The sequence below is a fragment of the Planctomycetaceae bacterium genome (assembly GCA_021371795.1).
Taxonomy (GTDB): domain Bacteria; phylum Planctomycetota; class Phycisphaerae; order Sedimentisphaerales; family UBA12454; genus UBA12454.
The window spans coordinates 57,672-115,342 of the sequence record JAJFVK010000019.1 but is presented as its reverse complement, the minus strand read 5'-3'; the positions used below and the strand labels follow the sequence as shown (position 1 = coordinate 115,342).

Below are 57,671 nucleotides of genomic sequence, written 5' to 3'. Positions count from 1 at the left end.
CGCCGCAATGCTTTGGCCGTATCGACAAGAATGGAAAACAAACTTTTTTCATCTATGGTTATCACGTTTTCCGGCGGGACAAGATTCATTACGTCAAGGATGAAACGGTTTTGTTTAAAAACGAGAAAATATACGTTTGTCTTTCCCGCGATTTGTATGGCTTTTCGAATTGCGCCATCGGCAAGAACCGTCGCCCCCTGTTCGGCAAGTTTGATGAAAAGAACGCTTTCAATTTTAGAAGCGGGCTTGGGCCGACTAAAAAGGCTGAAAGCTTTATAAAAGACCGTCAAAACAAAACACAATGGCTTTCCAGCCCAGCGGTCGATTGAACGCATTGTTGAAATCTTCACTCGGGAACTCCCAAAAAACGCCCTTTGTTTAGAATATATCCCTGTTTACCCATAAAGTCAATCAACTGACAGGAATATTTTGCGCGTTTTTGACCAGCCTCTTGACACATTATACATAAATGAGTAACACTTTAGCCGTCTGTTTTAATTGTTTCTTGTGTTCGGAAACTCCACTTGTCATTCCCGCGCAGGCGGTTGGAGCATTAGCAGAAACCCTTGTGGTGGAATCTATACCATATTTACATATTTAATAATCGTTTCGCATTGCCGTAGAGAATTTTATCCATTCTCTCCGGCTCGAGATTCAATTTTCGCAGCAGATTAAGTGTGCCGTCCTGTTTTCGCCACGGACTGTCCGTGCCGAATAAAATATAATCGGCCGGATGCGATTCTAAAAGTCTCTTTGCCTCTGCCGGCTGCAAATAATCCAGTGCGAACGATATTTCCATATAAATATTTTTGCCGATGAGTTCGTTTGCAACCGCTTCCCACTGCTGCCAGGCTCCGAAGTGCGTAGTGATTAATTTCAGCTCCGGAAATTTATTTACGACATTGAGAATTTTTGTCGGCCCTGCCCTGTCGATAAACTCGAACGCCACATCGAAACCGGTGTGCATAACGAGAAACAAATCGTATTTGCATAGCTGCTCATACAGCCCGAACATTGAATCAGCGTCAAGATCAAAATCCTGATAGTAAGGATGCATCTTGATTCCCTTGAGGCCGGCCTGTGCGATTTGTTTTATATGTTCATCGCGCTGCGGGTCAGTCGGATGAACCGAGCCAAGCGGAATAATCCTGTCAGACTGGATTTGCAATGACCAGTCGAGAATAGTTTGAAATTGTTTGGGCTTGGTTGCGATAGAGCATATAACGCTTTTTTCGATACCTGCGTTATCCATGGATTTAAGCAGTGCACCGATTGTGCTGTCGAGAAAATATGGTATTTCCGGATGATCTCTGGTCAAAGCCTGCATCGCTTTGGGTGCGAATTCATCGCTGAACGCATGGGTATGAAAATCGATGATTTTATCAGCCATAGAAAAAAATCCTTTTTTAAAACACCCGTCTTCGTTCCTAAGTAACTTCGACAAGGCAGAGATATAACATATAGCAAAAAAGTATTTTCTGCAAGAGTGTATTGCTCGGCCGGGGCGATGGCGATTTGTGGTTAAATGTCTCTGTGAACGGCGGTCACCCCGTAAGACACCGCTTCGACCGTCTCATCAGGACGATTTCTGCCTAATTTTGCGACCAAAAAACCTAAAACCTATTGTTTTTGCTAAAAACAGGGATATAATTTCATCAGGTCTTTGATGAGGCAATGTTGGGATTAATTAATAAAATACTCGTAGGTAAAACTAAAACAAACCAACGCTTGCCACCTGCGTAAAATTTTGGAGTGTTTGATATGGAAATACCACCGCAATTAAAATCTAATATACAAGAAGGTAAAGTTGTACTAATGCTCGGTGCGGGTGCTTCGATGGAGGCCAAAAACGATAAAGGTGAAACCGCACCTTCTGGTAAAAAACTAGGAGAACTTTTAGCAAAAGAATTTCTTAACTTGGATTGTAAGGATTATCCTCTTAATCAGATTTCAGAATTAGCTATGAGTGAATCGGATCTGGTTACAGTACAAGAATATATTCGTAAAGTATTCGAGCCTTTTGAGCCAACAAAGCAACACCGTTTATTGAGCAAATTCAATTGGTATGGTCTTGCAACAACAAATTTTGATAGACTTGTAGAAAAAGCTTATAGTAGCGACCAAAATCCATTACAAATAGTCGTACCTTTTATAGATAATACTGATCGTATTGATGATAAACTACGTAACCAAAAGTCGATACCATACCTTAAACTACATGGTTGTATCACTCGAACGGCAAGTACAGATGCGCCCTTAATTCTAACCACCGATCAATATGTGCAATACAGAGATGGTAGATGTCGTGTTTTTGACATGTTCAAATGCTGGTGCTACGAACATATAATAGTCTTTGTTGGTTATAGTTTCCAAGATCCCAATTTGAGGCAAATATTGCTTGAAATAAATAAGGAAATTTCCATAGCTCGTCCAAAGTATTATATTGTTTCTCCTGACGTTCTAAAACCTATAGAAAACATGTGGGCAAAGAAAAATATTGATGTTATGCAAGGTACATTTAATGAGTTTATGACAACTATAGACAAGGAAATCAGTTCTCCTTTTAGAGCCTTGAAAGTACAAAGCACTCTTGAAGAATTTCCCATTTCTGAAAGATTCGTCAAAAAAGAAATAGTACTTAGTGAGACAGCAAAACAATTTCTGAAGACAGATATAGAATATGTAAAGGCGGTAAAAGTTGAAAATATCACAGACCCACGAAGTTTTTACAAAGGAATGGATTTAGGTTGGTATCCAATTATTCAAAACCTTGATGTGCGAAGAAAACTTGTAGATTCAGTACTAACAGACCATTTCATAGACAAACCTGGTAAACTCAGTAAGCTACAATTTATAGTAATTAGAGCTCATGCTGGTGCAGGCAAAAAAACATTACTACGTCGAATCGCGTGGGATGCCACCCATGATTATGGATGTCTCTGTTTGTATATGAAAAAGTTTGGGTGTGTAAGTTCAGCGGCCCTAAAAGAAATTATTAGTTTAACCGAGGAAAGAGTTTTTTTGTTCATTGAAGAAATTACTGACAGAGTCCGTGAACTAATTGGTTTGATTAACAATTTAGGGGAAGCAGGTAACCTTGTAACATTAATAACAACCGCACGAACAAATGAGTGGAATATTTCGTGTTCTACTTTGTCTGAATATGTAACTACTGAATATGAACTAAAATATTTATCACATAAGGATATAGATAATTTATTATCACTTTTAGAAAAACATAAAGCACTAGGAATACTTGAGAGATTGAATCCTCAGAAACGTAAAGATGCTTTAACTGAGCAAGCTGGAAGACAATTATTAGTTGCATTACATGAAGCAACTTTCGGCAAATCTTTTGTTGAGATAATTCGAGATGAATATGAAAAGATTAAGCCTTTTGATGCTCAGAAAATCTACCTTTCAATATGCGTTTTGAATAGATTAAATATTCCGGTACGTGCGGGACTAATTTCGCGAATATATGGAGTAAGTTTTAGTGATTTTGAAAAACGTTTTTTTGCACCACTGGAACAGATAGTAAATACAAAGTTGAATCCCGTAATTAGGGATTATGAGTATACAGCCAGGCACCCTCATATTGCTGAGATTATATTCGAAAATATTTTGTATCAAGCTGAGGACAAATTGCATGAATACATTAAATACTTACAACATATGAATATTTCATACCAGTCCGATAGACAAGCTTTCTTCCATCTGATTCGAGCGAATGAAATTCTTAGTTACTTTAGTGATTATTCTATGGGCAAACAGATTTATGAGATCGCTCAGAAAATTGCTCCTAACAATCAAGAACTGCTTCATCAGATGGCGATTTATGAGATGAAAAGACCTAATGGCAGTTTAGTTACAGCCAAACAATTGATAGACAAAGCATATGAAATAAATCCAAATAATTACACAGTTATTCATTCTATAGCAGAGCTTAAACTGCGTATTGCAGAACAAGCAAAAACTGAACTTGAATTCAATAAGTGTTTAGACGATGCAGAGGCTATATGCTTACAGAACTCCCGTTTTCTTGATTCTCATGGTATCGCGACTCTGATTAAATCCGAATTAATGAGGTTGGAGAGAAAATTAAAATCTGACCTTTCTCATGTATCAGACGAAGAGTTAGGAGAAATCATAAAAAACATTGAAACACATTTGGAGAACGGTTTACAAAATTTCCCCGGCGAGTCTTATTTATTGACATTAGAAGCGGATTTAGCAAAACTCACATCTGATTCTGATAGGGTTATTAAGGCGTTAGAACGGTCTTTTGAGTTGAATCCTCGAAAAGTTTACATAGCATCAAGGCTGGCAAGATGTTATCAAGAAAACAACGATAATGGCAAAGCAATAGAGATACTAAAAAAAGCACTTGATGCAGACAGCAGTAAAAAAGAACTTCATTATTCATATGGCAAAGCGTTATTAACGACACCGGATATATCTGGTGAAATTTTAGAATATCATTTTAAGCGATCTTATTCTCCGGGAGACAAAAATTATGATGCTCAGTTGTTATATGCTCGTCAGTTGTTTATAAATGGTAATTACCCAGAGAGTAAAAATATTTTCGCGGAGTTGAAATATGTCAGATTATCGTTTGAATTGAAAAATATGCCTCGATATCCTTTGGAAACGATATACCAAGGAGAAATATGTCGTATTGAATCAACGTACTGTTTTATCGCAAGAGACGGTATTTCCGATAGGATATACTGCCATGAGGATAATGTGGACGAGATAACATGGAAGAATATGGCCGTAGGAACTCGCGTGCAATTTAAGTTAGCATTTAATATGCATGGGGCTGTAGCTACTGATATTTCAATCAACTCTTAGAATGGACAACTTAGGAATATCTGTGGCCAAAATTACGTTCTTTTTCCCCTTCACAGTCTCCTTTACCAACCGTTCGATACACAAGTACTAATACCAAATTAGTATTTTAGAGAGAAAACGAAGATCAAAACAAGGGTTTTCCTTATATTGTAGGTTGGTTTAAAACGACGATATTGTATTAGGTACGAAAGTCAAGGCAACCTCTAAAAATATGAAAACTTGAGATTGCCCCTTTGTCTTGCATAGCAAAACCGCACAAAACTCCTTGCAATGGCTTTTTTTAGAGGTTGCCTTGATTTTTTTGTCTTTTCCGTAAAGGACGTTGAATATTTTTCGCTAATAACTTGATCGCTTACTTCGGAGCCTCCCCCTTGGGTTAACAATAATTCGAGGGGGTATTTTTTAAAAACCATTAAAATATCTGCTTGACAGCACTTTACCTACCCCATAAAATCCCCTCTCCGGACAGTATAACAGAGGGAGCAGACTCTATTTATACCGATCCGATACATAATTTGTCCGTAATATTGAGACATTTGTCTCAAAAACTATAAATCATTGTTTTTAAAGGAGTTTTAAATGGCAACAAAGATTGCAATTAATGGCTTTGGCCGAATCGGACGTCTGGTTTTCCGTGCTCTGGTTGAGCAAGGCCTGTTTGGCTCAAAGTTTGACGTAGTAGCTGTTGGCGATATCGTCCCCGCTGACAACCTCGCTTATCTGATGAAATACGATTCAGTTCAGGGAAAATTCAACGGCACAGTAAGCTCAAAGAAATCATCACCAGACAAAGAAGCTGATGATGTTCTGGTTGTAAACGGCAAAGACATTCTCGTTGTAAGCGCAAAGACACCTGCCGAACTGCCCTGGGCAAAACTCGGTGTGCAGATTGTTATTGAATCAACAGGCTTGTTCACAGCCGCTGAAAAAGCAAAAGGTCATATCGACGCCGGCGCAAAGAAAGTTCTCATTACAGCTCCTGCAAAAGGCGATGACATCACGGTTGTTATGGGCGTAAACGATGACAAGTATGATGCTGCAAAACACAACATCATTTCTAACGCATCATGCACAACAAACTGCCTGGCTCCTGTTGTTCACGTTCTGTTGAAAGAAGGCATCGGCCTTGTTGAAGGTCTTATGACGACAATCCACGCTTACACAGCGACACAGAAGACAGTTGATGGTCCATCCAAGAAAGATTGGAAAGGCGGCCGTACGGCGGCACAGAACGTTATCCCATCATCTACTGGCGCAGCAAAGGCCGTAGGTCTTGTTCTTCCGGAAGTAAAAGGCAAATTGACCGGCATGGCTTTCCGCGTTCCGGTTCCGACAGTTTCAGTTGTTGACCTGACATTCAAATCGGTTAAGGACACTTCAATTGCTGAAATTAAAGCTCTGATGAAGAAAGCAAGCGAAACATATCTGAAAGACATCCTCGGCTACACAGAAGACGAAGTTGTATCGAGCGATTTCATTCACGATAAGCGCTCGTCTATTTTCGATGCCGGCGCTTCGATTGAGTTGAACAAGAATTTCTTCAAACTCGTAAGCTGGTATGATAATGAGTGGGGTTATTCGAATCGTACAATCGACCTGCTCAAGAAGATTGCAAAATAAGTATGCTCAAGTCAAGCCCTGTTCATTTTGGACAGGGCTTTTTTTTAATATCATAAAAAGGATTTCTCGGTATGAACGATAAACAGCTCGAACAAACACTTGTTCTCATCAAGCCGGATGCGCTTAAAAACTCAATTACTGGATTTATATTTTCTCAATTATCCGAGTTTCACACTGGTGCAAGATTCGCTGCCGCCAAAGTTGTGAGCGTCCCAAAATTGCTCGCCGAAGAGCATTACGCCGAGCACGTCGGCAAACCGTTTTTTGATTCCCTGCTCGAATATATTATGGGCCAAATACATTATACCGAAGAGAATAAATGGAAACGCAGAGTAATCGCGATTGTTTATCAGGGCGAAGGCCAGGGCGTTCTGGACAGAATAAGAGCGCTTGCCGGCCCCACTAATCCGCACAAAGCCAGGGAAGAAAAGCCCGGCTGCATTCGTGCGCTCGGCACTGTTGTAAATCTCAAAGACATCGCAGGCAACAACATCGGAGACAGATTGGACAATCTGATTCACACATCCGCCTCACTGCCCGAAGCTGAAAGAGAAATCAAGCTTTGGTTTATGCCAAGTGATATTCCTCCGATGATGCGTGCATATCCGACAGCGACTTGCCCGACGCATTACTATTATAAGGAAGGCCGGCTGCATAATAATTATGAGCCCGGCAGTATGCTGCTTTTGGCGCCCGGCGATTTGGTCTGGACGACTGACTTGGAAATCCTAAAGAGCTATGAAAATGGCGAATGCAAAAAAGGCAGACTGAATACCGTCGCCGCGAAATATCTTATCAACAGAATATAAAGTTAAAATAAAAATTTCTCTGTGGCCTCTGTGTTCTCTGTGTTCTCTGTAGCTATAAATAGAGAATTCTGTGTCTAAAATAACAAGGAAAGGATAACTGTTATGGCAAAAAAAACAGTAGCAGACATTGATGTAAAAGGTAAAAGAGTTTTGATGAGGGTCGATTTCAACGTCCCCATCGACGCCAGTGGAAACATCACCTCTGATAATCGTATCGTAATGGCATTGCCGACAATTAAGACAATCGTCGAAAAAGGCGGCAGAGTTATTCTTATGTCCCACCTCGGCAGACCCGATGGCGAAAAGAAACTCGAGTTCACAATGAAGCCCGTCGCAAAAAGACTTGGCGAACTTCTTGGCAAAGAGGTCTTTTTCGCTGACGACTGCATCGGCCCGAACGTAAAGGCAAAAGCAATGGCGTTAAAAGATGGCGAAGTTCTGCTTCTTGAAAACGTCCGCTTCTATAAGGCAGAAGAAATCAAAGACAAAAAGGCAAAAGACGACGCCGCACTTCGCAAGACAAAAGACGATTTCGCCAGACAGATTGCCGAACTTGGCGATGTATATGTCGATGATGCGTTCGGAACAGCTCACCGCGACAACGCTTCAATGCTCACAGTTCCACAAATGATGGGCAGCAAACCAAAGGTTGTCGGTCTCCTCGTTGAAAAAGAACTTAAATTCCTTGGCGATACAATTAATAATCCGGTTCATCCATTCGTTGCGATTCTTGGCGGCGCAAAAGTTTCTGACAAACTCGCTGTTATCGAAAATCTCTTGAGCAAAGTTGATAGAATCATCATCGGCGGCGCAATGGCTTATACCTTCTTCAAAGCAAATGGCAGAAAAATCGGCAAGAGCCTTTGCGAAGACGATTTTATTGAAAAAGCAAAAGAACTGTTCGGCAAAGCAAAAGCCGCGAATTGCGAATTGATTCTTCCGATAGATGATGTGATTGCCGCAGAGGTTAAGGAAGGCGCCGAGAATAAAGTTGTTACCGGCGACATTCCAGACGGCTGGATGGGTCTTGACATTGGACCGGCTTCGAGAAAGCTGTTTATAGATAAACTCGCAGATGCCAAAACTGTTGTTTGGAACGGTCCGATGGGCGTTTTCGAAAAGAAGCCGTTTGACGAAGGCACAAAGGCAGTCGCACAGGCAGTTGCAGATGCAACACAGAAAAACGGTGCAAAGAGCATCATTGGCGGCGGCGACAGTGCAAGCGCAATCAAGAAGATGAAGCTTTCTGACAAGGTTACCCACGTCTCCACCGGCGGCGGTGCAAGCCTTGAATTTCTCGAGGGCAAAAAATTCAAAGCCATCGAAATTCTCGACGAAAAATAATATAAATTATTTGGCCCCCGGACCCGTGCCGGGGGTTTTATGATAAATCCCAAAAGGCCGCTGATTTCACCCATCGGCCTTTTTTATTGTATTACGGAGAAAAAAAATGCAGCATAAATCAATATGCCACTGGATATCAATTTTTGCTTTACTATTTTTATTTACTGCCACAGCCCATTGTAATCCACATCTGCAAACATGGACAATCGACCCTCTGACAAAAGTTTTTAAAGACACACAGCTTACTAATTCCGATGTGCCATTTACCGAAGTCGCTCGCGGCGAATACGCGACGCTGCAAATCGTCGTCCGCTCTGACAAAAAAGTAGAATCATTAACTGCTTCGCTTGAACCGTTAATGCTCAACAAAACTCACAAACTCGAAAACATCAAAATACGTTTCGTCGGCTATATCCCTTACAAACTCTCTGCCGCCGAACCATCCTCAGATCGCCTCGTTAGTCCCCCTGCTATGTGTCCGGACATTTTGCTCGACGACAAAACGATAACACTTGAACCAAATCAAAATCAGCCGATATGGCTCACAATAGAAATCCCGACAAACACCGCGCCAGGCATTTATACAGGCAGTATAAAAATCGCAGGTTTAGCTGCCGGCCAACCTCTCACATCGAGCATTACAATCCACGTAAAGGTTTACGATGTTACACTCGGCAAATCGCGTCTTTGGCTGACGAACTGGTTTTATATGAGCAGGTACCGCCAGACAGAATCCACTGACGCTAATCTTGCCAAACTGGAAAAATTTTCGCCGACATATTGGGATTTGATGCGTAAGTACGCCCGCAATATGGCGCAGCATCGCCTGAATATGGCGTTGATTTCGCCGCTTGAAATGACAGAATACTCTTTCGCACCGGATGGCAGATTTAAGTTTGATTTTACTAATTTCGACCGTGCCGTCAGAATTTTCATCAATGAAGGCGTAATTGGCAGAATCGAAGGCGGCCATCTCGGCGGCAGGATAAACAACGAATGGACGAACCAGTTCGAGACTTATATTTACAAATTAAAATTCGGCAAATTCATAAAAACCGGCGCCGAGCCGTCCAGTGCCGAGGCCGTTGATTTTTATTCACAGTTTCTGCCCGCACTTGCCGAGCATCTCAAACGGAACAACTGGCTGAACATCTACTACCAGCACATCGCCGACGAACCGATAGTCGGAAATGCGAAAAGTTACGACTCGTTTGTCAAACTGGTTCGCAAATATGCTCCGCAGTTTAAAATCATAGAAGCCTGCCACACCACGAAGCTGACCGAGCCGATTAATATATGGGTTCCGCAGCTTAATTACCTCAAGCAGAATTTCGATTTTTATAAACAACGTCAGCGTTCAGGTGATGAAGTCTGGTTTTACACGTGCATGTATCCGCAGGGCGAATTTGCCAATCGCTTCCTTGAACTGCCGTTACTGAAGACGCGGATTTTGCACTGGATAAATTTCAGATACGGCATTACCGGCTATCTCCACTGGGGCTATAATTTCTGGAACAACAATCCGTATAAAAACATTGGCTTTGAGCACACAAAAATGCCGGACGGCGACGAGTGGATAGTTTACCCCGGCATAGATGGCCCGCTTGATTCGATTCGTTTTGAGGCGTTGCGTGACGGCGTGGACGATTACGAGCTTTTGAGTATGTTAGCCGAATCGAATCCCGATGCCGCGATGAGACTTGCCGCAAAGCACGTTGCAGCATTTGATGAATACAACGTGAACATTAAGACATTCCGTCAAACTCGCCGCCAGTTATTGGAAATGCTCGCGAAAAAATAATTGTGCCGAAAAAGGCCAACAATTTAACTCATCGATCTTTTGGTATTCCGGCAAATTTACACTCGATTTTAAGTTGTTTTTATGTTAATATCTCGCCGGTTTGTTTAGGCGGACTATACGCTGTCCCCTGACCTCTGAACCCTAATTAACTATGAACATTACGGAAAAAATGGCGAAAAAACCACAATCACAATGGGATGGCTTTAGTTTAAAGCCGCGTAAGGAAATGCCGGCAGGCCTTTGGATTAAGTGTCCGGGCTGCTCGAAAATGCTTTTCAAAAAAGCAGTTACAGAAAATCAGGACATTTGTCCCGAGTGTAATTATCATTTCCGCGTTGGCGCAAAGGACCGCATTGCGTACTTGGCTGACGAAGGCACATTTGAAGAGTTTTTGGCGAATATGGTTACAGCAGACCCGCTGAATTTCACATTCCGCGGCACAACATACAAGGAACGCGCAAAGGCATCCGAGAAAGTCGCTGCCGGCAAAGAAGCAATGCTGGTCGGCAAAGCCTTTATTAAAGGCCGTCCAATTATGATGGCCGTTATGGATTTTAACTATCTTGGCGGCTCGATGGGTGCGGTTGTCGGCGAAAAGCTCTGCTCTGCCATTGAAAAAGCGATAGAAGACAAATTGCCTCTTTTAGTCGTAAGCGCGACCGGCGGCGCAAGAATGCACGAAGGCGTCGTTTCTCTCGCCCAGATGGCCAAAACCAGTGCCGCTCTGGCAAAATTAGACGACAACGGCGGCCTGTTCATTTCCCTGCTCACAGACCCCACAACTGGCGGCGTGACAGCAAGTTATGCGATGTTAGGCGATATTATCATAGCCGAACCCGGTGCTTTAATCGGTTTTGCGGGTCCAAGAACGATTTACGAAACGATAAAGGTTGAACTGCCGGAAGGTTTTCAGAGAGCCGAGTTTTTGCTCGAACATGGCTTTGTCGATATGATTGTACACCGTAAAGACCTGCGAAATGAAATCGCCCGTCTGATTGATTATTGCTGTAAGAAGTAACAACATTTAAAACGTCATAAAATCTCACTTTCCAAACGGCATTTTTCTGCGTATAATTCCCTGTCTATGAGTTATTTCCGTGAAAATATAGAAAAAATGACCGGCTACGAGCCCGGCTTTCAACCTGCCGACTCTGAAGTCGTCAAACTTAACACCAATGAAAATCCGTATCCTCCGAGTCCGAAAGTACTTGAGGCAATCCGGGATCTTTTGCCGCCGCAGTTGCGAAAGTATCCGCAGCCGATGGGCGATACGTTCAGGCAGGCAGCCGCGAAACTTTTCGGCGTTGAACCTGAAAATATTATCTGCACAAACGGCGGCGACGACTTATTAAATATGGCAATCCGCGCAATTTGCGATGAGAACCGTCCGGTGGCATACCCAACTCCGACATATTCGCTGTATCCGGAACTGGCAAGAATACAAAACTGCCCTGCTATCGAAATTCCGTTCGACAGTGAGTTTAATCTTCCGCCGAAATTAGTTTCCGCAGACGCAGCACTTACTATTGTTTGCAATCCAAACGCGCCGAGCGGAACATTTATTAAAGCGCAGGAATTGCGACAGCTCGCGCAGGAAATTAAAGGCGTGCTTCTGATAGACGAGGCGTATGTCGATTTTGCCGAAAGCAATTGCCTGGAACTTGCAAAAAATCTGGAAAACGTAATTATTCTTCGTTCATTAAGCAAGGGCTATTCGCTGGCAGGTTTGAGATTCGGTTTCGGCATCGCGAATAAGAACCTGATTAAAGGTTTGATGAAAGTAAAGGATTCGTACAACGTCGATGCTTTGGCGATTGCGGCCGCGACGGCAGCTATTGAAGACCAGAAATATCACAAGGAAACCATCGCGAAAGTCAAAAAAGAACGCAAGTTACTGACCGAAAAGCTCAAACAGCTTGGTTTTGAAGTGCCGCAAAGCCAGACGAATTTTGTTTTCGCAAAATCTGTCAAAATGCGTGCGATAGATGTTTACGAAAAATTAAAAGAGCGCAATATATACGTCCGCTACTGGGCGTATCCCGATATAAAAGACAAATTGAGAATTTCAGTCGGAACGGCTGAAGAAAACAAAAAACTAATAACAGCATTAGAGGAAATTCTTTCAAAGGAATGAGCAATGGCTGACAGAAAAGCAAAAATTTCACGCAAGACAAACGAAACGGATATCAATCTTCAAATCAACCTTGATGGCCAAGGCAAATACGATTTAAACACAGGCATAGGCTTTCTCGACCACATGCTTTCGCACTTGAGCAAGCACAGCAAAATCGACATAACGCTCAAAGCCAAAGGCGACCTTGAAGTTGACCAGCACCACACAGTTGAGGATGTCGCGATTTGTCTGGGCGAAGCGTTTATGCAGGCACTCGGCGATAAAAAAGGCATCGCACGTTACGGCAACAGTGCTGTGCCGATGGAAGACGCCCTGGCGAACATCGCATTGGATTTGTCCGGCCGACCGTTTTGCGTTTACAACGTTCAATACAGAACTGAAAAAATCGGCGATTTCGACGTCGAGTGCGTTGAAGAATTGCTGCGAAGTTTCGCAAATCACGGCAAGTTTAATTTGCATATAACTGTTCCACATGGAACAAACAGCCATCATATTGCCGAGGCGATTTTTAAGGGAATCGGCCAAGCGCTCGGCCAGGCCGTTAAAATTGTTGGCAAAGATATTCCAAGCACAAAGGGTTCTCTGTGATTAGTGATTTAAACTATGAATATCGAACAGGCATCGGCACCGACATTCACCGACTCGTCGAAGGAAGAGAACTAAAGCTCGGCGGAGTCACGGTCCCTTTTGACAGAGGGCTACTTGCGCATTCTGACGGCGATGTCGTGCTGCACGCGTTGATTGACGCTGTTGTCGGCGCAGCCGGTATGGGCGATATCGGAATGCTTTTCCCTGACAGCGACCCGCAGTTTAAAAATATCGACAGCAAGGAACTGACACTCAAAACGAGAGATTATATCGCTTCCAAAAATTGGGAAGTTGTAAATATCGATATTATCGTCAACGCTGAAGAGCCGAAACTCGGCCAATACAAAATGCAGATGAAAAGATGTATCGCGGATTTGTTCGGCATTGATTTTGTGAATGTAAACGTCAAAGCAAAAACAAACGAAGGCCTCGGCGAAGTCGGCAACGGCCTGGCAATTTCCGCGATGGCGAACGTACTTTTGAGAAGAAGAATAAAAAGAACATTATAGGGTATAGGGAACAGGGTATAGGGTACAGTTCACTGAACCATACCCCCTAAACCCTATCCCCAAAAGGTATTTGAATGGATATAAAACTTTACAATACATTATCAAAAAAAATAGAAATATTTAAACCTCTTCAGGAAGGCCGTGTCGGAATGTACAGTTGCGGGCCGACGGTTTATTCGCATCCGCATATTGGCAATTTCAGGAGCTTTCTCGTTGCTGACCTGCTCAAGCGATTCCTCGAGTTCAAAGGCTTTAAAGTTACGCACATTATGAACATTACCGACGTCGGCCATTTGGTTGACGACGCAGACGAAGGCGCAGATAAACTCGAAGAAGCCGCCAAAAAACAGAAGAAAAACCCGCTGGAAATCGCGCAGTTTTATACAGACTCATTCATGCAGGCAAGCAAACTGCTCAATATTAAATCGCCTGACAAACATCCAAAAGCAACAGAGCATATCAAAGAAATGATTGAGATGGTTCAATCGCTGATTGACAAGGGTTATGCTTATGTTGTCGGAAACAACGTTTATTACGATGTTACGAAGTTCAAAAACTACGGCCAACTCTCCGGCAACACGCTTGAAGATGTAAACGCCGGTGCAAGAATAGAAATAAATCAGGAAAAGAAAAATCCGCAGGATTTCGCATTGTGGAAACACGACCCGAAACATTTACAGCAGTGGCCGAGCCCCTGGGGCAATGGTTTCCCCGGCTGGCATATCGAGTGTTCGGCGATGAGTTCTAAATATCTCGGTGCCGAATTCGACATCCACACCGGCGGCGAAGACAACATTTTCCCGCATCACGAATGCGAAATTGCGCAGTCCGAAGCGGCGAGCGGTAAAAAATTCGTGCATTACTGGCTGCATACAAGATTCCTGATGTTCGATGGCGAAAAAATGTCGAAATCCAAAGGCAATCTCTACACGATTCAGGAGCTTGTCGAAAAAGGATTCAAAAAGAATGCGATTAGATATTCTCTTATCTCGTCGCATTACAGACAGAATTATAACTTTACGTTCGAAGGCATAAAAGCCGCCGAGCAGGCAATTGACAAGATTCAACAATGCGCAAATAGACTCGCCGAGTTGAAAAGCACCGCAAAAGCAGGCGAAGTCAGCCAACAGATAAAGGATTTGTCTGATAATTGCCTGAAAGATTTCGATGAAGCATTGTCTGATGATTTGAATATCTCCAAAGCATTGGCAGTTGTGTTTGATTTTCTTCGCGAAGCAAACAAGGCACAGGATGCAAATTCCGCCGAGGCTTCCGCCCTGCTGGACACCATAAACAAAATCGATTCGGTTCTTGGCATTCTCGAAGCGGCAGGCAAAAGTGAAATTCCAGCGAATATCATAGAGCTTGCGGAAAAACGCAAAGCCGCAAAAGCTGCAAAAGACTTCAAAGCCGCTGACACTGTCCGCGCCGAACTTACCGCTCTTGGCTGGACGGTCGCAGATATTCCCGGCGGTGGTTATAAACTCAAAAAAGCCGGAGAAAATTAATGATTATTCTCGGCATTGACCCCGGCCTGCATATTTGCGGATATGCTGTTATCGACGCAGACAGGAACAATATGAAGCTGCTCGAGGCTGGTATTTGCCGAACAAATACAAAACTGCCTATAGAAAAAAGACTCGTGCAAATCGCGCAGGATATAAATTCGCTGCTGGCGAAGTTCCGGCCGGAATATATATCGGTCGAAGAGTTGTATTCGCACTATGCCCATCCGAAAACCGCAATCTTGATGGGACACGCAAGAGGTGTTATACTTGAGGCGGCGTGCAGGAACGGCACAAGCATCAAAAGTTTCGCGGCGACGAGAATAAAAAAGTCGCTGACAGGAAATGGAAGAGCATCGAAATTGCAGATGCAGAACAGCATTAAAAGTCTGCTGGGTCTGGCGAAAGTGCCCGAACCGGCGGATGTCGCCGACGCGATCGCAGCGGCGCTTTGCTGTGCGAATACGATTTGACGCATGATTAGACTTAAAAAGGATTTTATGAAGAAAAAAGTTAATAAAAAAGCAGGTTTTTCAACAACGGCTGTTCACGCCGGCGAGATACGATACAACGAATACGGCTCAATCACAACGCCTATTGTTCAGACATCGACATTTATTTTCAAGAACGTTGACGAGATAAAACAACTCGCACAGGGCGTAAAAGACAGATTCGAATACGGACGATACGGTAATCCCACACAGGTCGCAGCCGAGCGGAAGCTGGCGGCACTGGAAAACGCCGAGGATGCCGTTCTGTTCTCGACCGGTATGAGCGCGATTACAACTACGCTCTTTGCGATACTTAAATCCGGCGACCACATCATTCTCACTGACGACGCTTATAAACGCACACTTGATTTCGCGTTAAAATGCCTGGAAAGATTCAACATCGACTGCACCGTCGTAAAAATGGGCGATTATGAAGCGATAAAAAACGCGATAACGCCAAACACAAAAATATTCTTCTCCGAATCGCCTACGAATCCATACCTGAACATTATGGATTTAGACAAACTAATGAAAATTTTCAAAGACAGAGGAATTCTTGTAATTTCCGACAGCACTTTCGCAACGCCCTACAATCAAAAGCCGCTTGAATACGGCATTGATTTGGTAATCCACAGCGCGACAAAATATCTCGGCGGACACAACGACCTGCTTAGCGGCGTTGTACTCGGAAGAAAAGAACTGACCAGTTCTATTCGTGAATATCTGAAAATCACCGGCGGCTGCATCGACCCGCACTCATCGTATTTTCTTATCCGCGGCCTGAAAACATTCGAGCTGCGTATGCAAAGACATAACGAAAACGGCCAAAGAGTCGCAGAGTTTCTCGAAAAACATCCGAAAGTTAAACGCGCTTATTATCCCGGTCTGAAAAGTCATCCGCAGTACAATATTGCCAAAAAGCAGATGAAAGGTTTCGGCGGCGTTGTTACGTTCGAAGTAAAAGACGACGTCAAATACGTACTGGACATATTGAGCAAACTGAAAATTATCTGCATCGGGCCAAGTCTGGGCGGCGTAGAATCGTTAATTACGCACCCTGCCACAGTAAGTTATTACAAAAGCACCAGAGAAGAACGTTTGGCTCTGGGAATCAAAGACGGACTTATACGGCTTGCGGTCGGCATCGAAAACGCAGAAGATATTATTGAAGATTTAAATCAGGCGCTTGCATAAAATGATAGCACAAATAGAAGGAAAACTCGTTCACTTGGACAGCGACAAGGCACTCGTACAGGTCGGTCAGATTTGCTATGAGGTTCTTGTGCCGGGATATTTGGCAAGTCTGCTCGCAGGCAGAATCGGCAAACCGATTGTTCTTTCGACAATGGAATATTACGAAGGAACGCCGGGCGGAGGAAATTTAATACCGCAAATGGTCGGGTTCATGAGCAGCGGCGAAAAGGATTTTTTCAAGCGATATACAAGCGTAAAAGGCATCGGCATTAAGAAAGGGTTGAAATCTTTGGCAATGCCGATATCGACAGTTGCCGCCGCGGTGGAAAACGGCGATCAAAAAACGCTCACCGCCCTGCCGGGAATTGGTAACAGACTCGCCCAGCATATCATTGCCGAGTTGAAAGGCAAATTGATAAGTTATGCCACTGACGTTCAGACATCATCGACGAAGGAAGAAACCGCACTTGCCGGCTTCCAGATTGAGGCGTTGGAAATTCTAATCGCATGGGGCGAAAAACGAAACGAAGCGGCTGAATTAATTAATCTCGCGTGCAAAAAGCATCCGAATATTAAATCGGCGGAAGAACTTGTACCATTGGTTTACAGAATTAAACAAGGAATAGAAGTTTAATGGCAATAGACAGAGTTTTAAATAGCGATTCTATGAACGAGCAGGAAGAGAACTTTAACGCTTCACTGCGGCCGGTAAATTTCACTGAATGTATCGGCCAGCAGAGCGTAAAGGAAAAACTCGGCATTGCCATCGAGGCTGCGAAAAAAAGAGGCGAACCGCTGGAACATATATTGTTTTACGGCCCGCCGGGACTTGGCAAGACAACACTTGCACACGTCATCGCCAACGAAATGGGAGCGAAGATAAAAACAACCTCCGGCCCGGCACTGGTAAAGCAAGGCGATGTGATGGGACTTTTGAGCAATGTAAATACCGGCGATATTTTGTTTATTGACGAGATACACAGACTAAGCACTGTCGTTGAGGAATTTATTTATCCGGCGATGGAAGATTTCCGCGTGGATTTTACCGTTGACAGCGGAATGCACGCAAAGACTATAAATTTCCCGCTGAAAAGATTTACACTTATCGGTGCAACGACACGCGCAGGCCTTTTAAGTTCACCGTTGCGCAGCAGATTCGGAATGCTGTATCACATGGATTTTTACAGCGTTGGTGAGCTTGCCGAAATAATTGCCCGCTCGGCAAAACTTTTAAATCTTGCCTGTCAGGACGGCGCGGTGGAACTCATCGCCGCACGAAGCAGAGGCACGCCTCGAATTGCGAATAGACTGCTCAAACGCGTCCGCGATTATGCGCAGGTAAAAGGCAAAGGCAAACTGACTACTGATATTGTTACCGCATCGCTGAAGATGGAACAAATCGACGAACTCGGCCTTGATGAATTAGACAGGTCGTTCCTGCGTGCGCTGGCAAATATCTATAACGGCGGCCCTGCTGGTATTGAAGCAATCGCCGCAACGCTCGGCGAGGAAAAGGACACGCTGGAAGACGTTGTCGAACCGTATCTGCTGCAAATCGGTTTTCTGCGCAGAACGAATCGCGGCAGAGAAATTACCGAACAGGCGTGCGAACATCTGCGTATTACGTTAAAAAATAGAAAACAACAGAATGACACAGAACTTTTTGAAAGTTAATTCTGTAACTATGAAAACTCTGAATCATAAAACAATAAGGGAATAAGAATGAAAAGGATTGTATCACTAATTTTACTAACATTTGTTTCGTTGACGCTTACCGGCTGTCAGCAGCAGGCCGCAAAAACATCCGGCAAACTCGCCGATGAAAAACTAATAAATGCTTACTACCTCGCGGGCAAGCTCTATATGAACGTTACGTCCACAGACGAGGAAAAAATCAGTTTCGCCGATTCGTTTAACAAGGTCGTGCTTGATTTCAGAAATGATCAGGTCGTTGTAAACGGAAAAGCAATCGGTCCGGTCGGCAAAACTAAAAAAGCCGATGGAATGACTCTTGTGCGTATGTCGCTGCTGAACGAAATTAAGACCAAACTCAACAAGCCAGTTGAAAAACCTGTTGTAGTTGCGCCGACACAGCCGAAAGTTATTACGTTGCCGGAACCTCCAAAGCCGAAGAAAGTTACCGGCAAGACTATCGTTATCGACCCCGGCCACGGCGGTCAGGACCCAGGCGCCAAGAGCGTTCAAGGCTTTTATGAAAAAACGGTAAATCTCGACGTCGCTCTTCAGATTGCCGATATGCTGCGTGAAACAGGACACCGCGTCATAATGACCCGCGACAGCGATGCGTTTCTCGAACTCGAGGAAAGAGCCGGCGTTGCCAATCGCGCCAAGGCAGACGTTTTCATCAGCATTCACTCCGACTCGGCTGCGAGAAAAAGCGCTAACGGCTTTTCCGTATATATCGCACGCAGCGCATCGGGCGCTGCCGAAGAACTGGCTGAATCGATTGACGACCGTATGACGCGAACAAGCATCAGCAGTAATGGCGTGAAAAAAGCCGACTATCGTGTGCTTGTGCAAACTCAATGCCCTGCCGTTTTGATTGAACTCGGTTATTTGTCGAACTATTGGGAAGCAAAGCAGCTTAAGAACGCAGCTATGCAGAAAAAACTCGCGCAGGCAATTGCTGATGGAATTACAAATTACCTGAACAAATAATATGTTTACACAGAACGTTATATTCGCGTTTGGTTTAACTCTTTTTGCGGGTCTTGCCACCGGTATCGGAAGTGATATGGCGCTTGTGGCAAAAAAAACAAGCACGCGATTCCTCGCCACATCAATGGGTTTTTCCGCAGGCGTGATGGTTTATGTTTCTCTTATCGAAATTTTCAACAAAGCAAAAATCGGATTGATCGCCGAACTGGGCGAAGCGAAAGGCTATTGGTTCACAGCGGCGGCTTTTTTCGCAGGCATCTTTATTATAGCGGCAATTGATAAACTAATCCCCGGCATTGACAACCCGCACGAAATAAAAGACATTGAAAGTATCGGCGATGTAAAAGCGGCAAAAAATTTCAAAGGCCTTTATCGTACCGGATTATTTATGGCTCTTGCAATCGGCATACACAATTTTCCGGAGGGACTGGCGACCTTCACCGCGGCATTAAAAAATACTCGTCTGGGTATTCCTATTGCAATCGCAATCGCGATTCACAACATCCCCGAAGGTATCGCCGTTTCTGTGCCTGTCTTTTACGCGACAGGAAGCAGAAAGAAAGCGTTTTGGCTCTCTTTCCTTTCAGGTATGGCCGAGCCTGTCGGGGCATTGATAGGATATATTATCCTTGCCAATTTTATGAGCAATATACTAAATAATATAATTTTCGCGTCTGTCGGCGGAATTATGGTTTTCATTTCAATCGACCAATTGCTGCCGGCGGCGGAAAAATACGGCAAACATCATTACGCCATTTACGGATTTGTCGCAGGTATGATTGTAATGGCGGTAAGTTTATTAATGTTTGTATAAAGGAAGAAAATGAATCTGTATCCATTGAAATTCGAACCAATTTATAAAGAACTCATCTGGGGCGGCCATAAACTGGTGAATATACTCGAAAAAGATTTTCCACAAGATAAAAAAATCGGAGAAAGCTGGGAGCTTGTTGATTTGCCGAATGATAAATCGCATATTTCCAATGGCGAATTTGCCGGCCTGACAATTTCCGAAGTTCTGCAAAAATATCCGCAGCAAATCCTCGGCAGACCATACACACCGCCGTTTGGTCTGCTGATTAAGTTTATCGATGCTGCTGATTTTTTAAGCGTTCAGGTTCATCCTGACAACGAAGCGGTAAAAAAACTCGGCTCCGGCAGTCTGAAAACAGAATGTTGGTATATTATCAATGCTGAAAAAGACGCGTGCATTTACAAAGGCCTGAAAAAAGGTACAACAAGACAGCAATTTGAAAAATCAATAAAAGATGGCTCGTGCGCCGAGCTTCTTAACAAAATTCCCGTAACCCCCGGCGAGTGTCATTTCCTGCCTGCCGGAACCGTCCACGCGATTGGTGCAGGTCTGCTTGTTGCCGAGATTCAAACGCCATCTGACACAACATACAGAGTTTTCGATTGGAACAGACTGCAAAACGGCAAACCGCGACAACTGCACATCGAGCAGGCACTCGAAAGCATTCACTTCGGACAAAATGCGGATGAGCTTTCCGTAAAATCATCGGGCAGACTTGTCGATTGCGAATATTTCAAAGTCGATAAAATCACCGCAAGAGCAAATTTATCAAACAGTGTTCCCCGTGGAATGAAAGTGCTTATGATAATCGCAGGTAAGGGCAAAATCACTTCCGCCAATACAGAGTTTGTTGACTTTTCAAAAGGCGAAACTATTTTGCTGCCCGCCGAATTTGAAGGCAAAATCACTTTCGCAGAGAATACCGAGTATTTGCAGACAACAATTTGACTTTTGACAATTCGTGCTCTTTAACATACAATATTGTTATGTTAAAGCCTGAAGAAAATCCGCCGGTAATTTGGCCCCCTGATAAAAGCATTCAAGACTTTCAGGGGACATGGTGGGTTGCACATACCAAAAGCAGAAATGAAAAGGCGCTTGCATGGCAGATGCAGAGAAAAAATATAAGTTATTTTCTGCCGATGACTGAAAAAGTTTACAAAAAAAGTCGAAGAATTTTCCGCTCGATGCTGCCTTTATTCAGCGGTTATGTATTTTTCTGCGGCGATGAACCGCAAAGACTTGAAGTCCTGAAAACAAACCGCGTCGCAGGTCTTATCGAAGTAAAAGACCAGCAGCATTTAATCAGCGATTTGCTTCCGATTGAAAAGGCTATTCAAAGCGGCGCCGAACTGGCGCCTTATGATTACATAAAGGCCGGCCAGCGTTGCAAAGTCATAGCAGGCCCGCTTATGGGAACAGAGGGTATAGTGTCGAACGACCAGAACAAAACAAAGCTTATTCTGCAGGTCGATATGCTCGGCAAAGCGACGTGTCTTGAGATTGATTCTTCTCTGCTTGAAGTTTTATCCGAAAGCACAATCTAAACTGAAAGGGAGTTTTATGAATTGGCTGAAATTTATAGCGATTTTGCTTGTCATTGACGCGATTATAATAATCACCCGGCCGGACTTCGTAAAATATTATGTCGGCCTGCTCTCACAAGGCATGAAAATATACATCGCGGCTGTTATCAAAGCGGCTTTGGGAATAATTTTTCTGTTCGGAGCAACCGACAAATCAACACTGCCCTGGCTGATAATTGTATTTGGAATCCTCGCTATCGGCGGTGCGGTCTTTATTGTCGCTATGCCGCAGAAATCCAGAATGATGGCGAACTGGTTTGCACACAGAAGTTTTTTAACCATCCGGTGTTTTGCGATTGGATATTTGCTTATCGCCGCACTGCTCGTTTACGCAGCGTAATTAAAGCGATAACTGCACCCTGACTGCCAATATCGTCGCATCGGGCGTATGTTTATTATTATTCCAAATATGTTTAGAATCCGAGAAATCTCCCGCCCTGATAAACAATCAGTGTTATAATATACGCCATCGCCGTCAAACCTGCAAATTGCAGAATCGCCCACTTCCACGCACCGGTTTCCGTGCGGGTAACGATAGTCGTCGCGATACACGGAGCACTGATAAGACAAAACAGCATCACGCAAAATCCCTGCAAAGGCGTATAATCATTTCGCAGCCTCTGCTGCAGAACGGCCACATCGTCGTGCTCGCTCATCGCGTAAACAATGCTCATCTGCGAGACAAAAACTTCCTTGGCCGCAAGAGCGCCTATCAGTGCGGTGGCAATTTTATAATCGAATCCGAGCGGCTTGAGAACCGGCTCCATTATCGCTCCTGTCCTGCCGATTATGCTGTGCTTGAGCGTGGCGGTCTGTGCCTGCGATTGGTCCATATTCGCAATCTGCTGTTTGTCGATTCGCGGAAACTTCGAAGCCGCCCAAAGGATTATCGAAATCACAAGAATAGTCGTGCCCGCTTTTTGCAGATACAGCACGCCGCGTTCCCACATGTGTATTAAAATAGATTTGGATGTCGGCATTCGATAAGGCGGAAGCTCCATCACATACGGAACCGTCTCGCCTTTTAATAATGTAATCCGCAGAATTTTAGCCGCTATAACCGCCAGCGCAATACCGATAAAATAAATCAGCCACATTACAGGCCCACGCCATCTTTCGGCAAAAAACGCAGGGATAAGAAGAGCATAAATCGTCAGTCTCGCTCCGCAGCTCATCAGCGGCATAATCATAATCGTGGTAATTTTATTGCGTTTGTTCTCAAGAATACGACAGGCCATAATCGCCGGCACCGAACAGCCGAAGCCGATAAGCATCGGAATAAAACTCTTGCCGTGCAGACCGATTTTATGCATAAACCGGTCAGTAACAAACGCTGCTCGCGCCATATATCCGGAATCTTCGAGAATCGCGATTGCCGCGAACAACAACAGAATATTCGGCAAAAACACCACAACGCCGCCGACGCCGCCGATAATCCCGTCCACCAAAAGCGATTTAATCATACTCTCGCTGCCGGCCGGCCAAAAATGCGTAACAGTATCGCCGAGCCAACTGAAAAAAAACTCCAGCCAGTGCATTGGATATTCGCCGATGCGGAAAGTCAAATCAAAAACAATATACATCATCGCCAGAAATATCGGCAGCCCCAGAAATTTATTTATAATTACCGAATCAATCATATCGCTGTGATTATGTCGGGTTTCCGCGGTAATTTTCACCGCTTCCTGACAAGCGCCGGAGATAAAACCGTACCGCCGGTCTGCGATAATAATTTCAGGCTCCTCGCCGAAAATATCCTTCAAACGCAAAGTGCTTTCGAGAACAGAGACAATAATTTCTTCGTTCTGAATATCTTTCAAAACCGCCGCGTCCTGTTCGAGCAATTTTATAACAAGCCATCTGTTGTTTTGCAGTTCGCTGAACTTCTGCTGTAGTTTTTCAATCTCGTTTTCAATTTCTTTGCCGTATTTAATCAGCCCCGCAAGATTTTTCGCAGGCTCATTCGCGGCCTTTATAACAGTGTCGAGAAGCTCGTTAATGCCCTGATTTTTATTGCCTACAGTCTGAACGATTTTAACATTCAGCAGCACGGACAATTTTTCAATATCGAAAACAAGCCCTTTGTGCTTCGCCAAATCGCTCATATTAAACGCCAGTACCAGCGGAACATCAAGCTCCATCAACTGCACTGCCAGATAAAGATTGCGTTCGAGATTCGAGGCATCAACCACGCTAACCACAACATCGGGCTTTTCCTCGATTATGAAATTTCGCGTAACAACTTCCTCTGTCGAATAGGCCGTCAGACTGTAAGTCCCCGGCAAATCTGTAATTTCAAGTTCATAATCTTTATAACGACAAACGCCCTGCTTTTTCTCGACTGTTACGCCGGGATAATTGCCCACGTGCTGACGCATACCCGTCAGCGAATTGAATATAGTTGTTTTGCCGCAGTTCGGATTGCCCGCAAGTGCGACAGTTATTTTTTCTTTCCCATTAATCATAGCTTTAAATTTTCCACCGGCCTTACAAAAATTTTCCCCGCCATACCTCTTCCAAGAACAATCCGTGTACCTTTTAAATTAATAACTAAAGGTCCCGGATGACCATTGTTGATTATCCCGAATTCTACGCCCGGCAAAAGTCCCATCGCCGCAAGCCTTGCTTTAAGAGCCTGACCTGCGTCTATTTTTATAAGCTTGACTTTCGAATCATCAACCGTGTCTTTCAATAAAATTTTTTCCTGTATAACCATAGAAATTATGCTTCTTTCGAACGGCAATAATTCTGAAAATCAGCGATAATATCCGTTCCTTTTTTGCTGTAATTAGTTGAAAACTCGGTGAAATCCAGCAGTCTGGAAATAACCACCTGTCCAAGAGCATGTTCAGCCTTGCAGGCCGCCTGTTCAGCAGTCTGCTTGTCAACACCAAGAACATTAACAAAAAACGATTCGATAATATTATGCCTGCTGACAACGGATTTGGCCTCTTGAACGCCTTTTTCCGTAAGATGAATAAAACCGTAAGGCCGATAATCAACTAAACCCTTGTCATTTAACAACTTAAGTGCGCCTGTTACCGATGCTCTTGTAACGTCGAGAATATCGGCAATATCCCTGCTTCTGGCGACTTTGCCTTCCCGGCTCAAGTTATAAATCGCCTCGATATAATCTTCCAGCGACGAACTTAATTGTTTAGTTATAGTCATTATCATACCCCATATTATTAGGTACGTCTAATATAGTTAGTTATGCCTAACTTTTCAAGTGAAAATTAGAAAATTTTAAAATTTATGGAAAAAAGATGTTTTCTGGGGTAAATTATGGCCAGTTTGTTTCGTATAGTAAAATGTCATATCCGCAAAGGCGGGTATCCAGTACCCCTCGTGAAAAACGGGGGTTGAAATTTTTGGTTCGGATTTGGATACTTTAAATGGGCAAAAAAGATATTCCTCAAAAAAATATTAAACAGGAAACAATAAAACCGGAAAACAAAAAAAAGTTCTGGTTTTTCACAGTTTTAATTCTCGCATTATTTTCAGCGATTGTCCTGCACGATATTACCAGGCCTTTGTATGGAATGCACAGTTGGGCGCAGGCCAGCGGCGCATGGGCGGCACGTTCGCACGTAAAATATGGTTTGGCATACACTAAATTTTGTTCGACATGGGCTGTTGGTATGCCGCCGACCAAAAATCCAGACCGTTATTGGGATCATCCTCAATTGAACGTATTGGTCGCGGCAGGTTTCATGAAAATTCTTGGCATAAACGAATGGGGCTTGAAAGTTGAGGATATAATTATAGCATTGCCTGCCCTGCTGGTTTTCATTTTAATGATAAAGGATATTTCAAACAGTGCGCTCGCATTGTTATCCGGATTTATTTATGTGGCGTTTCCGCTCACCGGCTATTTCAGTATGGGCGGCTGGCCTGTGCTGATGGGGTATCTTTCGATGTGGATGTATTTGATAGTATCAGGCCATACGCCGCGAAAGATACGAAAAATACATTATGTAATTTTGGCGATAACGCTTTTCCTCGGCGTGCAGTTCAGTTGGGTTGGATTTTTCTTCGCGATGGGCATCGGCGTCCATTACGTACTCGGCTGTATGTTTAAAAAGAAGATGCCGTATTGGCCTTTAGTGATAATACTCGCCGCCGCGCCGCTATTAAGCGTATGCCTGAATTTCACCGTTATGGCCGCTGGTTACAACTGGGACATTAGCAAAATTTCCGCGCTTTATAAATGGCGCGCCGCTAAAGGCGAAATGGAAGGAGTAATGCAGCAGGGATTCGATTGGGGCAAGTGGTTCGCAAAGATGTGGGAGCACGCTTCGACGAACTTCACCATCCCAGGCCTTATCATCGCGATTGTTTATTTCATATTTGGTCCGCTTTTTATCTTATCGCTGAAAGAGAATTCAGCAGGCAAAAAAGAATTAAAATATCCATGTTTAGGCTTGTTCTTCCTGATTCCATTCTTCCAGCTTTTCATTCTTAAAGGCTGTCTCTGGCAGCATCAGACGTGGGAAACGCCTTTGACACCGTTTCTTGCCATCACTATTGCCCTTGCGATTTTGAGCGTCGGCTGGTTTCTGCGGCTGCTTGCGAATAAATATGCCGCTCTTACAGTTCAGGCAATTCTGCTCGGCGTATTATTGGTTTCCTGCTTTTTCGGAACAAAATATTATTATGATATCCGCTGGCAGGCGCCGCAAAAAATTGAACTTTTCAAAAAACTTAATATGCAAATTCCGCCGGACAAAGCGCTTTTAAGTTTTGAGGATTTTATTGTAAATCAGAACGAATCGAAAGGCGGCTTCATCAGGCCGGAAATCGCCTGGTATCTCGACAGGGAAATTACGCCCGCTCAATCTTATGAAGAAGTCAGGCAATATGCCGTTACGGGTCGGTATCCATATTATCTGTGCCCCGCCGTAGGCGAATTAAAACCTTTAATAACAAGGCTTTCGCAGGATTATCCGTATGAAGTTATCGACGGCGTTAACGGCGAAAGAACAAAATCCGGAAAATTCCTAAAAGCTGGAATGTATCCGTATATTATTTTTAATCTAACTGAAAAAAAATAAATGTTGAAAGAAATACTAAACCCTAAACATTTGATAAGATGCGTCTTAAATAGATTTGGATTGGAAATCATAAAAGCGCCACAGTCATATGGTTGGCTTGTCGATGAGAACATTAAAACGATTCTGGACATCGGAGCTAATGTCGGACAATTTGCATTTCGAATGCATAAAATTCTACCCCACGCAAAAATATATCCATTCGAACCTCTTCAGGATTGTTACAAAAAACTTTGCAGCAAAACAAAAAACAACACCAAGTTCCTGTGTTTTAATTACGCATTAGGCAGCGAACAAGGCAGACAACTAATATATCATAACGAATTCAGTGACAGCTCATCGTTGTTACCTATGGAACAATTGCACGTAGATGCTTTTCCTTTTACAAAAAATGTAAAACAGGAATATATTGAAATTCGCACGCTTGATTCCGTGGCCGAGACACTGGAACTCAATAAAAACATTCTTATCAAAATGGATGTACAGGGATTCGAGGACAAGGTAATTTTAGGTGGCGAAAAAACTATCAGTCTCGCCAAAATTTTAATTGTAGAAACCAGTTTTGAACCTCTTTATAAGGGACAAATCTTATTCAATGGTATGTACGAGCTTTTAACTTCTAAAGGTTTTACCTTCAAAGGCTGTGAAGACATATTATACCATCCCAAAACCGGAAGAATTTTACAGTGCAATAGTATCTTTGTACGTCAATAGTTTAATTTGAAATAAAATGGATTATAGCAACGTTAAATACTCTACAACCAAAACATTAATAAAATGCAATAGCTCCCTGCCAAAAAATGCTGCTAAATTAGACGGCGGGTTACGCAAAGCCGGTTTTTGCAAATCCTCAAATAATACAGCACCTTTAATAACCATCATAACCGCAAATTTCAACGATGGCAGACATTTAGAGCAAACAATTTTAAGCGTCCTCCGGCTTGAATATGATAATATCGAATATATTGTAATCGATGGAGGTTCAAAAGACGAAAGCGTTCAAGTATTAAAAAAATATGAACATGCAATTGATTATTGGAGGAGTGAACCCGATAGAGGTATTTACGATGCCATGAATAAGGGCTGGGATATTGCAAACGAACATGCTTTTATTTTATTTTTAGGTTCTGGTGATACAATAAAATCACTCCCTTCAGACATGACCGTATATAAAAAAGAGGAAATCATTTATGGAAATGTTATATTAAGTGAAAACAAAGTTTTTACATCTGTTGCGGACAGTAGGCTTCGTTTTCGCAATACTTTACACCATCAGGCTTTATTAATCAACAAATCCATCCACACTAAACCGCCATTTAATATTAATTATAAAATAAACGCTGATTTTGATTTCAATCAGCGTTTATTTAAAATGCATTATAAATTCACAAAAGCCGAAAACTTTTTAGCCGGCGCTTTACCTCACGGAATAAGCAGTACGATTAATTTTGAAAAATTCAATATCGTAAAAAAAAACTATGGAATATTTTCTGCTTTTTTAGCACTTATATTCGACTTGTGCTTTATTCTGCGAAAAATTGTATATCCCATTGTAAAGACCACCAGAATATCTATATAAATAAATTTTTATTTTTTCATTCTTCTTGCTAAAGCTATGCCTACACCTAAAAAAAGCATTGTTGCAGGTTCAGGAACAGCTGTAACATAATCTATTGATAAATCCCCGAAATATTGAGGAATACCTTCATCTACTCTTGAAAAGCATATCAAAAGCGTATCGATAGCTAAATCGTTGCTGGCTGTCAGCATCACTTGATCATTCCAAAGAACACTAATTACATCATCAGTTCTTTTCAAAGTTATTTGAGAACTGCCGGAAGAAGCAACTGTATTTACTCCTGAATCATATACATACGATGGTTCCATTATTCTTGCATGCCTTTGGCCGTTAGCATTTGATCTCCAATCGAGATATCCTCCCTGCGTTACAATGGTAGCACCACTATAAAGCCTGACAGATATTGCTTGACTTGTTGAAAGCCCTGCATTTGAAGTCCATGCGATTCCGCATTTAACTTCAAAATCATCTGGTGCCGAAAATGCCTGTTTAATATATGCATCTCCATCATAATTGACATTGATTAAATCAACAGCAGTAACATTTAATTTACCACCTGTTTCATTATAAGTCCAACCTGATGCATTTGCAAATCCAACATTCCAAGCAGAATCGAGAACGCCATTATCGAAATTATCGCTGATTGCGGCCCCAAGAGGATAAGAAATAAATAATACAACTGCCAAAATTAAGACTGTTAAATTTCCCGTTTTCATTTTCTCGTCTCCCAAAAAAATTTGTTTAATTACCAATTTTTCAACATAGAAAACATTGTTTTGTCGAAATTCAATGGGAAATTAAGAAGATTTGCTCCAGACCGTACCGTCCGAAGACTACTGATTTTCTCATTCCTAACTCCCAAACTGCATCTGCAACCTTTCAACCATTCTATCGAACAAAAAGAACAATTCAAGTTATTTTTCGATGAAAATGTCTAAATAAACTTTAAAATCGGTAAGTCTTTGCACAAAAAGTAATTATAATAGGTACTTTTTATTAAAAGCAAACAATTTCAGTTGTTTGTCAAACAAATCCGATTATACTTTATGGAAACCGATTTTTGATACTGTTATACTAATCGCAATTGAATTTCTCCGCAAATCCGCGGGGAAGTGCTTTGAGAATCTTACTCTTTCAATCGCGGGAATTTACTACCCTGAAGGGTATAATTTGAACAAAATTAAAAAAATCATAAAAACAGCCATATTTCTGCTTTGTGCAGGATTTATAGCGAAGTATTTTTACAGCAATTGGGATTCGCTGCAAATTTCGTTCAAAATCGACAAATTTTCTTTTTTGGGCATCGTATTTTTTTCTTTCACCACCCTGCTGACTTATTGCTATCGCTTTAAAATAATAACGCATAAGTGCAGCGGCATTAATCCTCCCTTCTGGCAATGGTTCAGCGTAGTTCTGCTGGCGAGATTTTATAATACATTCTTCGCTCCATCCGGCAATATTTACAGAGGCGTAGAACTCAAAAGAAAATTCGGAATATCTTACACTGATTACATAAGCGCAGGCATTTCGTTTACATGGATGGATTTGACTCTCGATTTGATTCTGGCGTTCGTGATTATTCTGTTCACCAAACCGGATTTCCAATTAATCGGATTCAAAGCTTATCAGGTCGTGGGTGTGATTACCGCCCTTATTATTATCATGCCTCTCGCAGCATATTTTATCCTAAAAGCGATTCCTGTCAAAATGCAGACGCTCGTCTGGACAAAATCTAAATTGTCGCAGGTAATATCTGCAACTTTAAATAACGTAAAAGATTTAAAATATCTTGCGAAAATCATTGCCTGGGGACTGCTTGTTACAATCCAAACTTTATTCGTTTATTATTTAATCTTTATAAGTTTTAACTTCAAACTGCATATCCCCGCGTTGATGCTTTTCTATGCGCTGCTGAAAATCTCATCGGCATTCATCATCATCCCCGGCAATATTGGCATACAGGAAATCGCGTTCGGGTTTTTGAGCAGCGAAATGGGAACAGGAATGGCCGAAGGCATCTTAATCTCAACCGTTATGCGAGTGTTAGGCACGACGTTAGTAATCATCATCGCTATTCTCATCGGAGGCAAAGGTTTATTCTCAAAAGAGAAGCTAAAGGAAATCACCAATGAACGGCTCTGATGGCCTAATCACGGTTGGAACTGTAAATTGGTATTCATCTGACTATCTGGAGAAGTTATTCAAAAACTTACTGGAAAAGGCCGCAAGTCCCGAAAAAATTCGATTTCTAATAATTGACAATACAAACGGCAAAGACGCGGACATTGAAAAGCTCAAATCGTTATTTCAAAATATTACCATCGAGAAAAACAATCCCGGCAATTTAAAAGGCTCCGCAGCCCATTCTTCAGGCCTGAACGTCTTAATGCAGAATATTCACACACCGTATGCCCTGATAATTGACCCCGATGTCCACGTATTCAAAAAGGAATGGGATAAATTTTTAATAAATTTACTGAATCAGAACCATATTTTCGCCGCCGGCGTTTCATTCCCGCCCTGGCAGTTGGGAATGTATCACAATTTCCCAAATCCGGTCTTTTGTTTTCTCGAAACCGCCGCGTACCGCAGTTTCGCGCCGGAATGGTCTGCTTATGATGTGAGCAAAATTATTTTATATTGGGATTTTTTAAGAAGAAACCTGCTGCGGTGTGGAATTTTAATCAACAGACAGTTGTATGAAAATTCCACGTTGGCAAGAAGAATCTGGTCATTTCTCGAAAGAGTCGTCGGCGTATGCAGCAGAGACACCGGCTGGCGCAGAGCCGTTAAAGCAAAAAATAACAATATCAAAACGCCGCTGTTTGTCCCGAAAATAGTATCATCAAAAAATTTCACCGCAGACAATCCGCTTGATATTTTGGCGAAATATTTTGAGTTGTATTGCCACGGAAATGAACCGATACTCACTCATAAATACTCTACTAATTCCGCGGTATTCAAAACCATTAAATCAGGCGATTCTGATTTATGGGGGCGATGTATAGAGCAGATTGAAAAATTGTATTAACTCCTGGTAACTTCTTCAGCTATACGGAACATAAATTCGTTTATGTCTTCGCTTTCATCTAATAGTTTTTTGCGCCTTGGCTGCCAAAGCTGTTTAAGATTATCAGTATTCAGCAGTTTTTCCGCGATTACAACCCCCGCATCGAAATCCTCGCAATTATACATCAATTGATATTTCTGCTCCATTGCCTGCAAATAACCAAGCGGCAGCGGATTAGTGAATATCGCAGGCGTTCCCAGCACAGCCGCTTCTGCAGCCATTGTCGCGCCTTCGCCGATATACAACTTTGCGAACGCAAGCAAATGATGAACCTTCTCCGGCGAGACAGGGATTTTATATTTCGCCATTGAAAGCGGCAACTGTCCTTCCGAGCTGATTATAACTCTGCCGTACTTCGACAACTTTTCAACAATGTCAAGATATTGCGATTCGCTGTATCCATGCAGACCTTTATCATGAGCCGCCGACCATGAAACCATCCGCATCACAATAAAGGGTTTGTCAATTTCAATCCCCGCATCAGTTAGAATCGAAGCGTCAGGCGAAAAATATTCAGGATTCAAATACGATTGCACCCAAACGCCTTTAAATTTTCGCTCACGCTTTCCGTGATTGCCAAGATACCCCAGCCCCGTCATAATTATCGAAACGAAAGGCAGCCCAAGCATTCGCTGCAATTTTGCGTGTTCTGTATCTTCCTCGACAATCCGCGGAATCCTCATCAGCATCCCAATCAGTCCGATTGTAACGCCGGTTTCCGCAATCAGAATATCAGGCTTGAAACGCCGGACAATAATCCACATCAGAACATAACGCAGAATTAATTCACGCAGCATCGAAAGCATACCGCCGGCCTGATGACTAAGGCAGATATACTTGATATTTAGATTTTTCAGCAAATCGAGTGTAACATCTTTTCCGCGTGCAGTTACAAGAACCTTATCCCCATTTTTTCTGAATCGCAGAATGAGATTCTTGAAAAAATGAACCTGCGAAGGATGGCTGATATCGACTATGGCTCGCATTTTTTATTAATGTCCTGATAGTTATTTTTTCTCGTACTCATTCTTTCGCAGCAGGAAAAGCTGTTCATCCTGCAAAATCCGAAGTCTGTTCAGCATCCCCGCAAGAAGCGCTGTGATATAGCAAATCAAAGCAATAAAAGCAAACCCCGCAGCCGCGAACGCAACAAACACATAAGGAAAAAACGCGCCGGTTCGCAAAAAATGTATCATAACAAATCCGCCGCAGAGAATCGCCAGAATCAGAAAAACCGCGCTTATGCCGCCGAAAACCATCATCGGTTTATAATCTCTGAACGCCCGCAGCATAATGCACAAACTTCGCCAGCCGTAGCTGAAAACATTAGATGCGACTTTGCTTTGGCCGAATTTGCGAACGCCTTGCACCTTCACAGGCACCTCGACAATCCGCAAACCTCTAAACGCCATATCAAGAATCACTTCGTGCGTATATGTATGTCCGCCCAGCAGTGTTACACGCAATGCGGCATCACGTTTGTACGCTCGAAATCCGCACGAAACATCTTTCATATTCAGGCCGCACAGATTGTTTACAATATTCGCGACCCGCCTGTTGCCCCATTTTTTTATCCACGGCATTTCAGGCTCAAGCGAAGCGTCAGCGAATCTGCTGGCTGTAACCATCTCGGCTTTATTTTGCAAAATCGGTTCGACGAGCTTGGATATATCATTAGGATCGAATTGCCCGTCGGCATCGATGTTCACAATAATATCCGCGCCGAACGACAATGCCGTCCGAATCCCCTGCGAAAAAGCTGCACCCAGCCCTTTATTGTGCCCCTGACTATGCACATACGCACCCGCCTGCGAAGCGACTTGTGCCGTTGCATCCGTGCTGCCGTCATCGATTACGACAACTTTTATCTCATCAATCCCGGCAATTGCCTTTGGAACATCTGATATAACCTGTCCTACCGTTGCCTGCTCATTATATGCCGGTATAGTTACAACAAGCATCATTTGCCCGCTCCTTTTATTTATGTAAAAACCACCTTAAAATATCATTATAGCATACAACAATCACCAGACCGATTATTCCCACCAGACCGATATAGACCAGAACTTCCTGCACCTTTTCATTCACCGGCCTGCCGATAATTTTTTCGATTATCAAAAGCACAACAAGTCCGCCGTCAAAAATCGGCAGCGGCAGAAAATTCATCACCGCAAGACACGCGCTAATCATTCCCATAAAATAGAAGTACTGCATAAAATCGCGGTCGGAAATAATCTTCGTACTTGCCGCAATCATACCAATCGGCCCCATCAGGCTCTTTGGACTTATATCCCGCACGATTAAACCTTTGATTGTCATATAAGTCTGTCCGACGAACTCAAGCGTTTTTCTGCTGCCCTTCTTTATCGCATCGCCAGGCCCTGTCGCACGATAAAGCGTCTTGAGCATCTTAAACGGCGGAGCATCGACAATCTGCGATCTTGCCTGTATCGGATTTCCGTCAGCGGGTACCGCGAACGAAGTTTCCTCATTATCCAAAACGCCTTCATATTTTACTTTAACCGTTTTTCCGCAATTTGCGTTAAGCGCGTTTGCGATATCGAAATAATTTTTCACATCTTTGCCCGCGATTGACAATATCTGTGCACCTTTGGCTAAATCACCCGACCAGGCATAAGTATTTGCGTCTGTCGTCTGCGCCGCAAAAGCGTTCTCAACATCAAGCATCACGACAATTCCCAACACCGCTCTGCCGTCACTGCTTTTCTTCGGCGATATTTTCACTTCAACAGATTCGCCGCCCCGCAAAACGACCATCGTCATTTCCTGACCAAGACTTGCCGTCGTCAGTTCGCGAAGCTGCTTGTAATTTGGATTCGCGATTTCGCCGGCTTGAACAATAATATCGCCCTGCCGAAACGCCTCATTTGCTTCAGGCGTTTGAACGCTGTAAATCTTCAGCCTCGGCACAAGTCCGTAAATATGCGACGGCACATAAACATCTGTATCTTCGCGATAAACAATCACCGGCGAATATTCCAGCAATAATTTTTTCTCAATAAGTGCATCCTGCCCCGCCCTTTTATACGCGACAGTAACATTCGGTTCAAAACTGTTGTCCAATTTTTCGCTGAACTGCCAGAACTGTTCGACCGGCTGTCCGTCAACCGCTGCCAAAACATCGCCCGGCAGCACTCCGTATTGTGCTTCCAATGCGTTTACGTCCGCAACTTTTGCGACCTCAAGTGTTGACGGCTGTCCAATGCCGACCCCCTTGATGCCCAGTTCAGCTATTCGCGTCGGAACAATATTCATATCGACTACGCTTCCATCAGTGCGTTTAACTTTAAAACTCACCGGCTTGTCTTTGCCAATAAGCGCTGCCTCGAAAGCGATACCCATAAAATCAAGATTGCTTTTGCCGTTGACCGCAAGGATTTCATCGCCCACTTTCAGACCGGCATTATAAGCAGGATACCCCGGCATCACATCGCCGACGATTGCAGGCGGAAGATTAATGCCTCGCATAAATACGATTACAAAAAGTATCGCCGCCAGGACGATATTCAATGTAACGCCTGCCGATACCGCGACGATTCGCTTCCAAATCGCAACGTTAGTAAACGCTCGCGGGTCTTGGCATTTCTTGTCCGCGCCCAAATCTTCCTGCCCCATAAGTTTCACAAAACCGCCGACCGGAAAAACGCGAAGCTGATATTCCGTTTCGCCCGCTTTGCAGTTCATTGGAATCTTAACGCAAAGCAGCCCCGCCTGGTCGGGGTCATTATGCTTTTCAAGAATCGTCGGAAGAATTCGTATTTGCAGAAAGTTGTCTATCTTTTTGAAAGCGATAATAATCGTGCCGAAGCCGATAGCGAACGCCTCGACTTTAATACCGCAAAGTTTGCCCGCCGCGAAATGCCCGAATTCGTGAATAAAGATCACAACGCCCAACCCGACAAACGACAGGATTATACTGCTGCTTTTATTAAAGTTTTTGGAGATAAAATACGCAATCATTCCGACCAGAACGACCAGAATGAAGGCGTTTATCAAATTTTTGTTTTTTACATTTTTTTGTTCAACCACTACTTGTTCAGCCATTTACTTACCTCATTTCTCGCCCAGTTATCCGCCAAAAGCAGTTCTTCCAGGCTCGCATTGATTTTAACATTATGTTTATCGAGACAACGCTCAATAAGTTCGACTATATTAACAAATTTTATTTTTCCTTCCAGAAATTCTTTCACCGCCGCTTCGTTGGCCGCGTTGAACACTGCCGCCGCCGTCCCATCAGTTTTGGCGACCTCATACCCGATTTTCAGAGCCTTGAAGACTTCCATATCAGGCTTTTCAAACGTCAGCCTGCCGATTTCTTCAAGCCGCAGGTGTTTGGTTATACCTTTAACTCTGTTCGGAAACGTGAGGGCATATTGAATCGGCAGACACATATCCGGCGCAGACATTTGCGCAATCACCGAGCCGTCTATAAATTCGACCATCGAATGAATAATCGATTCCGGATGAACCAGAACATCGATTTTTTCCACAGGCACATCGAAAAGCCATTTGGCTTCGATAACTTCAAGTGCCTTATTCATCATCGTTGCCGAATCGACCGTAATTTTCTTTCCCATACTCCACGTCGGATGCGCAAGAGCCTGTTCGAGAGTCGCGTTTTGAATTTGTTCTTTCGTCGCACCTCGGAATGGCCCGCCGCTTGCCGTCAGGATTATTCTATTTATTTCTTTAATATTTCCTGCCTGCAAAGACTGAAAAATTGCCGAATGTTCGCTATCGACAGGCAGTATTTTCGCGCCGGATTCTTTTGCTATTTTCGTCAAAAGCGCACCGGCTATAACCAGCGGCTCTTTATTTGCGATTGCCAGAATCTTGCCCGCTCTGGCTGCGTTTAATATCGCCTCAAGCCCTGCCGCACCGACAACTGCCGCGATAACAACGTCTATTTCCGCATCACACGCCGCCGCCGTCAGGTCGGAATATATTTCAAACCCCTCGTTTAGCCGTCGCCGGCACGGCGATGTGTCTTTCTCCAGTAATTTCTTAAATTCATCAACCTTTTTCGCATTTGTAACAACCGCTATTTTAGGCTGATATTTTTGCACCTGCTCTGCGAGCAGTTCTATATTATTATGTGCTGTCAGAGCGACCACTTCGTATTTATCACCGAGCGCATCGATGACTTTCAGGGCATTTCTGCCTATCGAGCCTGTTGAACCGAGTATTGCTATTTTTTTCTTCATTGTTATATCAAAATCTAATCTTTTATTATTTTATAATTTCCCAGAATCCTTTTCTGACAGAACCTGTTCTGCGAATAAAACCTTCTGCTTTTAGTTTCCGAAGATTCCATTCTACGCCTCTCCTTGTCAAACCAGTTTGATCGGCCATCATCTTTTGCGTAACATTAGGATTATTTTTAATCAAATCCAAAATTTTCTCCACAGTCTTTTCCACAGTTTTCTCCATAGTTCCCCCAGTCTTTTTGAGAGAATAAAGCGGATTACGGAAAAATACAACACGGAAAAACTCATCTGCCTCAAATACCGGCTCCTTAAGACCGGCATTGCGCAAAACATTCCGCATCCTATCTATGCCTGACCCCATACGCTCAACAATTCCCATCCTGTGGAACATATCCGCAATAACAGGATTTCGCCTTACAGAGGCCTTTCCTAGGCTCTGCATAGTAACCCCTGAAAGCAAGCCGCCAGGATTTTCTATTTCAACCCTGTCGTCAAAAACCATAACATAGATGCTTGTCCCTTTAACAGTATAATCCCTGTGAACTATCGCATTGATGACAGCTTCTCTCAAAACCTCCAACGGTATCTCGTACACATCGTTACGGTTTACGCCTTTAATTTCACTGCGAATATTTAAATGCTTCATTAAAAATGATACCGCCTCATTAAATTGAGTAAAAAGGTCCCCACGAACATCTTTTCTGTCGAATATATGAGTTTTATCATTTCCTTTAAATGCGCCAAGAATAATTTCGGAATGTGGAATATACTTTTCTATCTTCGAAGCAAACATTAATGCACCAGCATTATTTATCTTGTTTTTATCTAAAACGCCAAGACTCGAAAAAAACAAAGACAAATCTGTCTTGCCAACCTTTAGTGCCGTACCTGTTTCTTTTAAAAATGTTCTGACCTTGGTAAGAGAAATATCCTTAAGGTTCAAATTCCGGCAAACCTGTGATTCAAAAGAAACAGTATCGGTCTGGCGAAAAAGAATTCGAACTTCTCTTTGACTCATTTTTTGCGTTACAGCATCAAGCCTGCGGAAATACCCGCCACTGCAACTATAAGGTTTTTCGTCGCCTTCCGGAATTTCTACAATGGCAGTTTCATCAATCTGTAAAATACGGCTGATATTTATGGATGGTTCGCAGTTTCTGGCAATATTATGAATTTCAGATTTTATTTTATTATTTAATTTTTGACCGGTTATTCTGCCATTATCCGCAACGCCAAGCAATATATGGCCGCCTTTAGTGTTGGCAAACGCAACTATATCCTTGTCGATTTTAGAAGTATAATGCTCCTTAAATTCGACAGTAAGGCCTTCACCTTCGGCAATCATCACATGCAGCCTTTTTGAATCTGATATTTTATTGCCCATTTAATCTTTCTGTCATTTTCTTCTGTTCATTTCCCTAAACTGTCTGGGCGTCATACCTGTAACTTCTTTAAACGTTCTGGTAAAATAACTCTGATTATTATAACCTGTATCGAAACATATTTCCGTACAGTTTTTATTCGTGGAAATCAAAAGTTCCTTGGCGTATTCAATTCGCGACTTCGTAATATAATCTACAATCGTCAGCCCTGTTTGTTCCTTAAAAATATGACTCAAACGAGAAACGCTCAAATGTGCGCTGTGTGCGACGTCTTCGAGCGTAATTTGTTCGTTAAAATGCTGACTGATAAAATCCGTCGCCGGCTTGATTTGCGACACCCGCCTTTTATCCTGAATCGAATAGACCAGTTCGACAAAATCGTTCAGTGCGTTGCTTATCCACGCACACAAATCCTGTTGGCTGTCGATTTGCAGAACTTTATTTATGTAATCCAGATTTTTTTCAAGCATAAAATTGATATCGACTCCGCCCTCGACTGCGCTTCTGCCGAGAATACTCAAAAGCTCAAGCATTCGTGCTTTGAGAACCGAAATATTTCCTGGGTCTTTGAGCATAATGCTCGCCAGAATCATATTCAGAACTTCTTTTGCGCCGGTTCGGTCGCCGATTCTTACTTTTTCCATAAGCTGTTTTTCAGCTTCCAGCGGATACTGACCGGCTCCTGTTTCTTCCTTGTGTTCTTTTATCAGTTCGCCGATTTCAGACTGCTGCTGGCTTCGCTGCCTTCGCCACTGAACGACGTAGGGGTCGAGTCCTGTCGATTCGTATAAAAGCACGAACAGGAATTCTGCTGCTTCGTGAATTTTTCTGCCCGCCAGAATCGGAAGTTTTTCGATAGCCTGCCGAAGTTTTTGCCTGTTGATGCGAATCCCTTTAAGGCGTTTGTCAATATCATCGATTAGGATTTCATCGGGAGCATTCCACAGACATTTGCCGAAGAATATTCCGCCCAGCGGTTTATCCCTGTCCATTATCGGCACGCACGCCAGAACTATCCCCGCGTGGCAAATTGTTATATAAGGCTGACCGGTCTCGAACGCCATTTTCAAACTGCGGAGTCTGTCCTGATGGCAGCGTTTGGCGCCGGCCGGGCTTTTGAGTACTATTTTGCAAAATTCAGGATTGCAATTTTTGCTGCACAAATTAGAAACGCATTTGCCATCCGTACCGGTTGTTTCAATCGGCAGAGCGAAATTGCCCGCGAATGCGGCCTGAATTTTCGAAAATTCTTCTTTTGTAAACAGCAGTTTGTCCATTTTTATACTTCGGTATTTTCTACACGAAAAATGAATTTTAGCACTATTCTGCTAAAAACGCCATAATTATTTTAAAAATAACGCCTTACAAATCAAGGTTTATACTTGTAAAAACCGCGTTTGTTCACTATAAATAGCATATAAATACCGTTAGCCCTCTTTTGTAATCTATACTGCAAAAGCAAGAAGATGGGCGGATTCCTAAATTTTGATTTTTAATTTTTGACATTTGATTTTTTATGAAGCCACTATATATCAGCGCAACAGGACAGGACAGCGGCAAAACCGCCGTGATTTGCGGTCTAATTCAGCATTTGCACCACCTCGGCCACAATGTCGGCTACATCAAGCCCGTCGGCCAAAGGTATGTTATTTACGAAGGCCACAGCGTTGACGAAGACGCGGTGCTTATGCTCCAGTCTTTCAAACTCAAAGACCAGCCGCAGGATATGAGTCCGATTGCGGTCGCCGAGGGCTTCACCACAAAATTCATAATGAACCCCAATGTTACTTCGCTCGAAAAACAAATCCTCGAAAGTTACGAACGGCTCAAAAAGGAACACTCGACAATCATCGTCGAAGGCACCGGCCACGCAGGCGTCGGAAGCTGCTTTGGCTTATCGAACGCACGTGTTGCGCAAATGCTCGGCGCGGATGTAATAATCGTCGCGTCAGGCGGAATTGGAAAACCAATAGATGAAATCACTTTATCGCTTGCGCTTTTCAAACAGTATAACGTAAACGTCGTCGGCGTAATACTGAACAAAGTTTTCCCGCAAAAGCTGCAAAAAATTAAATCCATCGGCGCAAAAGGCATTGAGCTTATCGGCTCGAAGCTCATCGGCACAATTCCGTTCGAATCGGACTTATCTATTTTTTCAATCGGTCAGGTCGCAGAGGAATTTGGATTCCAGGTCTTGAGCGGTCGCGAGTTTCTCCATAACAAAATCGAGCACACCGTTGTCGCCGCGATGGAACCACAGAACGTTTTGAAATACATCGAGAAAAACACGCTAATTATTACCCCCGGCGATAGAATCGACAATATCCTGCTCACGCTTGCGCTTTCCGAATCGAGCGACTACCATGAAAAACTGTGCAGTGGCGGAATCATTCTCACCGGCGGCTTAAAACCAGATACGACTATTTTGTCGCTGCTGCTCAAAAGCACTATTCCTGTACTTTTTACTACCGAAGACACGTTTTCGGTAACGTCGAAGATGAAGGATTTGCATTTCAAAATCCGCTCCGACGACTACCACAAAATCGCAAGAACTTACGAACTGCTCAAAGATAATGTCGATATGGATGTGATTTTGAAGAGTTTAACGGCTTGAATAGCACAATAGTTCAAAAAAAACGCTTGCTTTTTATATCTAATTCCACGTATTTAGTAGAAAATCAACGTTATTAACATTCGCATTAATTCGTGGTTTAAAAAGGAAATTAAATGCTCGACCCGACAAAACTCAAAGACTGGCAAATCGCCGAAGCGTCAGAAGAATCCGCAAAACCAATAGTTCAGGTTGCTCACGAAATTGGCATCATGGATGAAGAAATAATCCCGATGGGCAGACTGCTGGCGAAGATTGACTACAAAAAGATTTTGAACAGACTCGGCAAACCTCAAAAAGCAAAATACATCGACGTTACCGCGATAACTCCCACCCCGCTCGGCGAAGGCAAAACGACGACGACAATCGGCCTTGTTCAGGGACTCGGCAAACTCGGCAAAAAAGTTACCGGTGCGATTCGTCAGCCCAGCGGCGGCCCGACATTCAACATTAAAGGCTCCGCAGCAGGCGGCGGACTTGCGCAATGTATTCCGCTCGCCCCGCTTTCACTCGGCCTTACGGGCGACATCGATTCAATTACAAACGCCAACAATCTCGCAATGGTCGCGCTGACAGCCAGACTTCAGCACGAAAATAATTACGATGACGCCAGACTGGCAAAAAGCGGATTAAAAAGATTGGACATCGACCCCGATACAGTACAGATGAAATGGGTTATGGATTTTTGTGCACAATCGCTTCGAGATATTATAATCGGCCGCGGCGGAAAAATGGATGGCTTTGAAATGAAGTCCGGCTTCGCAATTTCCGTTTCAAGTGAAGTTATGGCGATTCTGGCCGTTTCAAAAGACCTCGCCGATATGCGAAAACGAATGGCCAAAATCGTCGTAGCGTACAGCAAATCCGGAAAAGCAGTTACCGCCGCCGACCTCGAAGTCGATGGAGCGATGACTGCGTGGATGACGAAGGCGATTAATCCAAATTTACTGCAAACAATCGAAGGCCAGCCGGTCTTCGTACACGCAGGACCATTCGCAAATATTGCAATCGGCCAAAGCTCAATCATCGCCGACGAAATTGGAACAAGACTTTCAGACTATCACGTTACAGAAAGCGGATTCGCAGCGGATATCGGCTTTGAAAAATTCTGGAACCTCAAATGCCGAATGTCAGGACTTGTGCCAAATGCCGTCGTAATCGTCGCAACCATTCGCGCGTTAAAAATGCACGGCGGCGGCCCTGCCGTTAAGCCTGGCGCACCATTAGATGAAGCCTACATAAAAGAAAATCTCGCACTGGTAGAAAAAGGCTGCGAAAATCTTTTAGCTCATATTGACATTGTAAAGAAAAGCGGCGTTCGCCCCGTCGTCTGCATAAACAGCTTTTACACAGACACAAAAGCAGAAATCGCACTCGTTAAAAAAATCGCCGAAGCCAACGGAGCTTACTGCGCCCTTTCAGAACACTGGCTCAAAGGCGGAGCCGGTGCAATCGAACTTGCCGAAGCTGTAATGGCCGCTGCGAACGAAAAAAATAATTTCAAATTCCTCTACGACCTAAAAACTCCGCTGCGTCAGAGAATCGAACTCATCGCGAAGGAAGTTTACGGCGCAGACGGCGTAGAATATTCGCCCGCCGCTCTGGAAAAAGCAAAGACACTTGAAGCCGACCCTGAATCGCAAACGCTCGGCACGTGCATGGTTAAAACACACCTTTCGCTGTCGCATGACCCGAATATCAAAGGCAGACCAAAGGGTTGGACTTTACCCGTCCGCGATATTATGGTTTACAAAGGTGCCGGCTTTATCGTGCCGGTCGCAGGCGATATTAAACTAATGCCCGGAACAGCATCAAACCCGGCGTTCAGAAACATCGACGTAGATGTCGAAACCGGAAAAGTAAAGGGATTATTCTAAAGAAAATTAAAAATCAAATATCAAAAATAAAAATTGTGGAAAGGCCTTCGGCCAAGGATTTTAAATGGCAGCAAAGATTATTGATGGTAAACAAATAGCGGCGGATATCCGCCAGGAACTTAAAACTAAAGTCGAAGCGTTAAAGGCAAAAAGCATCACACCCGGCCTGGGCGTGATTCTCGTCGGCGAAAATCCCGCGAGCATATCTTACGTTACCGCAAAAGAAAAAGCCTGCCACGATATCGGAATGTATTCAAGCGATAACCGCCTGCCCGCAGATACAACGGAAAGAGAACTGCTGAACCTCGTTGAGAAGATGAATAAAGACCCACGAATCCACGGCATACTCGTTCAGCTTCCTCTGCCGAAACAAATTGACGAACAGAAAATTTTATTGGCAATCGACCCGGCAAAAGACGTTGATGGCTTCCATCCGGTGAACGTCGGCAAGATGTGCGTCGGCCAAAAAGCATTCCTGCCCTGCACCCCGCACGGCGTCGTTCAGTTATTAATCCGCAGCGGCGTGAAACTTGATGGCGCAGAAGTCGTCATCGTAGGCAGAAGCAATATAGTTGGCAAACCGCTTGCGAATATGCTCATTCAAAAGTCCCCTATCGGCAACGCAACCGTTACCGTCTGCCATACAAGAACAAAAGATATCGCAGCTCACACAAAGAAGGCTGACATTGTGATTGCCGCCGCAGGCAAGCCGAACACGATTACCGCCGATATGCTCAAAGAAGGCGCAGTGGTTATTGATGTCGGCGTAAATCGAATTGAGGATGCGACGAAGAAGAACGGCTTTAGACTTGTCGGCGATGTCGATTTCGAAGGATGCAGTAAAGTTGCGTCAATGATAACTCCCGTCCCCGGCGGAGTCGGACCAATGACAATTACGATGCTGCTTTTCAACACAGTCGAATCTGCATCACAAAATCAAAAATAAAAAATCAAAATGCAAAAATAAGGAATCCCTCTTCGAGGGATGATTTTTAAAATTTCACAAGTTTTTGAAAAATCACCCCCTCTGTTTTTTTCTTTCGAGGCAGAAAAAAACCTGAAGATTCGGAGGTCTCCGCTTCGCTTCGACGCACGGAATTAATTGCGCAAAGTTTTTTTTTCTTGCGCACATTTATTAAAAAAAACGCTTCAAAAGCGTTCCAAAACCTTAAAAAACACCTCATAAAGTGCTTCAAAGTATTAACTTTTCAATGAAAAACCCCAATTTTCCGGTTCATTTACCCCCGAAAACGACACTTTTCAACATTTTTTGACACTAAAACGTAACTAAATCGCACTGAAATGCAGTAAAAAAATCTAAAACAGCAGTGGAATGAAGTGAAATCGTCAAAAAAATTAAGGATGTTTTTAGTAGCCAATATTCAGTAGTCATTAGCCAATAGGATTGGAAATATCCGTAATTTTATATGGGTATTATACCATAAAGTTAGATGAAAATCAAACAAATAATGTTTTTCACTCCAAAATCGCTGGTTTTGACTCGCTATCGTAGAAAATTTTCAGGTAAATTATGTGCGGATTTTACTTGAAATGCTCGGTATTTAGGATATGATATTTTGTGTAAGGCATTGAGGCAATAGCAACAATGAAAAACAGGAGGCAGTTATCTAATTTAAAAATCAAATATCAAAATACAAAATGACAAATCAAAAATTAAATTTTAAGAATAAATGTTTAGGCGAAGGGAAAAAGTGGAAAAGAAGAAAATAAAATTAAAAACACGAGTTATAGTTTCGATTATATTAGGAACCATAGGACTTGTCATAGGATTTTGTGCATCTTGGAGTGAACCAAACGGAGATACGCCACAAAAGATAAAAGACACTGAGATAGCAATAGAAAAATTATGTGCTGATATTGGAAAAAAAAGTCAGGACATTAAGGGAAATCCAGAATGGATGAAAGATGATATACTTGTCGCATTTTCTTGGAAAGATTTGGAAAAAATCACTAATTCCCTTATATATCAAAACGAAAAAATTGCTAAAGCAAAAGCACTAATACGCTGCGAATCAAACCCAATTCCTCAATATGCCTTTGATGACTACTTGTGGAATATTAGATTTGAAGTAAGCAATGAAAAATGGCAAATTCAAACCACGTCTTCAAGGATTTTTCTTGGTATTGGAATTGCAATACTCTCTTGTTTTGGAACTATTGTGGGAACTTTTTTAACGTTAACAATAATACCTTGGCTTTGGTATTTATTACTTGGAAGAATTAGTGAACTATCACAAGCAATTCAGGGAAAATAATCTTCAGACAGAATGAAATACCATTTATATCATGACGAATCAAAAGTAGATGGATATTGGCATGGAATGCTTTTGGTCCCTGAGGCCACTAAATCACTTTTCCTTAAATATTTAGAAGAAATACGCACTAATACAAATCATAGGAAACCGATTGGAATCAAAGAAATTAAATATCGTGATAAGGCTTTTGTTTGTGCAGAATTATGGGTTTTATTCGCAGTTGGTGCGATGATGACCAAATTTGGTAAAGATAAATATACAATCAGACTGGGGAGACAACAAAAAGGTAAAATCGTATGGGATGGCAATTATGAAGATATCGTAAAACAACCTATAGGTGCCAAGTTTATAGTATTTAGAGAACGTGATAGTTTTAAAAACATGTCTAATGCGTTAGATTATGGTGGAAAGGTTGAAACTACATTTAGAATGGGACTAAAAGGAGGAGTTCACTTTTTAGGTAACGACGAAAATACTATTGAAATAACAAAGATGCATTTTGACGGTTGTGAGCATCAGCGAAGAAATCTTGACCACGAGAGAATTGTTGATCGTCTGTCAGGATTAAGAGATTATTTTTCAATACAAGGCGGTCTTTATTCGATAGATGACAAAACAGGCAACCATACAACAAAAGATTGTCAGTCTTATGATGACTGTCAATTCCTACAATTAACAGATTTACTAATTGGTTCGTTTCGAGTGGCACATGGTTTTACGACAACGGATAAAAATTATCACAAAATAGTTGCAGAACCCGTAAAAGCCTTAATAAAACGGTATCGAGAGGGATACGCACGGATGCAAAATAGCCGATGGAAAAATGCATTTTGCATGAGTGAATGTTGTTTGGAAAATGGTAAATGGAAATTCCAACCAGTAGAATACAAATTAACTACTGTAAAACAGAATGAACTTTTTTAAATTTAGAGGGAAATGAAGGTGTCCGGTACAGATTTCAAATTTTAAACGGTGTGTATTTTTCCCGCAGGGATTGTAACCCACAGGGATTTTCGTTACACTTCAATCGAACAGGTCGGACGTACCAAATTGAATTTTTCAGAATTAATGTTTCTTTCTTAGAATGAAAGCTCCTGCGCACATAAGAATAAGTGTTGCAGGCTCTGGCGTAACCAGAATATTATCAATTCCGACATAAATACTATTATCAAGACCTGCTGTGCCTGACCAAGGCGAAAGAGCAAAACGTATAGACCTGATATCACCGGTATCAGAATGAAATCCGCTGCTGCCAATCACATTTTGATTGACGGCAATAGACCATCGTGATGACATCAAATTAATATCTACATCGATATGCATCAAAGAATTATCTGAAAAGGTGAAAAATGTGCGTTTTGATCCGCCGGCATAAGGATTAAACATGTATATATCATTCAGCATTCCATGAAGGGAAAATGTTTGTACAGTAGGCGTATCAAATAAAACTGTAAATGCATACTTGGAATTAGTGAGTTTTTTTGTTTCGATATCAAAAGACAATTGATAAGTTTTCTGTCCTTTGCCTAATTTAAGCTCAATTTGCTCATATGTGCTGCTTTTAGGATTGAAGACAAGACAGTTATTTGAAATATGGCCAAAACTATTTTGAATTCTCGGCGAACCAAATACAACCGAATATGGCCGAGTACTTTCTGAAAAATCAATATCATAAAAAGATGCACCAAAAACCAATGAATTGAATACAATACAAATTAATGTGTAACCTAACTTCATGTTATTCTCCCAAAAAGTCCCAACCATTTTCTATGCACAACTTACTGTATTATAAAATCTTCACCGGCATATTCAACAAATAATTAAAAAAAATGTGAAGCTTACGTATTTAATGGGAAATTAACGGTGTCAGGTACATTTTCGATTTAAAATTTTAAATGATTTAGATTTTTCCCGCAGGGATCTACGCTGCGCTTCGACCGGACAGGTCTGGAATGACACGAGAATAAGATACATCCGGACACATCGCCGTGCCGGCGACGGCTAAACATGGAAATACTCGCCTCCGTCCTCTCTGATTTTTCCCTTTGAAGCAGAAAAATCCTAAAGAATCGAGGATTAAAATTTCGGAGGCGGCTAAACACGAAACACTCGTGGCCGTACCCTGCGAGGATTAGAATGCCAACGACCACTAAACATGAAAACACTCGTGGCCGTTCCGGCCACGGCTAAACACGAAAATACTCGCCTCCGTACCGGAGGCGGCTAAACATTTACGGGTCGCCGTTCCGGCGACCGCTAAACGAGGATGCGGGAACTAAACAAAAATCAAATTGATAATGGTTTGATGAAACTCCAGATTTGAGGAGAAAGGCCGGACTTGGCAGGATTATTGTTCACATATTTTATTGCAACTTTTAATATCTCTTCACTATCTATAAATACTCTCCAAAATCCGCGAGTCCAGGGACTATCGTTCAAATTCAACTCTTTGGTGGCGGAACCTTTCAATTGATTTACAAGATACTCAATACTATAACTTGAACGTAAAATTAGTATATGCACATGGTCATTCATTATCGAACAGGCGGGAACCTCAATATTCAATCGTTTAACAACTTTTGAGAAAGCGCCTGCAATCACAGGTCTTGTATAATCGTTAATCAAATACGCATCTCTGTCTAATGTTGGAACGGCCTGCGAATAAAATTTCAAAATCTGATTTTTCGGCGGCGGTGTTTGTCTGCCGTATTTTATTTCGCCCAGTTTTTCAATGTCATCATTGTAAATTTCCTTCGAATATGAACCTCGCGGGTCATTCGGCAGCCATGTGCCATAAGTCGTAAAAATCGCATGATATGCAATAATCATTAAACACTCTGGTTGCCGTACCGGCAACCGCTAAACACGAAAATACTGGTCGTCGTCCCGACGACCGCTAAACATAAATTACTCGTGGCTGTACCGGCCACGGCTAAACAAGATAATATAATATTCAAATGTGAAACACAAATTCAAAAACTGGTTTTATCGTTTTAAACCCTTGACAATAACCCGTATTGGCAATACACTTTTGATGTTATACAGTAGAAAATAGAAATGGAAGAACCTTTCAGCAAAAACATTCAAACAGAACTGCCAAAACGTTTGCTTGGACAGACGGGTTTTAAACTTTCAATCATTGGGATGGGTGGAATTGTTGTAATGAATTCTGAACCTGCTCATGCGGCGGTGATTGTGCAGGAAGCAATTGAAAAAGGGATTAATTATTTTGACGTTGCTCCTTCCTACGGCGATGCCGAGCTAAAACTTGGGCCTGCGTTAAAACCACATCGCAAGAATGTATTTCTTGCCTGTAAAACAGCTCTGCGGGACCGCATGGGCGCGAAAGAGGAACTGGATAATTCACTAAAGCATCTTGAAACAAATCATCTTGAACTCTATCAATTACATGCGCTGACGGATGTTGAAAAAGATGTGAAAAGAGCCTTATCAAAAGACGGTGCGATTCAGACGTTTATTGAGGCCAAAAAGGCGGGGATAATTCGATTTATTGGTTTTTCAGCTCACTCACCTCAAGCCGCTCTGACGGCTATGCGTGAATTTGATTTTGATACGATTCTTTATCCGGTCAATTTCTGCACACATTTTCGAAATAAATTCGAACAGGCTGTTCTGGCTGAAGCAAAAAAACGCAATATGGGAATACTTGCACTTAAGGCGATGGCAAAACAAAAGTGGGATAACGACGAATCCCCGAAAAGGAAGGCCTATTCGAAATGCTGGTATGAACCGCTTGATGACCCGGAGTTGGCAAAACTGGCTTTGAACTGGACACTATCACAGAGGATTACAGCAGCCCTTCCGCCCGGAGAAGAAAAGTTATTCCGTTTGGCAATGGAACTGGCTCCGAATTACAGAACAATCACAGCAGAACAAACCTCGCAGCTCGAAAAAGCGGCAAAAGATTTTCAGCCAATTTTCACCACATAACTGTTTTTGACAATCCGGCTCAAAGCTCGGATACGATTTAAAATTCTTGACTTCAAACCACTTTGATAATACACTTTAGCGTTTATAAATAAGTCGGAATTTTAAAATATCACTACATTCATAATTTATTGATATAAAAGGATTTATGAGCGAAACGCAGGAACCAAAGAAAACGGAACGAGTTGAAGAACAACGAATTCTCGATGAGATGAAGAATTCGTATATGAACTACGCGATGAGCGTTATCGTATCGAGGGCACTGCCGGATGTACGAGACGGATTGAAGCCTTCGCAAAGACGTGTGCTTGTCGCGATGAACGACCTTAACTTAGGGCCTCGCAGCAAGCATAGAAAATGCGCCAAGATCGTCGGCGATACCGGCGGTAACTATCATCCGCACGGCGACCAGGCGACCTACGGCACTTTAGTACGTATGGCGCAGGACTGGAATATGCGGCATACGCTCGTTGACCCGCAGGGAAATTTCGGAAGTATCGATAATGACCCGCCGGCGGCGATGAGGTATACAGAAGCGAGAATGTCTGCTGAAGCGACGGAAATGCTCGAAGATATTAATCGCGACACAGTAGATTTTGTTCCGAACTATGACGAGACACGCGAAGAGCCTTTGGTTCTGCCGTCGAAGTTTCCAAATCTTTTAGTCAACGGCTCGACGGGTATCGCGGTCGGTATGGCGACAAATTTAGCGCCGCACAATCTGGGCGAAATTTGCGATGCCATGCTGCTTATCATCAACGACCCTAACTGCGGGTTCAAAGATATTATGCGAGTCCTGCCCGGCCCTGACTTTCCAACGGGCGGTATAATCTGCGGACGCAAAGGTATTCGCGACGCATACACAACCGGCAAGGGACATTTGAGGGTTCGCGGCAAAGTCGAATTTGAAGAGACCAAGAAGGGCCGAACGCATATCATCGTTACCGAAATTCCGTATATGACCGTCAAGACAAGCATCGTTGAAAAAATCGCCGAGCTTGTCGAAAACGATCTGCTGCCGGAAGTTTCAGATGTGCGAGATGAATCAGACAGAAACGGAATGCGAATTGTCGTTGAACTGAAAAAAGACGCAGAGTCGCAGATTGTACTCAATAAACTTTATAAATACACGCCGCTGCAATCTACGTTCGCGGTTTCAAACGTAGCACTGGTTAATAACAGGCCGGAGACGCTGAATATCCGTGAAATGATGGAACATTTCATCGGGCATCGCAAAATTGTGATTCGCAGACGCACACGATTCCTGCTGAATAAGTGCAAGAATCGCGCTCATATTTTGGAAGGTCTGATTCTGGCAATCAGCGATATCGATGAAATTATCGAACTGATAAAGAAATCGCCTGATACACCATCAGCAAAAATCAACTTGATGAACAAGGCGCTCAAACTCATCGAAACGGCAACGCTGAAGAAACTGCTGCCGACAGAGTTTATGAGCAGAGCAACCAGCGAAGAGCAGTTTCTGACCGGACCACAGGCTGACGCGATTCTGACTATGCAGCTTCAAAGGCTGACCGGTCTTGAAATTGAAAAATTGAGCAAAGAATACGCCGACCTGGTAAATGAAATTAAAGGCTATGAAGAAATTCTCGCCAGCGAAAGAAAAGTGCTGGATATTATTGTCGCGGATTTAACCGAACTCAAAGAAAAATACGCCAACAAACGTATGACGGAAATCGCCGAAGAAATGGAAGAGATGGATATGGAAGACCTCATCGCGGACGAAGAGGTACTCGTAACATTGAGCCATGGCGGTTACGTCAAACGAATGCCGATTGATACCTATCGCAAACAGGGTCGCGGCGGAAAAGGCATTATCGGCTCGGATACGCGCGAAGGCGATTTTATCGAGTCGATGTTCACCGCATCGACGCACGATTATCTGATGGTGTTCACGAATCGCGGCAAATGCTACTGGCTGAAGGTTTATAATGTTCCATCGCTTACGCGGCAGAGCAAAGGCAGAAGCGTCGCGAACCTTTTGGATATGGGCGACCAGAAAATTACGTCGATTATCAACGTCAGCACATTCGACGAACGCAATCTCGTGATGGCGACAAAGAACGGCATTATCAAGAAATCGGCACTGTCGCTTTACAGCAATCCGCGGCCAAGCGGAATTATAGCTGTCAAAATCGACCCGGACGACGCGCTCATCGGCGTTGCGATGACAAACGGAAAAAACCATATCATCCTCGGAACAAAAGACGGTATGGCGATTCGTTTCGACGAAGAACAGGCCCGGCCAATGGGTCGCTCGGCGCACGGCGTGAAAGGTATTTCGCTGCGGAAAGGCGATTATGTCGTCGATATGGTTATCGCAGAAGAAGGCGCTTCGCTGCTGACGGTTTGCGAACTCGGTTTCGGCAAACGCACGGAACTCGAAGATTACAGGTCGCAGAATCGCGGCGGTATCGGTCTGATTAATATCAAGACTTCCGACAGAAACGGAAACGTTGTCGCGATTAAAACGGTCAAGGGCGATGATGATATTATGCTTATCACCGCAAAGGGCATCATCATCCGCACAGGGCTGGATGAGCTGCGCGAAATCGGCAGAAACACCCAAGGCGTTCGGCTGATTAAACTCGATGAAGATGATAAAGTTGTCGCAGTTGAACGTGTCGTCAAAGAAGAAAAAGATGATGATACGCCGGCGGAAGATACTAAAGAAACCGACGGAAAAACGGATTCAACCACGAATTAACACGAATAAACACTTATTGTAAAAGGATTTATTATGAATAAGTTGGTTGTTTTATGGATTGCAGTAATTTTATCGTTTGTGCAAACTGCAAAGGCAGATACCAAAATATTTGTAACTAATCTAATCGACACTGGCAGAGACTCTGCTGTCGTTGCGGTTAATCTTGGTGATCTGCCAATGTTTGAGACTGTCAAGCCGGCGATTTACAATGACTCGCTAAAAACATTCGTGCCCAGTCAGCTTCTCGACAAAGATGAAGACGGCAAAAATGATGAAATTCTTTTCCTGACAGACATCAGAGCACGACAAACTCAAACTTTCACAGTTTACGAAGCAAACGCGGCGAATAAAGTCGAAGTTTATGACCGTGCGGCAGCTTATTACGTTCCACAACGCAAAGACGATTTTGCGTGGGAGAACGACAAAATCGCGTTCAGAATTTACGGTCAGGAACTGCAAAGAACCGAACTTACAAGCAGCGGTATCGACGTTTGGGTTAAGAAAAGCACAAAGCCGGTAATGCCCATCCTGTACAAAAAAGGACACGATTATTATCATTCTGACAATCCTTATGCCATTGATTTCTTCAATGTCGCTCACACGCTTGGCTGCGGAGGCATCGGCGTTTGGGCTGACGGCAAATTACTGGTGTCGGAAAATTATGACCAGCACAAAGTCATCGCCAACGGACCAATCAGAGCAATATTTGAGGTATCCTACAAGCCGTGGGATATGGGCGACGGCAGAAAACTTCAGGAAATAAAAAGAATCACTCTTGATAAAGGCTGGAACTTCTGCAAAATCGAAAGCAGATTCGACGGCGATGTGAGCAATGTTGTTTTCGCAATCGGAATCGTAAAATGCGACCGAGGCGGCAAACCAACCTACGGCACTGTTAACGAATATCTCGGCTACTGGCAGGAGCCGGACAAAGAATTTGGAACTATCGGCTGCGGCATTATTTTGGACAAAGAGTCGATAACGTATAAAGCCGCCGAAGACGGAGAACATTACCTGCTGCTGGCCAACGCACGAAGTAATAATGTCGTAACGTATTACGCCGGTGCATGCTGGAACCAAACCAAAGGGTACAAATACGAAAAAGACTGGAAAGAGTTAATCAGAAAAACTTCGAAAATAGTCGGAAGTCCGCTCAAAATAGATGTCAAAGAAGTATTTGTAAAAAGAAGATATTAAGATTTAAAAATTGGCAAAAGATAAAAATACAAAACAAAACCTTTCAGGTTGTCGAATATATGTCGTTGCGGGCAAAGATGAATTTCTTTCCGCAGAGAAAGTAACCGCATTAGTAAATCAACTGCTTACGCCGGAGCAAATGCAGATGAGCCTTTGGCGGGCAGACGCCGACAAAATTACGGCAGCAGAGGTTTTCGACGAACTGCGAACACTGCCCTTTCTGGCGGAAAAACGCGTAGTTGTTATCGCCGGTGCGGACGATTTCGTAAGCGATAACCGCGAACTTTTAGAAAAATATTTTGAAAACCCCGCACCAAAAGGCGTGCTTATTCTTTCCGTAAGCTCATGGCCTTCAAATACCAGACTTGCCAAAATGCTGCCGAAATCCGGCGGCGAACTTATCGAAGTCGTTGAAATGAAATCGCGTGAGCTTACATCATACATCACCGATTACGCAAGTCAGTCGGGCAAAAACCTCTCATATAACGCAGCGCAAATGCTTATCGAATTTGCCGGCGAAGAGCCGGGGATTCTTCGCAATGAAATCGACAAACTGGCAGCCTACATCAACTCGGCAAAAAATATCACAGAAAAACATATCTCGGAAGTTGTCGGACGCAATCGCGCATTCGACGCGTTTGAGGTTATCGACGCAATGATGGCGGCAAACGCAGGCAAAGCAATGGAGCAACTGCGAAAAATGTTTCAGACAGATAAAGATATTGAGTACACGATCATCGGCGCATTTGCGTGGCACTTCCGCAGAATGTTCAGCGCGGCAGCCCTTATTGCAAAAGGCGAACGGCCGGATATGGTCGCAAAAAAACTTCGCATCTGGAATCAGCAGGAATTTTTCGCCACATTAAAAAAGACCGGCTTGAAAAAAATCGGCGATTGCCTGCGGCAGCTTGCACAGTTCGATTACGAAATCAAGACCGGTAAGGCGTCCGCACAAACCGCTATCGAATCGATGATAGTTCAATTCGCTGGAAGATAAGCCACCGAGATAATCTTTTTTGTTAGCCACAGAGGACACAGAGACCACAGAGAAATTATTTTTATCACATATTGCACGTTCACAAGCGGTCATAAACTATTTACTAACAAGACGTTAAGTTTTGTTGCAAACTTGTCAATCTTGTGGTAAGTTAATTGGATTATAAATACGAAAAATACTATGGCAAAAAAAGCAATAATGAATCTCGAAAAGTGCAAGGGCTGCGATCTGTGCATCGGCGTCTGTCCGCAGGCTGCCATTCATAAAAGCGGCACCAGCAATAAAAAAGGTTACGATTACGTCGCTATCGACGAAAAATGCAACGGCTGCGGCGCATGCTACATCATCTGTCCGGACTGCTGCTTTACAATAATCGAGGCCGCAGGTTAAGCAGGATAATACCACTTGGTATTATTACTCGCGCGTCGTGAAGTTTGTAACTTCGTTGCCCGCTTCGCTTTAACCGCGAAGTACAGCACGAAAAAATTTAAAAATCAGTATAAGAGACTTAATGGCTGACGAAAAAAAAACTGAAACTCAAGATAAGCAAATGCTGATGAAAGGCAATGAGGCCGTCGGTGAAGCATCCATCAAGGCCGGCTGCTATTGCTATTTCGCATATCCAATCACTCCGCAAACTGAAACGCCGGAATACCTCTCCAAAAGAATGGAGGAAGAAAACCGCGTATTCATTCAGGCTGAAAGCGAAGTGGCGGCAATCAATATGGTATTCGGCGCATCGGCAGCGGGCGTGCGGGTAATGACATCGTCGTCGTCGCCGGGCATCAGTCTCAAACAGGAAGGCATAAGCTACATCGCAGGCGCCGAACTGCCCTGCGTTATAGTAAATGTCTGCCGCGGCGGGCCGGGACTCGGCAATATCGAAGCATCGCAGGCCGACTACTTTCAATCAACGCGAGGCGGCGGGCACGGCGATTATCGCTGCATTGTGCTTGCGCCGAACAGCGTGCAGGAATGTTACGATATGACGCTCAACGCGTTTGATTTGGCGGACTATTATAGAATGCCTGTACTAATTCAAAGCGACGGCATTATCGGTCAGCTTGTCGAGCCGTTTCAGATGCATCCGTACAAACCAATGTTCGACAAATTCCCGCCGAAAGACTGGGCACTTACCGGCTGCGCGGGCAGAAAGCCGAACGTTGTGCGGACGCTGTATCTCAATCCTGCAAACGGTTTGGAACTGCTGAATCGCAAGCTGGAACAGAAATACAACAAAATCAAATCAGAACTTCGCTGGTGCGAGACATACAACTGCGACAACGCCGACATTATCGTAATCGCTTACGGCGCTTCGAGCAGAATCGCGAAATCAGCGATTAAAAAACATAATACCAACGGCACAAAAATTGGCATGTTCAGGCCCAAGACACTTTGGCCGTGGCCGGATGTCGAGCTTGTCGATATCGCACGTAAAAACAAGAACGTGAAATTTCTCGTCATCGAAATGAGTATGGGGCAAATGCTCGAAGACGTTCTGCTGACGCTTATGGACGTTGTGCCGAAAAAAAATATATATTTTTACGGAATGGGCGGCGGATGGAATCCAACTCCTGATTCCGTTTATGAAAAAATCAGCGAGATAATGAAAAAATAATGAATATTGTAAAATCACAACCAAAATCGATAATACAGGATTCGACAAAGTACTGTCCCGGCTGCGGGCACGGAATAATTCTGCGTCTTATCGGCGAAGCGATTGATGAACTCGGCATACGCGAACGAATGATTCTAACCGCGCCTGTCGGGTGCGCTGTTATTCTTTACGATTATATATCCTGCGACGTTATCGAATGCGCCCATGGCAGAGCGCCGGCAGTCGCCACGGCATTAAAACGCGTTCATCCTGACAAGTTCATTCTGCTCTATCAGGGCGACGGTGACCTTGCGGCAATCGGAACCGCGGAAATTGTGCACGCTGCAAATCGTGGCGAAAATCTGTCTGCCATATTCGTCAACAACGCGACTTACGGTATGACCGGCGGACAAATGGCTCCAACGACTCTGGTCGGCCAGAAAACCACCACGTCCCCTTTCGGCAGAACGATAAAAGGAATGGGAAAACCGATTCGAGTCTGCGAAATGCTCTCGACGCTTGAGGAAACGAAATATCTCGAACGCACAAGCATTCACTCCGTGCGAAATATTAACAAAACAAAAGCGGCCATCAGAAAAATTTTCCAGAACCAGATGAACGGCATTGGTTTTTCAATGGTTGAAATTTTGTCTATGTGCCCTGTCGGCTGGAAAGTATCGCCTGTCGAAGCGGTGCAGTTTATCGAAGAACAAATGCTTAACTACTACCCGTTAGGGGTTTACAAAAACGTTGAATAATATGCAGAATGAAATTAATATGTTAATAGCAGGCTTCGGCGGTCAGGGCGTGATTCTGGCCGGCAATGTGCTTGCTTATGCGTGCATCGACGCGGGCAAAAATGTTTGCGCGATGGCGTCTTACGGCGCTGAAGTTCGCGGCGGAACAGCCAAGGCGCTGATTTCCATTTCTGACCATGAAATTGATTCGCCGATAATAGAACGGCCGAATCTTGCGATGATAATGAACGCACCGTCGTTTATTAAATATGTCGATACGCTGATGCAGGGTTCGCCGGTGATTGTCAATTCGTCAATGATTGACTTGGGCAAGGTGCCGAAGAAAAATCTCGACATCGTGGGAATCGACGCCACGAATTTCGCGATACGAATGGGTAATATCAAAGTCGCGAACATTATAATGCTCGGCGCGATGATAAAGAAAACGAGAATACTCGAACCGCAATCGGTGGTCAGCGGAATGAAACGCGCTTTTTACAAAGGCAAAAAAGGCCTGTATTACATCAATGAAAGCGCGTTTACAATGGGTTACGATCTAATATAGTCATTAGTCGTTAGTTTTTAGTCGTTAGTTGCGGATTCGGCCTGAAGGCCGAGATTGTTTTATATAAAAAACTTTTTTTAACACAACTTTTGTTCTATAAAAAGTTGTATTAAAAGAGTAAATTTGAAAAGGTAAGATTGAATGGCAAAAGGTTTAGATAGCGGCAGCAAACGTAAAGAAACGTGCAGCTTTTGCGGCAGAAGCAAAAAACAAGTTGACGCATTTGTGGAAGGCCCGGGCGGCGTTTATATATGTCCGGAATGTGTCGAGCTTTGCTATAACATCGTCAGGCAGGAAAAAAGGCGGATGACTCATACGGGTTTTCTGCTTGAGGAAGTACCAAAACCAAGACACATCAAGGAATTTCTCGATGAATACGTCATCGGTCAGGACCACGCGAAAAAAATCCTTGCCGTTGCTGTGCATAATCACTATAAACGTCTTCTGCATACCGACAAGGAAAGCAACGATGTAGAAATTGACAAATCAAACGTTCTGCTGGTCGGGCCGACAGGCTCGGGCAAAACGCTGCTGGCAAAAACTCTCGCAAGAGAACTTAACGTACCGTTCGCGATTTGCGATGCTACGACCGTTACAGAAGCGGGATATGTCGGCGAAGACGTTGAAAACTTTTTACTGCGTCTTCTGCAGAGCGCCGATTTCGATGTCGAAGCTGCCCAGCGTGGAATTGTTTATATCGATGAAATAGACAAAATCGGAAAAACAACTCAAAACGTCTCGATAACACGCGACGTTTCAGGCGAAGGTGTTCAGCAGGCGCTTTTGAAAATGCTCGAAGGTACTACCGCGAATATTCCCCCGCAGGGCGGACGAAAACATCCGGAGCAGCAGTATATTCAACTCGATACGACTCATATTCTCTTCATCTGCGGCGGAACT

The 57,671-nt window shown here is 43.3% G+C and carries 52 protein-coding genes (2 of these 52 cut by a window edge); 38 read left to right on the top strand and 14 right to left on the bottom strand.

Features of this window, described 5'->3' with window-relative positions; translation table 11 throughout:
* Positions 1–350, bottom strand: the start of a protein-coding gene (locus LLF92_09185; GenBank protein MCE5341284.1) for a hypothetical protein. 868 nt of this gene lie to the left of the window's left edge; 350 of the gene's 1,218 nt are visible here — the first part of the coding sequence; its start codon is at positions 348–350; its stop codon lies off the left edge, out of view.
* 239 nt (positions 351–589) lie between these two features.
* Positions 590–1,390 (bottom strand): amidohydrolase family protein, encoded by an 801-nt coding sequence (locus tag LLF92_09180; protein MCE5341283.1) that lies wholly within the window; start codon positions 1,388–1,390, stop codon positions 590–592.
* 371 nt (positions 1,391–1,761) lie between these two features.
* Here LLF92_09180 and LLF92_09175 point away from each other — a divergent pair, with 371 nt between their 5' ends.
* The 19 genes from LLF92_09175 (at position 1,762) to LLF92_09085 (ending at position 22,268) form a co-directional block, all read left to right on the top strand.
* Positions 1,762–4,854: an SIR2 family protein gene (locus tag LLF92_09175; GenBank protein ID MCE5341282.1), complete on the top strand. Its 3,093-nt coding sequence runs from the start codon at positions 1,762–1,764 to the stop codon at positions 4,852–4,854.
* A gap of 579 nt (positions 4,855–5,433) precedes the next feature.
* Positions 5,434–6,474: a type I glyceraldehyde-3-phosphate dehydrogenase gene (gene gap / locus LLF92_09170; GenBank protein ID MCE5341281.1), complete on the top strand. Its 1,041-nt coding sequence runs from the start codon at positions 5,434–5,436 to the stop codon at positions 6,472–6,474.
* Between the two features lie 71 nt (positions 6,475–6,545).
* Positions 6,546–7,283, top strand: coding sequence for a hypothetical protein (locus LLF92_09165; GenBank protein ID MCE5341280.1), 738 nt, complete (start codon positions 6,546–6,548; stop codon positions 7,281–7,283).
* A gap of 102 nt (positions 7,284–7,385) precedes the next feature.
* Complete coding sequence (locus LLF92_09160; GenBank protein ID MCE5341279.1) at positions 7,386–8,627, top strand: phosphoglycerate kinase; 1,242 nt, start codon at positions 7,386–7,388, stop codon at positions 8,625–8,627.
* Positions 8,628–8,733: 106 nt separating this feature from the next.
* Positions 8,734–10,428, top strand: coding sequence for a DUF4091 domain-containing protein (locus tag LLF92_09155; GenBank protein ID MCE5341278.1), 1,695 nt, complete (start codon positions 8,734–8,736; stop codon positions 10,426–10,428).
* Positions 10,429–10,597: 169 nt separating this feature from the next.
* Positions 10,598–11,446: an acetyl-CoA carboxylase, carboxyltransferase subunit beta gene (gene accD / locus LLF92_09150; protein ID MCE5341277.1), complete on the top strand. Its 849-nt coding sequence runs from the start codon at positions 10,598–10,600 to the stop codon at positions 11,444–11,446.
* Between the two features lie 66 nt (positions 11,447–11,512).
* Positions 11,513–12,562, top strand: coding sequence for a histidinol-phosphate transaminase (gene hisC, locus LLF92_09145; GenBank protein MCE5341276.1), 1,050 nt, complete (start codon positions 11,513–11,515; stop codon positions 12,560–12,562).
* A gap of 3 nt (positions 12,563–12,565) precedes the next feature.
* Entirely contained in the window at positions 12,566–13,150 is a 585-nt protein-coding gene (gene hisB / locus LLF92_09140) for an imidazoleglycerol-phosphate dehydratase HisB (protein ID MCE5341275.1), read from the top strand.
* Positions 13,147–13,659 carry a 2-C-methyl-D-erythritol 2,4-cyclodiphosphate synthase gene (gene ispF, locus LLF92_09135; GenBank protein MCE5341274.1) on the top strand — a complete coding sequence of 171 codons (513 nt, stop codon included), beginning with the start codon at positions 13,147–13,149 and terminating at the stop codon, positions 13,657–13,659. The genes hisB and ispF overlap by 4 nt, the downstream gene beginning before the upstream one ends.
* Before the next feature lie 74 nt (positions 13,660–13,733).
* Positions 13,734–15,167, top strand: coding sequence for a cysteine--tRNA ligase (gene cysS / locus LLF92_09130; protein MCE5341273.1), 1,434 nt, complete (start codon positions 13,734–13,736; stop codon positions 15,165–15,167).
* Complete coding sequence (gene ruvC, locus LLF92_09125; GenBank protein MCE5341272.1) at positions 15,167–15,637, top strand: crossover junction endodeoxyribonuclease RuvC; 471 nt, start codon at positions 15,167–15,169, stop codon at positions 15,635–15,637. The genes cysS and ruvC overlap by 1 nt, the downstream gene beginning before the upstream one ends.
* A 27-nt stretch (positions 15,638–15,664) precedes the next feature.
* Positions 15,665–16,849 (top strand): PLP-dependent aspartate aminotransferase family protein, encoded by a 1,185-nt coding sequence (locus LLF92_09120; protein MCE5341271.1) that lies wholly within the window; start codon positions 15,665–15,667, stop codon positions 16,847–16,849.
* A gap of 1 nt (position 16,850) precedes the next feature.
* The gene (locus tag LLF92_09115; protein MCE5341270.1) at positions 16,851–17,483 is read left to right on the top strand and encodes a hypothetical protein; all 633 of its coding nucleotides are present in this window, start codon (positions 16,851–16,853) and stop codon (positions 17,481–17,483) included.
* Complete coding sequence (gene ruvB, locus LLF92_09110) at positions 17,483–18,523, top strand: Holliday junction branch migration DNA helicase RuvB (GenBank protein MCE5341269.1); 1,041 nt, start codon at positions 17,483–17,485, stop codon at positions 18,521–18,523. The genes LLF92_09115 and ruvB overlap by 1 nt, the downstream gene beginning before the upstream one ends.
* Before the next feature lie 48 nt (positions 18,524–18,571).
* Positions 18,572–19,528, top strand: coding sequence for an N-acetylmuramoyl-L-alanine amidase (locus LLF92_09105; GenBank protein MCE5341268.1), 957 nt, complete (start codon positions 18,572–18,574; stop codon positions 19,526–19,528).
* 1 nt (position 19,529) lies between these two features.
* A complete protein-coding gene (zupT, locus tag LLF92_09100; GenBank protein ID MCE5341267.1) occupies positions 19,530–20,342 on the top strand; it encodes a zinc transporter ZupT in 813 nt (270 codons plus the stop codon).
* Between the two features lie 9 nt (positions 20,343–20,351).
* Positions 20,352–21,290, top strand: a complete 939-nt coding sequence (locus LLF92_09095; GenBank protein ID MCE5341266.1) for a class I mannose-6-phosphate isomerase — start codon at positions 20,352–20,354, stop codon at positions 21,288–21,290.
* Between the two features lie 38 nt (positions 21,291–21,328).
* Positions 21,329–21,889 carry a hypothetical protein gene (locus tag LLF92_09090; protein ID MCE5341265.1) on the top strand — a complete coding sequence of 187 codons (561 nt, stop codon included), beginning with the start codon at positions 21,329–21,331 and terminating at the stop codon, positions 21,887–21,889.
* 16 nt (positions 21,890–21,905) lie between these two features.
* A complete protein-coding gene (locus tag LLF92_09085; GenBank protein ID MCE5341264.1) occupies positions 21,906–22,268 on the top strand; it encodes a hypothetical protein in 363 nt (120 codons plus the stop codon).
* 73 nt (positions 22,269–22,341) lie between these two features.
* Here LLF92_09085 and feoB read toward each other — a convergent pair whose 3' ends face one another.
* The 3 genes from feoB to LLF92_09070 are packed head-to-tail and all read right to left on the bottom strand — an operon-like array spanning position 22,342 to position 25,099.
* Positions 22,342–24,393, bottom strand: coding sequence for a ferrous iron transport protein B (gene feoB / locus LLF92_09080; protein MCE5341263.1), 2,052 nt, complete (start codon positions 24,391–24,393; stop codon positions 22,342–22,344).
* Positions 24,390–24,644: a FeoA domain-containing protein gene (locus LLF92_09075; protein ID MCE5341262.1), complete on the bottom strand. Its 255-nt coding sequence runs from the start codon at positions 24,642–24,644 to the stop codon at positions 24,390–24,392. The genes feoB and LLF92_09075 overlap by 4 nt, the downstream gene beginning before the upstream one ends.
* A 5-nt stretch (positions 24,645–24,649) precedes the next feature.
* Positions 24,650–25,099, bottom strand: a complete 450-nt coding sequence (locus tag LLF92_09070; protein ID MCE5341261.1) for a metal-dependent transcriptional regulator — start codon at positions 25,097–25,099, stop codon at positions 24,650–24,652.
* Positions 25,100–25,323: 224 nt separating this feature from the next.
* Between LLF92_09070 and LLF92_09065 the strand changes: the two genes are divergently transcribed.
* From LLF92_09065 to LLF92_09055, 3 genes are read left to right on the top strand one after another with little or no spacing between them, the layout of a single operon-like run.
* A complete protein-coding gene (locus tag LLF92_09065; protein ID MCE5341260.1) occupies positions 25,324–26,982 on the top strand; it encodes a hypothetical protein in 1,659 nt (552 codons plus the stop codon).
* The gene (locus LLF92_09060) at positions 26,983–27,693 is read left to right on the top strand and encodes an FkbM family methyltransferase (protein ID MCE5341259.1); all 711 of its coding nucleotides are present in this window, start codon (positions 26,983–26,985) and stop codon (positions 27,691–27,693) included. It abuts the gene before it with no gap.
* A 16-nt stretch (positions 27,694–27,709) separates the two neighbouring features.
* On the top strand, positions 27,710–28,558 hold the full coding sequence (locus LLF92_09055; GenBank protein MCE5341258.1) for a glycosyltransferase: 849 nt from the start codon (positions 27,710–27,712) through the stop codon (positions 28,556–28,558).
* Positions 28,559–28,566: 8 nt separating this feature from the next.
* Here the strand turns inward: LLF92_09055 and LLF92_09050 are convergent, their stop codons facing one another.
* Positions 28,567–29,274 (bottom strand): PEP-CTERM sorting domain-containing protein, encoded by a 708-nt coding sequence (locus LLF92_09050; GenBank protein ID MCE5341257.1) that lies wholly within the window; start codon positions 29,272–29,274, stop codon positions 28,567–28,569.
* A gap of 304 nt (positions 29,275–29,578) precedes the next feature.
* Between LLF92_09050 and LLF92_09045 the strand changes: the two genes are divergently transcribed.
* Together LLF92_09045 and LLF92_09040 are read left to right on the top strand one after the other, a co-directional pair.
* Positions 29,579–30,700, top strand: a complete 1,122-nt coding sequence (locus LLF92_09045; protein MCE5341256.1) for a flippase-like domain-containing protein — start codon at positions 29,579–29,581, stop codon at positions 30,698–30,700.
* Positions 30,687–31,589 (top strand): hypothetical protein, encoded by a 903-nt coding sequence (locus tag LLF92_09040; protein MCE5341255.1) that lies wholly within the window; start codon positions 30,687–30,689, stop codon positions 31,587–31,589. Before LLF92_09045 ends, LLF92_09040 begins: the two co-directional genes overlap by 14 nt.
* Here the strand turns inward: LLF92_09040 and LLF92_09035 are convergent.
* The 6 genes from LLF92_09035 to LLF92_09010 are packed head-to-tail and all read right to left on the bottom strand — an operon-like array spanning position 31,586 to position 39,515.
* The gene (locus LLF92_09035) at positions 31,586–32,614 is read right to left on the bottom strand and encodes a DUF354 domain-containing protein (protein ID MCE5341254.1); all 1,029 of its coding nucleotides are present in this window, start codon (positions 32,612–32,614) and stop codon (positions 31,586–31,588) included. The two genes, LLF92_09040 and LLF92_09035, sit on opposite strands and share 4 nt — an antisense overlap.
* A gap of 21 nt (positions 32,615–32,635) precedes the next feature.
* Positions 32,636–33,592: a glycosyltransferase family 2 protein gene (locus tag LLF92_09030; protein ID MCE5341253.1), complete on the bottom strand. Its 957-nt coding sequence runs from the start codon at positions 33,590–33,592 to the stop codon at positions 32,636–32,638.
* Positions 33,593–33,605: 13 nt separating this feature from the next.
* Positions 33,606–35,693 (bottom strand): site-2 protease family protein, encoded by a 2,088-nt coding sequence (locus LLF92_09025; protein ID MCE5341252.1) that lies wholly within the window; start codon positions 35,691–35,693, stop codon positions 33,606–33,608.
* Entirely contained in the window at positions 35,678–36,853 is a 1,176-nt protein-coding gene (locus LLF92_09020; GenBank protein ID MCE5341251.1) for a 1-deoxy-D-xylulose-5-phosphate reductoisomerase, read from the bottom strand. The genes LLF92_09025 and LLF92_09020 overlap by 16 nt, the downstream gene beginning before the upstream one ends.
* 25 nt (positions 36,854–36,878) lie before the next feature.
* Positions 36,879–38,240, bottom strand: coding sequence for a helix-turn-helix domain-containing protein (locus tag LLF92_09015; protein MCE5341250.1), 1,362 nt, complete (start codon positions 38,238–38,240; stop codon positions 36,879–36,881).
* Positions 38,241–38,252: 12 nt separating this feature from the next.
* Positions 38,253–39,515, bottom strand: coding sequence for a PocR ligand-binding domain-containing protein (locus LLF92_09010; GenBank protein MCE5341249.1), 1,263 nt, complete (start codon positions 39,513–39,515; stop codon positions 38,253–38,255).
* Between the two features lie 239 nt (positions 39,516–39,754).
* Between LLF92_09010 and LLF92_09005 the strand changes: the two genes are divergently transcribed.
* From LLF92_09005 to LLF92_08985, 5 genes are all read left to right on the top strand, one after another.
* Complete coding sequence (locus LLF92_09005) at positions 39,755–40,852, top strand: AAA family ATPase (GenBank protein MCE5341248.1); 1,098 nt, start codon at positions 39,755–39,757, stop codon at positions 40,850–40,852.
* Positions 40,853–40,965: 113 nt separating this feature from the next.
* On the top strand, positions 40,966–42,726 hold the full coding sequence (locus LLF92_09000; GenBank protein MCE5341247.1) for a formate--tetrahydrofolate ligase: 1,761 nt from the start codon (positions 40,966–40,968) through the stop codon (positions 42,724–42,726).
* A gap of 64 nt (positions 42,727–42,790) precedes the next feature.
* Positions 42,791–43,672 (top strand): bifunctional methylenetetrahydrofolate dehydrogenase/methenyltetrahydrofolate cyclohydrolase FolD, encoded by an 882-nt coding sequence (gene folD / locus LLF92_08995; GenBank protein ID MCE5341246.1) that lies wholly within the window; start codon positions 42,791–42,793, stop codon positions 43,670–43,672.
* A gap of 766 nt (positions 43,673–44,438) precedes the next feature.
* Complete coding sequence (locus LLF92_08990; GenBank protein ID MCE5341245.1) at positions 44,439–45,002, top strand: hypothetical protein; 564 nt, start codon at positions 44,439–44,441, stop codon at positions 45,000–45,002.
* A gap of 12 nt (positions 45,003–45,014) precedes the next feature.
* Complete coding sequence (locus LLF92_08985) at positions 45,015–45,926, top strand: hypothetical protein (protein MCE5341244.1); 912 nt, start codon at positions 45,015–45,017, stop codon at positions 45,924–45,926.
* A 141-nt stretch (positions 45,927–46,067) separates the two neighbouring features.
* On the opposite strand, the gene LLF92_08980 is transcribed toward LLF92_08985, so the two are convergent.
* Complete coding sequence (locus LLF92_08980; protein ID MCE5341243.1) at positions 46,068–46,739, bottom strand: PEP-CTERM sorting domain-containing protein; 672 nt, start codon at positions 46,737–46,739, stop codon at positions 46,068–46,070.
* Positions 46,740–47,288: 549 nt separating this feature from the next.
* Positions 47,289–47,831 carry a transposase gene (locus LLF92_08975; GenBank protein ID MCE5341242.1) on the bottom strand — a complete coding sequence of 181 codons (543 nt, stop codon included), beginning with the start codon at positions 47,829–47,831 and terminating at the stop codon, positions 47,289–47,291.
* A gap of 228 nt (positions 47,832–48,059) precedes the next feature.
* Here LLF92_08975 and LLF92_08970 point away from each other — a divergent pair, with 228 nt between their 5' ends.
* The 9 genes from LLF92_08970 to clpX form a co-directional block, all read left to right on the top strand.
* Positions 48,060–48,953, top strand: a complete 894-nt coding sequence (locus tag LLF92_08970) for an aldo/keto reductase (GenBank protein MCE5341241.1) — start codon at positions 48,060–48,062, stop codon at positions 48,951–48,953.
* A 145-nt stretch (positions 48,954–49,098) separates the two neighbouring features.
* Positions 49,099–51,678: a DNA gyrase subunit A gene (gene gyrA / locus LLF92_08965; GenBank protein MCE5341240.1), complete on the top strand. Its 2,580-nt coding sequence runs from the start codon at positions 49,099–49,101 to the stop codon at positions 51,676–51,678.
* Positions 51,679–51,711: 33 nt separating this feature from the next.
* Positions 51,712–52,875 carry a DUF4861 domain-containing protein gene (locus LLF92_08960; GenBank protein MCE5341239.1) on the top strand — a complete coding sequence of 388 codons (1,164 nt, stop codon included), beginning with the start codon at positions 51,712–51,714 and terminating at the stop codon, positions 52,873–52,875.
* 10 nt (positions 52,876–52,885) lie between these two features.
* Complete coding sequence (holA, locus tag LLF92_08955) at positions 52,886–53,872, top strand: DNA polymerase III subunit delta (protein ID MCE5341238.1); 987 nt, start codon at positions 52,886–52,888, stop codon at positions 53,870–53,872.
* Positions 53,873–54,052: 180 nt separating this feature from the next.
* The gene (locus LLF92_08950) at positions 54,053–54,262 is read left to right on the top strand and encodes a 4Fe-4S binding protein (protein MCE5341237.1); all 210 of its coding nucleotides are present in this window, start codon (positions 54,053–54,055) and stop codon (positions 54,260–54,262) included.
* A gap of 121 nt (positions 54,263–54,383) precedes the next feature.
* Positions 54,384–55,490, top strand: coding sequence for a 3-methyl-2-oxobutanoate dehydrogenase subunit VorB (gene vorB, locus LLF92_08945; GenBank protein MCE5341236.1), 1,107 nt, complete (start codon positions 54,384–54,386; stop codon positions 55,488–55,490).
* The gene (locus LLF92_08940; GenBank protein ID MCE5341235.1) at positions 55,490–56,227 is read left to right on the top strand and encodes a thiamine pyrophosphate-dependent enzyme; all 738 of its coding nucleotides are present in this window, start codon (positions 55,490–55,492) and stop codon (positions 56,225–56,227) included. The genes vorB and LLF92_08940 overlap by 1 nt, the downstream gene beginning before the upstream one ends.
* Before the next feature lies 1 nt (position 56,228).
* A complete protein-coding gene (locus LLF92_08935) occupies positions 56,229–56,771 on the top strand; it encodes a 2-oxoacid:acceptor oxidoreductase family protein (GenBank protein MCE5341234.1) in 543 nt (180 codons plus the stop codon).
* A gap of 141 nt (positions 56,772–56,912) precedes the next feature.
* Positions 56,913–57,671: the 5' portion of an ATP-dependent Clp protease ATP-binding subunit ClpX gene (gene clpX, locus LLF92_08930; GenBank protein ID MCE5341233.1), read on the top strand. Its footprint extends 516 nt past the window's final position; the window shows 759 of its 1,275 coding nt (coding positions 1–759); it begins with the start codon at positions 56,913–56,915; the stop codon falls past the right edge of the window.

Bases quoted from the DNA above. Each gene is read 5' to 3' on its own strand.
- gap (MCE5341281.1), top strand. From the start codon at position 5,434: ATGGCAACAAAGATTGCAATTAATGGCTTTGGCCGAATCGGACGTCTG.
- LLF92_09020 (MCE5341251.1), bottom strand. From the start codon at position 36,853: ATGAAGAAAAAAATAGCAATACTCGGTTCAACAGGCTCGATAGGCAGA.
- ruvB (MCE5341269.1), top strand. From the start codon at position 17,483: ATGGCAATAGACAGAGTTTTAAATAGCGATTCTATGAACGAGCAGGAA.
- LLF92_08985 (MCE5341244.1), top strand. From the start codon at position 45,015: ATGAAATACCATTTATATCATGACGAATCAAAAGTAGATGGATATTGG.
- hisB (MCE5341275.1), top strand. From the start codon at position 12,566: ATGGCTGACAGAAAAGCAAAAATTTCACGCAAGACAAACGAAACGGAT.
- LLF92_08940 (MCE5341235.1), top strand. From the start codon at position 55,490: ATGAATATTGTAAAATCACAACCAAAATCGATAATACAGGATTCGACA.
- LLF92_09105 (MCE5341268.1), top strand. From the start codon at position 18,572: ATGAAAAGGATTGTATCACTAATTTTACTAACATTTGTTTCGTTGACG.
- LLF92_08970 (MCE5341241.1), top strand. From the start codon at position 48,060: ATGGAAGAACCTTTCAGCAAAAACATTCAAACAGAACTGCCAAAACGT.
- LLF92_09070 (MCE5341261.1), bottom strand. From the start codon at position 25,099: ATGACTATAACTAAACAATTAAGTTCGTCGCTGGAAGATTATATCGAG.
- LLF92_09085 (MCE5341264.1), top strand. From the start codon at position 21,906: ATGAATTGGCTGAAATTTATAGCGATTTTGCTTGTCATTGACGCGATT.
- LLF92_09160 (MCE5341279.1), top strand. From the start codon at position 7,386: ATGGCAAAAAAAACAGTAGCAGACATTGATGTAAAAGGTAAAAGAGTT.
- LLF92_09030 (MCE5341253.1), bottom strand. From the start codon at position 33,592: ATGATGCTTGTTGTAACTATACCGGCATATAATGAGCAGGCAACGGTA.
- LLF92_09050 (MCE5341257.1), bottom strand. From the start codon at position 29,274: ATGAAAACGGGAAATTTAACAGTCTTAATTTTGGCAGTTGTATTATTT.
- accD (MCE5341277.1), top strand. From the start codon at position 10,598: ATGGCGAAAAAACCACAATCACAATGGGATGGCTTTAGTTTAAAGCCG.
- hisC (MCE5341276.1), top strand. From the start codon at position 11,513: ATGAGTTATTTCCGTGAAAATATAGAAAAAATGACCGGCTACGAGCCC.
- zupT (MCE5341267.1), top strand. From the start codon at position 19,530: ATGTTTACACAGAACGTTATATTCGCGTTTGGTTTAACTCTTTTTGCG.
- LLF92_09165 (MCE5341280.1), top strand. From the start codon at position 6,546: ATGAACGATAAACAGCTCGAACAAACACTTGTTCTCATCAAGCCGGAT.
- ruvC (MCE5341272.1), top strand. From the start codon at position 15,167: ATGATTATTCTCGGCATTGACCCCGGCCTGCATATTTGCGGATATGCT.
- LLF92_09000 (MCE5341247.1), top strand. From the start codon at position 40,966: ATGCTCGACCCGACAAAACTCAAAGACTGGCAAATCGCCGAAGCGTCA.
- LLF92_09035 (MCE5341254.1), bottom strand. From the start codon at position 32,614: ATGCGAGCCATAGTCGATATCAGCCATCCTTCGCAGGTTCATTTTTTC.
- LLF92_09120 (MCE5341271.1), top strand. From the start codon at position 15,665: ATGAAGAAAAAAGTTAATAAAAAAGCAGGTTTTTCAACAACGGCTGTT.
- LLF92_09180 (MCE5341283.1), bottom strand. From the start codon at position 1,390: ATGGCTGATAAAATCATCGATTTTCATACCCATGCGTTCAGCGATGAA.
- cysS (MCE5341273.1), top strand. From the start codon at position 13,734: ATGGATATAAAACTTTACAATACATTATCAAAAAAAATAGAAATATTT.
- LLF92_09040 (MCE5341255.1), top strand. From the start codon at position 30,687: ATGAACGGCTCTGATGGCCTAATCACGGTTGGAACTGTAAATTGGTAT.
- LLF92_08950 (MCE5341237.1), top strand. From the start codon at position 54,053: ATGGCAAAAAAAGCAATAATGAATCTCGAAAAGTGCAAGGGCTGCGAT.
- LLF92_09065 (MCE5341260.1), top strand. From the start codon at position 25,324: ATGGGCAAAAAAGATATTCCTCAAAAAAATATTAAACAGGAAACAATA.
- LLF92_09075 (MCE5341262.1), bottom strand. From the start codon at position 24,644: ATGGTTATACAGGAAAAAATTTTATTGAAAGACACGGTTGATGATTCG.
- gyrA (MCE5341240.1), top strand. From the start codon at position 49,099: ATGAGCGAAACGCAGGAACCAAAGAAAACGGAACGAGTTGAAGAACAA.
- feoB (MCE5341263.1), bottom strand. From the start codon at position 24,393: ATGATTAATGGGAAAGAAAAAATAACTGTCGCACTTGCGGGCAATCCG.
- LLF92_09005 (MCE5341248.1), top strand. From the start codon at position 39,755: ATGAAGCCACTATATATCAGCGCAACAGGACAGGACAGCGGCAAAACC.
- LLF92_09010 (MCE5341249.1), bottom strand. From the start codon at position 39,515: ATGGACAAACTGCTGTTTACAAAAGAAGAATTTTCGAAAATTCAGGCC.
- LLF92_08960 (MCE5341239.1), top strand. From the start codon at position 51,712: ATGAATAAGTTGGTTGTTTTATGGATTGCAGTAATTTTATCGTTTGTG.
- LLF92_08980 (MCE5341243.1), bottom strand. From the start codon at position 46,739: ATGAAGTTAGGTTACACATTAATTTGTATTGTATTCAATTCATTGGTT.
- LLF92_09060 (MCE5341259.1), top strand. From the start codon at position 26,983: ATGTTGAAAGAAATACTAAACCCTAAACATTTGATAAGATGCGTCTTA.
- LLF92_09155 (MCE5341278.1), top strand. From the start codon at position 8,734: ATGCAGCATAAATCAATATGCCACTGGATATCAATTTTTGCTTTACTA.
- LLF92_08975 (MCE5341242.1), bottom strand. From the start codon at position 47,831: ATGATTATTGCATATCATGCGATTTTTACGACTTATGGCACATGGCTG.
- LLF92_09025 (MCE5341252.1), bottom strand. From the start codon at position 35,693: ATGGCTGAACAAGTAGTGGTTGAACAAAAAAATGTAAAAAACAAAAAT.
- LLF92_09090 (MCE5341265.1), top strand. From the start codon at position 21,329: ATGTTAAAGCCTGAAGAAAATCCGCCGGTAATTTGGCCCCCTGATAAA.
- LLF92_09015 (MCE5341250.1), bottom strand. From the start codon at position 38,240: ATGGGCAATAAAATATCAGATTCAAAAAGGCTGCATGTGATGATTGCC.
- LLF92_09095 (MCE5341266.1), top strand. From the start codon at position 20,352: ATGAATCTGTATCCATTGAAATTCGAACCAATTTATAAAGAACTCATC.
- LLF92_09115 (MCE5341270.1), top strand. From the start codon at position 16,851: ATGATAGCACAAATAGAAGGAAAACTCGTTCACTTGGACAGCGACAAG.
- vorB (MCE5341236.1), top strand. From the start codon at position 54,384: ATGGCTGACGAAAAAAAAACTGAAACTCAAGATAAGCAAATGCTGATG.
- LLF92_08935 (MCE5341234.1), top strand. From the start codon at position 56,229: ATGCAGAATGAAATTAATATGTTAATAGCAGGCTTCGGCGGTCAGGGC.
- LLF92_09055 (MCE5341258.1), top strand. From the start codon at position 27,710: ATGGATTATAGCAACGTTAAATACTCTACAACCAAAACATTAATAAAA.
- folD (MCE5341246.1), top strand. From the start codon at position 42,791: ATGGCAGCAAAGATTATTGATGGTAAACAAATAGCGGCGGATATCCGC.
- LLF92_09175 (MCE5341282.1), top strand. From the start codon at position 1,762: ATGGAAATACCACCGCAATTAAAATCTAATATACAAGAAGGTAAAGTT.